The organism is Clostridia bacterium (assembly GCA_034926675.1).
Classification (GTDB): domain Bacteria; phylum Bacillota; class DTU025; order DTU025; family DTU025; genus JAYFQW01.
Genome location: JAYFQW010000042.1, coordinates 1 through 57671 on the forward strand (window position 1 = coordinate 1; position 57671 = coordinate 57671).

Annotated in this window: 46 protein-coding genes and 1 pseudogene (1 of these 47 running past the window's edge); 24 read left to right on the forward strand and 23 right to left on the reverse strand. The window is 58.4% G+C overall.

Features of this window, described 5'->3' with window-relative positions; genetic code table 11:
- From VB144_10125 to VB144_10145, 5 genes are all read right to left on the reverse strand, one after another.
- The coding region (locus VB144_10125) for a beta-propeller fold lactonase family protein (protein ID MEA4883989.1) at positions 1-5985 on the reverse strand (5985 nt) is incomplete at its 3' end.
- 64 nt (positions 5986-6049) lie between these two features.
- Complete coding sequence (locus tag VB144_10130) at positions 6050-6403, reverse strand: response regulator (GenBank protein ID MEA4883990.1); 354 nt, start codon at positions 6401-6403, stop codon at positions 6050-6052.
- A 209-nt stretch (positions 6404-6612) separates the two neighbouring features.
- On the reverse strand, positions 6613-7722 hold the full coding sequence (locus VB144_10135; GenBank protein ID MEA4883991.1) for a response regulator: 1110 nt from the start codon (positions 7720-7722) through the stop codon (positions 6613-6615).
- Positions 7703-9544: a histidine kinase gene (locus VB144_10140; GenBank protein ID MEA4883992.1), complete on the reverse strand. Its 1842-nt coding sequence runs from the start codon at positions 9542-9544 to the stop codon at positions 7703-7705. The genes VB144_10135 and VB144_10140 overlap by 20 nt, the downstream gene beginning before the upstream one ends.
- Before the next feature lie 128 nt (positions 9545-9672).
- Positions 9673-10254 (reverse strand): transposase, encoded by a 582-nt coding sequence (locus VB144_10145; GenBank protein MEA4883993.1) that lies wholly within the window; start codon positions 10252-10254, stop codon positions 9673-9675.
- Positions 10255-10787: 533 nt separating this feature from the next.
- Between VB144_10145 and VB144_10150 the strand changes: the two genes are divergently transcribed.
- Positions 10788-12017, forward strand: a complete 1230-nt coding sequence (locus VB144_10150) for a serine hydrolase domain-containing protein (GenBank protein ID MEA4883994.1) — start codon at positions 10788-10790, stop codon at positions 12015-12017.
- Between the two features lie 71 nt (positions 12018-12088).
- Here the strand turns inward: VB144_10150 and VB144_10155 are convergent, their stop codons facing one another.
- The gene (locus VB144_10155) at positions 12089-12274 is read right to left on the reverse strand and encodes a hypothetical protein (protein ID MEA4883995.1); all 186 of its coding nucleotides are present in this window, start codon (positions 12272-12274) and stop codon (positions 12089-12091) included.
- Between the two features lie 392 nt (positions 12275-12666).
- Entirely contained in the window at positions 12667-12942 is a 276-nt protein-coding gene (locus tag VB144_10160) for a hypothetical protein (protein ID MEA4883996.1), read from the reverse strand.
- Positions 12943-13065: 123 nt separating this feature from the next.
- Here VB144_10160 and VB144_10165 point away from each other — a divergent pair, with 123 nt between their 5' ends.
- A complete protein-coding gene (locus tag VB144_10165) occupies positions 13066-14208 on the forward strand; it encodes an IS1634 family transposase (GenBank protein MEA4883997.1) in 1143 nt (380 codons plus the stop codon).
- A gap of 435 nt (positions 14209-14643) precedes the next feature.
- Here the strand turns inward: VB144_10165 and VB144_10170 are convergent.
- Positions 14644-14811, reverse strand: a pseudogene (locus tag VB144_10170) (malate dehydrogenase).
- A 213-nt stretch (positions 14812-15024) separates the two neighbouring features.
- On the opposite strand from VB144_10170, the gene VB144_10175 reads away from it, so the two are divergent.
- Positions 15025-16167 carry a Xaa-Pro peptidase family protein gene (locus VB144_10175; GenBank protein MEA4883998.1) on the forward strand — a complete coding sequence of 381 codons (1143 nt, stop codon included), beginning with the start codon at positions 15025-15027 and terminating at the stop codon, positions 16165-16167.
- 215 nt (positions 16168-16382) lie between these two features.
- On the opposite strand, the gene VB144_10180 is transcribed toward VB144_10175, so the two are convergent.
- From VB144_10180 to VB144_10190, 3 genes are read right to left on the reverse strand one after another with little or no spacing between them, the layout of a single operon-like run.
- Positions 16383-17678, reverse strand: a complete 1296-nt coding sequence (locus VB144_10180; GenBank protein ID MEA4883999.1) for a 2-hydroxycarboxylate transporter family protein — start codon at positions 17676-17678, stop codon at positions 16383-16385.
- 37 nt (positions 17679-17715) lie between these two features.
- The gene (locus VB144_10185; protein MEA4884000.1) at positions 17716-18024 is read right to left on the reverse strand and encodes a DUF4387 domain-containing protein; all 309 of its coding nucleotides are present in this window, start codon (positions 18022-18024) and stop codon (positions 17716-17718) included.
- 23 nt (positions 18025-18047) lie between these two features.
- Positions 18048-19427 (reverse strand): acyclic terpene utilization AtuA family protein, encoded by a 1380-nt coding sequence (locus VB144_10190; GenBank protein ID MEA4884001.1) that lies wholly within the window; start codon positions 19425-19427, stop codon positions 18048-18050.
- Between the two features lie 345 nt (positions 19428-19772).
- Here VB144_10190 and VB144_10195 point away from each other — a divergent pair, with 345 nt between their 5' ends.
- Positions 19773-21446, forward strand: coding sequence for a sensor histidine kinase (locus tag VB144_10195; protein ID MEA4884002.1), 1674 nt, complete (start codon positions 19773-19775; stop codon positions 21444-21446).
- Positions 21433-22164, forward strand: coding sequence for a response regulator (locus VB144_10200; GenBank protein MEA4884003.1), 732 nt, complete (start codon positions 21433-21435; stop codon positions 22162-22164). Before VB144_10195 ends, VB144_10200 begins: the two co-directional genes overlap by 14 nt.
- Before the next feature lie 113 nt (positions 22165-22277).
- Here the strand turns inward: VB144_10200 and VB144_10205 are convergent, their stop codons facing one another.
- The 4 genes from VB144_10205 to VB144_10220 form a co-directional block, all read right to left on the reverse strand.
- Entirely contained in the window at positions 22278-22625 is a 348-nt protein-coding gene (locus VB144_10205) for a hypothetical protein (GenBank protein ID MEA4884004.1), read from the reverse strand.
- 92 nt (positions 22626-22717) lie between these two features.
- On the reverse strand, positions 22718-23497 hold the full coding sequence (locus VB144_10210; GenBank protein MEA4884005.1) for an SDR family NAD(P)-dependent oxidoreductase: 780 nt from the start codon (positions 23495-23497) through the stop codon (positions 22718-22720).
- A gap of 657 nt (positions 23498-24154) precedes the next feature.
- Positions 24155-24529 (reverse strand): hypothetical protein, encoded by a 375-nt coding sequence (locus tag VB144_10215; GenBank protein ID MEA4884006.1) that lies wholly within the window; start codon positions 24527-24529, stop codon positions 24155-24157.
- A 28-nt stretch (positions 24530-24557) separates the two neighbouring features.
- Positions 24558-25286 (reverse strand): DUF421 domain-containing protein, encoded by a 729-nt coding sequence (locus VB144_10220; GenBank protein ID MEA4884007.1) that lies wholly within the window; start codon positions 25284-25286, stop codon positions 24558-24560.
- A 1195-nt stretch (positions 25287-26481) separates the two neighbouring features.
- On the opposite strand from VB144_10220, the gene VB144_10225 reads away from it, so the two are divergent.
- The 9 genes from VB144_10225 (at position 26482) to VB144_10265 (ending at position 36616) form a co-directional block, all read left to right on the forward strand.
- Entirely contained in the window at positions 26482-27015 is a 534-nt protein-coding gene (locus VB144_10225; protein MEA4884008.1) for a hypothetical protein, read from the forward strand.
- A gap of 179 nt (positions 27016-27194) precedes the next feature.
- Positions 27195-27398, forward strand: coding sequence for a helix-turn-helix transcriptional regulator (locus VB144_10230; protein ID MEA4884009.1), 204 nt, complete (start codon positions 27195-27197; stop codon positions 27396-27398).
- 161 nt (positions 27399-27559) lie between these two features.
- Entirely contained in the window at positions 27560-28309 is a 750-nt protein-coding gene (locus VB144_10235) for a response regulator transcription factor (GenBank protein MEA4884010.1), read from the forward strand.
- A complete protein-coding gene (locus tag VB144_10240) occupies positions 28306-29451 on the forward strand; it encodes a sensor histidine kinase (protein ID MEA4884011.1) in 1146 nt (381 codons plus the stop codon). Before VB144_10235 ends, VB144_10240 begins: the two co-directional genes overlap by 4 nt.
- Positions 29452-29594: 143 nt before the next feature.
- Complete coding sequence (locus tag VB144_10245; GenBank protein MEA4884012.1) at positions 29595-30377, forward strand: ABC transporter ATP-binding protein; 783 nt, start codon at positions 29595-29597, stop codon at positions 30375-30377.
- Complete coding sequence (locus VB144_10250; GenBank protein ID MEA4884013.1) at positions 30352-32280, forward strand: ABC transporter permease; 1929 nt, start codon at positions 30352-30354, stop codon at positions 32278-32280. Before VB144_10245 ends, VB144_10250 begins: the two co-directional genes overlap by 26 nt.
- Positions 32281-32444: 164 nt before the next feature.
- Positions 32445-34847 (forward strand): SNF2-related protein, encoded by a 2403-nt coding sequence (locus tag VB144_10255; GenBank protein MEA4884014.1) that lies wholly within the window; start codon positions 32445-32447, stop codon positions 34845-34847.
- 64 nt (positions 34848-34911) lie between these two features.
- The gene (locus VB144_10260) at positions 34912-36045 is read left to right on the forward strand and encodes a hypothetical protein (GenBank protein MEA4884015.1); all 1134 of its coding nucleotides are present in this window, start codon (positions 34912-34914) and stop codon (positions 36043-36045) included.
- 289 nt (positions 36046-36334) lie between these two features.
- Positions 36335-36616: a DUF6504 family protein gene (locus VB144_10265; GenBank protein MEA4884016.1), complete on the forward strand. Its 282-nt coding sequence runs from the start codon at positions 36335-36337 to the stop codon at positions 36614-36616.
- 76 nt (positions 36617-36692) lie between these two features.
- Here VB144_10265 and VB144_10270 read toward each other — a convergent pair whose 3' ends face one another.
- Positions 36693-38021, reverse strand: coding sequence for an MFS transporter (locus tag VB144_10270; protein ID MEA4884017.1), 1329 nt, complete (start codon positions 38019-38021; stop codon positions 36693-36695).
- Between the two features lie 422 nt (positions 38022-38443).
- On the opposite strand from VB144_10270, the gene VB144_10275 reads away from it, so the two are divergent.
- The gene (locus VB144_10275; GenBank protein ID MEA4884018.1) at positions 38444-39502 is read left to right on the forward strand and encodes an ATP-binding protein; all 1059 of its coding nucleotides are present in this window, start codon (positions 38444-38446) and stop codon (positions 39500-39502) included.
- Positions 39503-39688: 186 nt separating this feature from the next.
- Here the strand turns inward: VB144_10275 and VB144_10280 are convergent, their stop codons facing one another.
- From VB144_10280 to VB144_10295, 4 genes are all read right to left on the reverse strand, one after another.
- Positions 39689-39874, reverse strand: a complete 186-nt coding sequence (locus tag VB144_10280; GenBank protein ID MEA4884019.1) for a hypothetical protein — start codon at positions 39872-39874, stop codon at positions 39689-39691.
- A 147-nt stretch (positions 39875-40021) separates the two neighbouring features.
- Positions 40022-41743 (reverse strand): ABC-three component system protein, encoded by a 1722-nt coding sequence (locus VB144_10285; protein MEA4884020.1) that lies wholly within the window; start codon positions 41741-41743, stop codon positions 40022-40024.
- Positions 41740-41988 (reverse strand): ABC-three component system middle component 6, encoded by a 249-nt coding sequence (locus VB144_10290; protein ID MEA4884021.1) that lies wholly within the window; start codon positions 41986-41988, stop codon positions 41740-41742. Before VB144_10290 ends, VB144_10285 begins: the two co-directional genes overlap by 4 nt.
- Positions 41985-42887, reverse strand: a complete 903-nt coding sequence (locus VB144_10295) for an ABC-three component system protein (GenBank protein ID MEA4884022.1) — start codon at positions 42885-42887, stop codon at positions 41985-41987. The genes VB144_10290 and VB144_10295 overlap by 4 nt, the downstream gene beginning before the upstream one ends.
- Positions 42888-43170: 283 nt before the next feature.
- Here VB144_10295 and VB144_10300 point away from each other — a divergent pair, with 283 nt between their 5' ends.
- The gene (locus VB144_10300) at positions 43171-43449 is read left to right on the forward strand and encodes a MetQ/NlpA family ABC transporter substrate-binding protein (protein MEA4884023.1); all 279 of its coding nucleotides are present in this window, start codon (positions 43171-43173) and stop codon (positions 43447-43449) included.
- Between the two features lie 97 nt (positions 43450-43546).
- Here VB144_10300 and VB144_10305 read toward each other — a convergent pair whose 3' ends face one another.
- Positions 43547-44290: an effector binding domain-containing protein gene (locus VB144_10305; GenBank protein MEA4884024.1), complete on the reverse strand. Its 744-nt coding sequence runs from the start codon at positions 44288-44290 to the stop codon at positions 43547-43549.
- 70 nt (positions 44291-44360) lie between these two features.
- On the reverse strand, positions 44361-44582 hold the full coding sequence (locus tag VB144_10310) for a hypothetical protein (protein ID MEA4884025.1): 222 nt from the start codon (positions 44580-44582) through the stop codon (positions 44361-44363).
- A gap of 116 nt (positions 44583-44698) precedes the next feature.
- Here VB144_10310 and VB144_10315 point away from each other — a divergent pair, with 116 nt between their 5' ends.
- The 8 genes from VB144_10315 (at position 44699) to VB144_10350 (ending at position 55354) form a co-directional block, all read left to right on the forward strand.
- Positions 44699-45064, forward strand: coding sequence for a helix-turn-helix domain-containing protein (locus VB144_10315; protein MEA4884026.1), 366 nt, complete (start codon positions 44699-44701; stop codon positions 45062-45064).
- Positions 45065-45082: 18 nt separating this feature from the next.
- On the forward strand, positions 45083-45535 hold the full coding sequence (locus VB144_10320) for a type II toxin-antitoxin system VapC family toxin (GenBank protein ID MEA4884027.1): 453 nt from the start codon (positions 45083-45085) through the stop codon (positions 45533-45535).
- 113 nt (positions 45536-45648) lie between these two features.
- Positions 45649-46713 carry a LacI family DNA-binding transcriptional regulator gene (locus tag VB144_10325; GenBank protein MEA4884028.1) on the forward strand — a complete coding sequence of 355 codons (1065 nt, stop codon included), beginning with the start codon at positions 45649-45651 and terminating at the stop codon, positions 46711-46713.
- 131 nt (positions 46714-46844) lie between these two features.
- Positions 46845-48071 (forward strand): ABC transporter substrate-binding protein, encoded by a 1227-nt coding sequence (locus VB144_10330; GenBank protein MEA4884029.1) that lies wholly within the window; start codon positions 46845-46847, stop codon positions 48069-48071.
- A gap of 209 nt (positions 48072-48280) precedes the next feature.
- On the forward strand, positions 48281-49234 hold the full coding sequence (locus tag VB144_10335; protein ID MEA4884030.1) for a sugar ABC transporter permease: 954 nt from the start codon (positions 48281-48283) through the stop codon (positions 49232-49234).
- 16 nt (positions 49235-49250) lie between these two features.
- On the forward strand, positions 49251-50108 hold the full coding sequence (locus VB144_10340; GenBank protein MEA4884031.1) for a carbohydrate ABC transporter permease: 858 nt from the start codon (positions 49251-49253) through the stop codon (positions 50106-50108).
- A 207-nt stretch (positions 50109-50315) separates the two neighbouring features.
- The gene (locus VB144_10345) at positions 50316-52874 is read left to right on the forward strand and encodes a beta-galactosidase (GenBank protein MEA4884032.1); all 2559 of its coding nucleotides are present in this window, start codon (positions 50316-50318) and stop codon (positions 52872-52874) included.
- Positions 52875-52933: 59 nt separating this feature from the next.
- Positions 52934-55354: a beta-galactosidase gene (locus VB144_10350; GenBank protein ID MEA4884033.1), complete on the forward strand. Its 2421-nt coding sequence runs from the start codon at positions 52934-52936 to the stop codon at positions 55352-55354.
- Between the two features lie 135 nt (positions 55355-55489).
- Here the strand turns inward: VB144_10350 and VB144_10355 are convergent, their stop codons facing one another.
- Positions 55490-57671: the 3' portion of a VWA domain-containing protein gene (locus VB144_10355; GenBank protein ID MEA4884034.1), read on the reverse strand. It continues 275 nt past the right edge of the window; 2182 of the gene's 2457 nt are visible here — the last part of the coding sequence; its start codon lies beyond the right edge, outside the window; its stop codon occupies positions 55490-55492.

The following is a 57671-nucleotide window of genomic DNA, read 5'->3' on the forward strand; positions in this document are numbered from 1 at the left end:
GCCTGTATTCGCCTGGTTGGCCGCTATGCTCTGCCACGCGGAGCCATCCGCCGCCAGCGCGTACTCGAGAGAGATCTTGAGCTTGGAGGCGTCATCATCGGGATCGGCAGCCTCCCACTCGATGGTCTGTTCGCCTGTCCATACCACTCCGGCTGCGGGCTTGAGCACCCGCACTTCCGGCGGGAGGTTTATGGCCGACCACGCGATGGCGAAGGCATAATAGTTCTTTGCCTCTTCGGTGTCGCTTTGGCCTGCGTCGATGTAGTACGCGGGACTGGCAGCATAGGTGAACCGCTCGCGCCGTGCACCCCCTGAGCTTTCCGGATAGGTGGAATAACCTGTTCGCCCGTGATAATCGCGCCCGAATATCGGTTGTATCGTAAGCGTTCCGTCAGTGTTAACGCACACCGGGTTGTTCAGGCCTGCGTAATTGCTCAAGGCGTCGGTGAATGCCTCGCTGTCGGGAGGGCAGCCACGCAGGGCCTCAAGGAAATCATCTGTAATGACCCCGCCCGATGAAGCTTTCAACGCAACCAGAGCCTCATACAGGCTCCTATTCCCATATCCGGCCGCAATCAATTCATCGATCAGCCCGCCTTCTTCGTTGCTCAAAACGAAGGTAGTAGGCTCCGCAGCTGCCCACGCGATGGCAAAAGCATAATACGAAGTGCCGGGACCACTGCTCCCGGCAGCTATGTAATACTGCGGGCCTTCCGCGTAGGTAAACAACTCGCGCCCCGCCTCCGGGGTATCCGGGTAGGTGGAATAACCCGTTTGCCCGTGATACTGACGCCCGTAAATCGGCACAACGATGAGCGTTCCGTCTGCATTGATGCCAATCGGACTGTTTGTGGGAACCGCAACATCATTCAGCTTTGCTGTGAATATCTCGCTGGCCGCCTCATTTGAAGCAAGCGTCATCATGAAGCGGTCAGTGATCGTGCCCCCGGAAACAGGCTGCAACAGCTGCATCACTTGGTATAGGTTCTTGCTCCCGTGCCCCGCCGCAATGAGCGTGTCGATTAGGCCGCCTGCCTCATTCGTCAGCACAAACGTGGTATCCGCGCCGATGTACCACAGCTTGAGCGGTATGCCCACCGAGTCCTGCGCGCTCGCCTCGGTGACGGCGCTGCCCTTGATGACCGCCGTGATGTCCACGTCGGCGGTCAGTGCCGTGGCCGCCGTGCCGGTGAGCGTGATAACGATGTTGTTGCCCGTTCCCTTCGCGGCGGTGTAGGAAAGCCCTGCGGGAAGTCCGGTCAGCGTGACGTCGCTGGCGGTTAGGCCCGCCTTGACCGTGCCGATGGTCACGTTGATGTCCCACGTCTTATTCCGCGCGGAGGGCGTCTTGTTGTCTATCTGCAGGATGGCGGCATCGTCCGTGGCCGTGCCCGCGACGATGACGACGGCGGGCGGCGCAAGCGCGATGACGGTCACCGTGCCAGCGCTGAAGTTGGTTACGTAGACTTTGTTTGTGCTTTGGCTCACCGCAAGCATGGTGGGGCCGTCCGCATCCGCGAACCCCACCGTTTCGAGGGTGTCCCCGTCGATTCCGGTCACGGTATAGCCTGCGGCGCTCCGATCGTCTTCGTTAACGTTCGTTATATAGACTCGATTGGTGTCCTCATTGACGGCGATGATACTTGGATGAACGCCCACGGGGACGATTTCGGTCGAATTGTCTGCACCGTCGATGACGAGCACGGAATTGAAGGCGGAGAGGGAGACGTATATCTTGTTCGTCGTCTCGTTCACAGCCGCGTCGTACGGATAGGCCTTTGTCCCCAGTGCGATGGTCTGCGCGGCAAAATCATTGTCCCCGTCGATGACGGTCACAGACCCATCGTTGAGCAGATTGCCCCAGTTGACCACATAGAGCATGTGGGTCGTCTCGTTGACGGCGATATCCCGCGGCCGGGTCCCGACGGTCACCGTCGCCTTGACCGTGTTGTCAGTCCCGTTGATCACAACGACCTTGCCGCCCATGTCGTCGGCCACATAGACTTCGTTTTCGGCCTCGTTGACCGCGATCGCGCAACCCTTTGTGCCCGTGACGACGGTAGCCTCAATGGTGTCGCTCGCCCCGTTGATGACGTATAGCGGGGTTGCGGTGTTTTCACTGGTGACATAGATCTTGTTGGTCTGCTCGTTTAAGGCGACGGCGTATGCGCCGGCGCTCAGCGCAATGGTTTTGACCGTGTTCGTCGCTCCGTCGGTCACATAAGCAGACGTGCCGGAAGCGGAGTAGACCTTATTGGTCGTTTTATTGATTGCAAGGGCAAAATCACGGCTGCCCGCGGTTACCGCTGTATCGACGGTATCCGTATCGCCGTCGAGTACATATATCCTGCCGGACCAAAGACTGCCGGCGTAGATTTTGTTCGTCGTCTCATTGACCGCAATCGGGGCTAGCATCGAACCACCGGTCATCGTTACCGTTGCCACAGAGACCGGCGTTGCAAACCGCCGTACAGCGCCGTAAGCCGTGCCGCTTCCGTTCGTCGCGTAGGCGCGGACGTAATAGGTTGTGTTGGGAGAAAGACCGGCGAGGGTTGCGTCAAACTCGCCCGTGCCCGCTTCGTCGGCGGTCACAGCCGTTCCGGTTACCAACGTCGGATCGGAAACTGTGGAGTATACGACGCCTCGCTCCGTTACGGTATCCCCGCCGTCGCCCGTCACCTCGCCCAGGATCAGCGCGCCCGTCGCCGCGAGGTCAAGGATTTCGCCCGTCTGCACAGCAAGGGGGGCGCCCGCGTATGCTTCCTCATACCCGCCTTTCCAGTCCAGCACGTTCCAGTTTTTGCCCGTCGCGATGGAAACGTCGGATGTGAACGCGACGTTGCCGTCCGCCGGGGATGCCGCCGTGTCGATAACATATATCTTGTAGTTATTAACATTAGCGGCGGTGGGCAGCGCCGAGACGATTGCGGTCATTGCCGCGCCCTTGATCTTGTTGCTATAGAGCTTGAGCTGCATCAGCTTGGTGTTCTGCGATACGTCCAGCGCCGCAAGCCGGTTGATGGCACAGTTGAGCACCGTCATCTCCGTCACGTGCGATACATCTACCGCGGTGAGCAGGTTCTTCTCGCATTCCACCCGCTTGACGGTCGTGCTCTGCGGCAGCGTCAGCGCTGTCAGCGCGTTATTGGTGCAATACAGATTGACCAACGCCGTGCTGGAGGACAAATCCAGCGCGGCAATGGCGTTGTTGCGGCAGTTCAGTTCAGCAATGGCGGTCTGGGCCGACACGTCTAGCGCCGTCAGCCCGCAGCCTGCGCACTGCAGGTTGGTCAGCTGCGTATTGACGCCTAGGTTCAGCGACGAAATCATGTTTTCCGAGCAATTGAGCGTCTTTAGCGCGGCGTTGTTGGAGACGTCCAGCGCGGTCAGGCTGTTGTGCTGCAAGTTCAGCGTGGTCAGTGCCATGTTGTTGCTCACATCCAGCGCGGTCAGGCCGTTGTAGTAGACGTCCAGGCTGGTAAGCGCCGTGTTGTTTGAGACGTCCAGCTCCGTCAGACTGTTGCTGCGGCAGATGAGTCCGGTCACCTTGCCGTAAATCCTGATGGTCGGCGAGCTGACAGTTTTGGGACTGCCCAGCTCCTCTCCATCGTCCTTGACTCCGTTGTCGTTCAGGTCGATCCACACGCCGGGCAGGTCGGCCTCGGCCGCCGTGATGCTGGTAAAGTAAATAGCGGAGCCCGGGGCCTTTTCCGTGGTGAGGGTGATGAAGGGGACTGCGTCGGGATCGTATACCCAGATAAAGCTGCCTTGGCCGTCGGAATAGGTGAGATACCCCGGCTTCGTGGTCGGCGTGACTAGCGCGCCGTCTGATTCGCCAAATACCATGGCCCTGTCCGCCTGGATCGTACCGTCGATGGTCGCCTTGCCCACGCTGTACGCGTTGACGCCCGCGCCTCCGTACAGGACCGCAATCACATCGCCGTGGACAAACACCTCCGCGCCCCTGGAAACGGCGATGCCGTAATACTTGCCTTGCACATCCCCGGTCACGAAAACCAGGCCGGAGGTTTCGGCGGCGACGCCCGTCTCCGCGGCCGTGATTGCGTCGCCGCCGATCTCAACGCGGGCGCCGGATTGCGCGTATGCGGCAAAGCCGTAACCAGCGTCTGAGACGGTCGTCACACTGCCCTCGACTCTAGCACCGCTTCCCTCCGATGCCGACACGCCCTTCCGGCCGGCGTCAACATCGCCCGACACCGTCACTGCCGCGCCGCTGCTTAGCAGCAGGCCGGTGCTGTCTGGGGAAGTCGTCCTTACGTTTCCGGCGACGATAGCTTCCGCGTTCGTGTTCGCCTGGACACCGAAACTGGTTCCCGTCGCCTCGCCCGTTACTTGGATGTTGGAGCTTTCTGTGGCTAGGATAGCGACGTTGTCGCCGGCCACATTGCCCGTCACAGTGACGGACGCTGTGTTGCCTGACAATACACCGATATACCCGCCGACATTGCCGATCACGGTCACGCTGGAGTCGCTTCCGTACGCATACACTCCCGCATAAGCGGTAGCGGAGACGTTGCCCGTGATATTGACGGTCGAGCTTTGCGTTGTGTTGATGCCGTATTCCTCGCCCATCGCGTTCATCGCGCCAACGCCAGCCGTGGTCAGGCTGCTGCCTTGCGAGACCTCCAGTGCGGTTCCGGACGCGACGTTGATGTTCAGGTTGTAGCCGTTCAGGTCGAGCGTTATTCTTCTTGCGCCGTCGATGGCAAGCATTGAAGTACGCTCGATTGTCTGCAGCAGTCGGATGGTTGTCGGAGTACTCGCGGGAACGTCGGCGATCGCCGCGTCCAGTGTTTCGTACTGCATCCCGCCCACGATTTCGCAGACCGGGGAGCCGGCGGCGACGCGGACGACCGCAATGCCCATTGTGTAGTCGCCGGAGTCAAACGGGTTTCCAGCCACGGCTGCAAGAGCTCCGGTGGAAGAGTCGATAGTATAGCCGCGAACGTTTTTCACGTTCCCGACCAGGGAATTGACCACATACAGGAAAGCACCCCCTGTATCACTTGCTAGCGCGTTGGGCCAGTTTCCGGATTCGAAGGGGCTTCCCGCGATCTCCGTCAGCGCGCCGGTCGCGGTATCGATGGCGTAGACGGCAATGTTATGGGAATAGCCGTTGGTCACATAGAGCGTATCGCCCAGGATCAGCAGAGCGGTGGGGTCGTCGCCCACGGTGGCAAATGGGCTGCCGGCCACGGGGGAAAGCGAGCCGTCCGTTTCGCCGATCCAATAGCCGGTAATGGTTTCCTCGCCCCAGTTGGCTGCGTACAGAAGCTGCCCGCCCGGATGAACGGCGACGGAGCGTGGGCATACGCCCGTATCGAATGGGCTGTTCGGCAGCCGCTGAAGCGTGTCGGTATTGAAGGCGGATATGCTGCGGGAGTGCATATTGGCCGCATAGAGATACCGTCCGCTCGGATGGACGGCTACGGAGCAATTGGCCAACGGCGTGGAGACTCCGTTGAAGTCTATCATATAGCCCTCCGAGGAGAGCGCGCCGCTGGAGCCGATGGCGAACACCTTGATATTGTTGTTATACCGGTTGGCCACATACAGCCGTCCCCCGTCCGGGCTGACGACGGACGCGACCGGCTCGGGTGAGTGGTCCTCATCCTCGTAGGTCGACGTACTGAAGGGACTTCCCGCGATTTCCGTCAGCGCGCCGCTTTCTTGATCGACGGCATACGCCGACACAGTTCCATCGCCCTGGTTGGTGACGTAAATGTACTCTCCGCCGGCTGTCGCCGTGACCGATGCCGGATATTGCCCGGCCGCGTAAGGGCTGCCCGGGAGCTGTGTCAAAACGCCGGTGTCCGCATTCGCCGAGTAAGCGGAGACATTGTTGTCGTTGTAATTGGCCGCGTAGATAAAGTACCGGTAGTTCTCGCCCGATGCGCGGGCCGTCGGTAACGCGCTCATTGCCAGCACAGAGAAGAGCAGCGCCGCCAGGATTCGCTTTCTCACCGTATACACCTCTTTCCGAGTAATCAGGTCTCCGCGCGTTTGCCTACATCGGGCGCCGGCCCGATTACGCCCGTAGTCGTTCCATTAGTTCGTCCAGCTTCGCGCTGTTCACCGGCTTTAGGAGGCTTCCGAAAGCCGGTATGCCCTTAGCGCCTTCGAGCTCTTTCGCGAAGGCGGTCACGAACACAATCCGGGCCGTGGGCATTTGCGCGAGTATCTTTTGCGCCAGCTCCGCGCCGTTCATCCGGGGCATGGACAGGTCAAGGAAAAACACGTCAGGCCGTATGCTCTGCACAGCTTCCAGCGCCGACACCGACGCGGTAAACGCGCCCGCGATCTCCACGGCGCCGTAGCGGGACAGCAGGTAAATCAGCTCGCCCAGGGCCGGAGCCTCGTCGTCCACGATCATCGCACGCATTGGAGCCCTTCCTTTTCCTCGTAGTACGCTGATTTCACCATAGGCATCTCACAAAATCTCACAGACTTGAAAAGACCCGATTTCATGCGGGCCAGCGGGTTCGACTAGACGCAAGAAGACCGCTTTCGGGGGCGTTTTGGCCCTCCTTAAGCGGTCTTTCGAGAGAGTCATCTGATGCTTCTAGGGTTACTGGCGTCGCGCCGGGCGGGTCATTTCGCGCGCTTTACGCGCTCGTAGTGCTCTTCGTATTTGGCTTGCGGCTTCAGGCGAAACTCCCTTTTCATGAGGCGGGCGTATTGCTCGTACCGTTCGCAGTAAGCCGCGCGGTTGCCGCTGCCCATGTAAAGGTCCAAAAGCGCCTCGCAGCCCTCGGCGGACAGCGGGTTTCGCGCAAGCAAGGCGCAAAGCGCGTTTTCCGCTTCGGGGACGCGGCCCGCCGCCGCGTGGCAACCAGCCAGCTCCAGCGCGATGCGCTCGTATTCGACCTCCGCTTCCTGCGCGCTTTCGGCGGCCCACTCAAACGGCTCCTTTTCCAGATACGGCCCCCGGCACAGGGCCAGCATCCGCGCCGCTTCCGCCGCGTTTTTGCCCGTGACGGCGCTGCCCTGCGCAAAAGCCATGAAATCTGTGTAATCGCACACGCCGGGCGCGACGGTCAGGCTGTAATCGTCGGCCATCCGTATGTATCTGCCCTCCGCGTCTAGCTCGGACAGCAGGCTGCGCAGCCGGTAGATCGTCATATACAGGTTGTTTGCAGTGGCCTTGTCGCTTTTACCGTCAAAGAAAGCATAGAGCATTTCTTCCTTTGTGGGGGCCGCGCCGCGCAGGTCGATGAGGTAGAGGAAAAGCTCCCGCACCCTGCGGGTTTCCCATTTGGCTTCCTCGGCGGCAAGCAGTTCAAAGGCTCCAAAGCAACGGATTTTCATACGGCTTTCGGGCGCGGACGCGCGGTTCAGCAGCTTATGCTGCGCGCGAAGATGCTCTATGGTTTCGTCCAACCGCGCTTCTTTTACGGGTTTGAGCAGGAAGTCCAGCGGGAACGATTTGTAGGCTTCCAGCGCGTATTGCGCGTGAGCCGTGACGAATATCACGATGACGCCGGGGCATTGCGCCTGAGTTCCGAGCGCCAGCTCCAGCCCGGTAAGGCCTGGCATGTCGATGTCAAGAAAGGCCGCGTCGGGGCGGCTTTCCCCGGCAGCCTTTAGCGCCGAGGCCGGATCGGTGAAGGCGCCGGCGATCTCGATGTCGGGGTATTTGCGAAGCCGCCAGACAAGCTCGTCCAGACTGGGCTGCTCGTCGTCAACGAGGAATACGCGCATTGGCGGCAGCCTCCTTCCACGGGATACTCATGCAGACCTCGCAGCCGCCGCCCTCCGGCACAGAGAATACAAGCTGCGTGCGGTACATCCTCGTCAGGCGGCGGTTGATGTTCTCAATGCCAACGCCCTGCCGTTCAGAAGCGTCTTTCGCGCGCAGGCCCACGCCATCGTCGCGCACACCGACGAGCGCCTTGCCCTTATCCGTCCGTTTGGCATAGATGACCACCGTACCGCCGCCTTCCTTGTCGCGCAGCCCGTGGATAAAGGCGTTCTCGATCAGCGGCTGCAAGATGAGCGGGGGCAGCAGCAGGCGTTCCGATTCGATATCATATTCCACCTTTACGCGCTCCCCGAAACGCGCCTGCTCCAGCGCGGCATAGGCGCGCACAAGTTCCAGCTCCTGCCCGATGACGATCAACTCGTTGCTGTCGTAATCGTAGAAGCCTCGCAGATAGCTGCTGAACTCCGACAGCAAATCCCTCGCGCGGTCGGCGTCGCCGCGGGATATGGAGATGATGGTGTTCAGCGAATTGTGTATAAAATGCGGGCGTATCTGGCTTTTCAGAAAGGAGATTTCAATCTGCTGCGCGCGGTGGTAGCGCTGCGCGACTATGACGCATTGCGCGATGAACAAGACCATGCATTCGGGAGCAGCGCTGGCCAGCAGATAGAAGCCGGTTGAACGGTCCGCAAAGAACATCTCGTAGAAAAGAAAGGCCAGCATGAACGCCATCGCGCCCAGTAGCAGAGGCGCGCCGGACTTTCCCCGATAGGCGGCGCGGGCGAGCTGCGCCGTCACAAATGCGACTACGAACAACAGGAACAAGTTGAGCAGCATGTACGTGCTCATCATGACCTCGAAAGGCAGCACGATCACGCACAGCGATACGAGAGCGCAGTAAGACAGCAGCGCGACGACCTGCCACTTTCGGACGATGCTGCCGTAGGTGCAGTAGATGAAATACAGAAGCAGAAACTGCGCCCAGATGAGCGTCAGGTAATCGATCCAGCCGAAGCCCGCTATGGGCATGTCGGGCAGGATGTACGTTACGGGCATGCTCCCGAGGATGGTGAGGCGCATCAGCATCAGCGCGCCGATGCCGGCCAGTATCAGCACGTCTCGCTCCTGCCGCTGCGCCGCATAGAAGATGCAGAAGAACAGGCTGATGAAAGCGATGCCGCCGAGCGCGATCATGCCGACAGCCGACAGCGCGCTGTGAAATCGCGAAACCTGTTCATATGTACCGAATATGACGGGCTCCCACATCCCGCCCACGGCGTAGGCGTCGTTGGATACCTGCAAGATGATGTCGAAGCTGTTCGTTTCGGCTGTGAAATAGCCAAGCTGGGGCCGGTAATTGGACACGGGCGCGTCCGCCTTGTCCCCGAAGACGCCGTTTCCCGCGATCAGCTCCCCGTTCGCGTAAAGCCGGTAGGCTGACGCCATGTTCTGCACCCGCAGGCCGTATTTCTCTCGCGGTCGCGCGCCGGTCACGCGGACGCGGTAGGCGGCAAGGCCAAAGCCGGGCAGCTCGCCAAATACCGTTTCGTAGTGATTCCATTCGCCCGGCGCTTGGACGATGGCGAAGGCTTCCGCGCCGCCTTCGACCTGCGAATCGATCAGGAGTCTGTCCCAGTAGAACTCCCATTCGCCGGTGATCTCAAAGACGCTCTTTTGGTTCCATTCCGAAAGGTTCAGAACGCCGCCTTTTGCATGGGGCGTCGTGGCATACGAAACAGAGGCATTGACATACAACCCCGCCACGGCCATGACTGCTATGAGTATGGGCAGCGTCACGCGCGCTGCTCGTTTTGTTCTCATGTTTTTTCTCTCTCCGATCAGCGCCAGATGGTTGCCAAGCTCAGATATTCTCGTAATACGGGTTGATAGTTCCTTGAAACACTTTTTATTACAATGCAGTTATCATTCTAACACAGATTTACCAGTTATCAATGCAAAAGGCACGAGAAAATACGCTTCTGAGCTGGGGTAATGTCTGTGCGTTGAACGATCTTGCCTTCGGGAGCATCGATCTCAACAATACGAATTCTTTCCAACTGGTTTCGCATCCTGGGCCACGTATCGCCAACCTTGTTTTCGGCTACGCGCACCAGGAGAAGCTCGATTCCATCCAGGGCCATGTTCTCCTTGGCTTGGACGAACAGGTCTGCAAAGAGCGCGAATATGATGCCGGAATGCATGAACCTCGTTCGGTGGTCGCAAAGAGTCACCGCGTCGATCCCGAGGAAATCCCGGCTAACCCCCAACGCATACTTGCACCTCTCGTCGAACCGCGACTCCTCCTCGAACTCCCGGCCTGAGCAACCCTTCTCAAGCTGAATCAGAAGCGCTCCGAATGTCAGCACGGGAGATGCCGAAGGTCGCCCAACGCGGGAGAACAAGGGGCTAAACACCGAATCGTCGATTTGCCAAAGATACCGGCGCATACGTGACCAATAGGAATTCTCAGGCATCGTATTGGCCCACACAGCGTCCGAAAACGCGGCTTGATCATCGCGTCGACCTTGCATGGAGCGATCCTCCAATGGAGCGCAAAGTGGAGTACTGTGTTACGAAATCGAGAGGAGTTTTCTGGCTGTCAAGCGACCTCAGACCGCCTGCCGTCACCGACAGTCGGTGGGTTCACGGGAGTTATCGAGCAGATTCCTAGGGGGCCGATTCAGGTCCAGGTAAGGAGCGTAGCAGACATGGCACTGCACAGACGCGGTACGACATGGTAGATGGACTTCGTGGTTGACGGCGAAAGAGTCCACAGGTCTACCGGCAAGACAAACAAGGACAAAGCTGCCGCGGTAGAAGCCGCTGCAAAGCGGATCATTCATATTCCGAACCGAGTCTGCTCCAGATCAGGTCTCCTATCTTTGCTGTACCCAAGGACTACTCTGGCGGGGAAGGGCGACTCGGTGTCATTGATGCGTTCTCGCGACTGAAGAGAATTGCCTCCCATTCGTCTGCAGGAGCAGGCGGCGGCCTTCTCGAAGTATAAAAACGAGACTGCACTTTACGGATTCACAGGCGCATCCTACTTGAGGGAGGGTCTTTAGTGAGATCATCGGGACTTGCGTTTCTTGTATTGGCGGCGCTGCTCGCTCTGGGCAGCCTTCCGGGTTTGGCTTCCGAGAACATCTCGAATCCAGTCGAGGGCAACCATACAACTGCTGAGTCACTCCAGACCATGCTTGAAGAACGGTGGATCGACTATAGCAGTGACTATCCGAACTTCCCCGGCGGGATTGCCTTATTGGTTGCATCTGCAGAAGACAGCTACTTTGCCTCTTGCGGTATCGAGGGCGAACCAACTGAGAACACCCATTTCCGGGCCGCCAGTATCACGAAAACGTTAACCGCGGCTGGTATACTCATTCTGCAACAAAGAGGGCTCCTCAATATCGAGGATACCGTTGACTCCAACATCCCTGGACGGGCAGAACCATACCTACCTGACACCCCACAATACGCGATTCCGTATGGAGACAGCATCACCATACGTCAGCTCCTTGAGCACAGAGCAGGAGTATTCGATATCAGTAACTATGTGGTTCCCGAGAACTCCGAGGCGCCCTATGCTGGACAGAACTATCTCGGGTACATCTTGCCCCAAGACTTCGAGCATACCGTGACTTTTGATGAGCTTGCAGGCGTCATTGCTTCAAACCAGCTTTCGATTGCCCCGCCTGGTACAGGCTATAGCTACAGCGATACGGGCTATTCGTTACTAGGCAAGATCATCGAGCAAGTATCCGGAGAGAGCTTTGGCGACTTCATAATGAAGAATCTCCTATTGCCCAATGGCCTGCATGATTCTAGCCTGCCATATCTGGGGACTGATCAGACTCTTCCTTCTCCGTTCACCATCGGATACGACTACTATGGCGGCGAATCCGAGCCCGTAAGCAACGATAACCCCTCATGGCAGGTGGCCAACGGCAACCTAGTGACGACACCAGCCGATCTTGCTGAATGGGGAAAGAGGCTCTACACCGGGGAAGCAGGTCTGGAGAGCGAGTATGTCAAGATGATGATGGATGTTAAGAGACTCAGCGATACCGGCGGCTACGGACTTGGCTGCGAGTACATAGAGGGGATCGGATATGGGCATTCCGGCGCTGTGAGCGGTTACCTCTCGATGATGAGCTACGACCCAGATCGCGACTTGTCCACAGTCGTTTTCGCCAATGTTATGAACTGGGATGACCTGACCAATCAGATGATGTTCTTCAGAGGGCTGATCCGACAGGTCCAGACAACCCTGAGAGGCCGTTCGGAGATGTGAATAGGTGTAGGGGCTATGCTGACCTACGTGGCGTCAGTGACCAAATGGGGAGCACTCATGTTGTCGCTCAATCATAAGTACAGATAAATGGCGCGCCTGGCAGGAATCGAACCTGCGACCCACGGATTAGAAGTAGCCCATGTGAGTGTTTCCTCGTATCCTCCAGTGCTGAATATGGCCTCTACGTGCGCCCTGTATGGAATATCCATGTCGGGGCGTACGTACAACATCACCGTTTCCGCGTAGTTCGTGACCATTCTGTGACCACTGCTCAGTGCACGAGTCTGGCCTTGTAGCTGGGGCGTTGGCAGCCCACGCTTGCCTCGGTCAGGTCAGCCCTGGAGAAGCGAATGCCGGATGCCGCCACGATGGTTTCGGATCGTGACGACCATGCTGTCTTAAGGCCGGGCGACAACCAGGTTTCACGTCACGGGCACATTCAGCTTCTCCTTAAGTCTCCAACCTGAGGGTCCCACGTCCGTTTTCCGATACGCGCCCCCAAGACTCATTGCCACTATGTGTCCTTAACTATCTGGGGATCGGATTGGAGTGTTGTCTGGGTCACGTCTTGTCAAGTGGTGTAAATCGCTGGGTGCGTGTAAGGATTGTTGCTCCTAAAGCCTGGCGTCATTTCCTCCACAGTGGCTGTTTAGGCTGCCCTTAGGCACTCCGCTTGGTTCCCAGCTCCTGACTTGGTCCTTTCCTTGCGGTTACGCCAGAACTCGTCCCAGTTGCCGTTTAGGACGTATGTCCTCAGGTTGAGAACCTTCTGAGATCCTTCGGCACTCCAGCGCATTCCCGGCCTTTTCTCCCGTATCTGCACCACGCTCTTGCATGCGCTCTCTACAACGCCGCTGCCAATGTGGCAACCCTTTGCCCGGTATTCGTCATACCTCATTCTCTCGCGGTTTGTCTCAAGGCCCATATTCAGCACCCTGACGGCACAGGGTTGAAGGTTTTTTCAGCCGATTGGCAGACCTGCAAATGGAAATTGCTTCCTTGTACTCTTGGCGTGATTGTTGTATGCTCAACGTAAGAGGCGAGGATGATGTCACTGAGGGCTTTCTCGGCGGGAGCAGGCGCCATGATCGGTCAGGTCATCAGGGAGCTTGGGATAGTTGAAACCATCGATAACCTGGTGAAATGGGATCCGAAACAATGCAAGCATTCGCCCGGCGCGCATGTTCTTGCTATGCTCATCAACATCTCAAGATTGCCCCGAGCATTCAGACAGGAGCAGGAAGTCAAAGATAAGGCCTGGTCAGAGGGAGATTGGGTCGACGCCGGGATCTTGACCCAGAACCGTAAGCGCGATTCGGCGTTCTACAAGTGCAAAGAGTACGCCATGAAGATCACTACTAAGACCGCCGCCCGGCCATACAGGCTTATTGTCGTACACTCAACCAGCCTCGACAAGAGGAAGGCCAACACGCTTGAGAAGAACTTGCTCAAACAGCGGGAAGAGCTTGAAACAAGCCTCAAGCAGCTCGGAACAGTGGAGTTCGCTTGTGAGCCGGACGCCAGGGTAGCCCTTGAGAAGATCAAGCGCGAGAATCGCCATGCGCTGTACGAAATCTCGGGGGATGCACAGGCCGAGGAACAGGTCCTGAAGAGATCCAGGCCGGGTAGGCCCTTGAAGGGCGAGCCCATCCCTACTAAGGTCATCTACAGGGTAGGAGCAAAGGTGGGCAGGCTCAAGGAGCAAGAGTATGAAGATCTGAAGCTCAGGGCATCTTGCTTTGTCCTGATCACCAACATATTCGATTCCAAGGCGTATACGGCCACGCAAGTGCTTCTCAACTATAAGGAGCAAACAGTCGTTGAACTGCAATTCAAGGCGATCAAGGAACCCGAGTTCGTGAACGCCATGTTCGTGAAGAAGCCTGAACGGCTGGAGGCTCTTGCATATGTAGTGCTCCTCGCAGCCCTGGTTCGTGCGATCATCCAGCGACGAGCAAGGCGTTATGCTGAAGCTACTAACGAGGAGTTGCCAATCCCGGGCAAGAGGACAACAAAACGGCCTACAGCACGGATGATATTGGATTCGTTTGATGCTGTCATCGTTGTTCAGCTTCCTGATGGCAGTCGGCTGCTTTCTGAATCAAAACTGTTTCCGGATAAGATGTTCCGGGCTCTGGGAGTATCGCCGTCGGTCTACATCACAATTCCGCAAGAAAACCGCTTCCTCTGAAAACCAAGCGATTCAAGGCCCGAGGGTGCTGAATATGGGCTCAAAAATGAGAAACTCCGCCGGGATCCGCGAGGCATGCCGTCAGGGCGTCACTGAGTGCCGCCGGCGGATCGCCAGTGCAAAAATGCTCGTGACGGGCGCAACGCGCGTAGCTGGGCGTAAAGGAAAGGCGGCGCGGCGGCGCCGCCTACCTCATATGGTCTCGCGCTTGTCCGGTCGAGCACTCGCGGGTGACGGCGCCGGGATTCTCATTTTTGAGTGGAACGGCGGGTGTAGATTCTCATCCGTGAGGATTTCCCGGCGGTCCACACTCAAAAATGAGAAACTCCGCCCGGACCCGCGAGGCATGCCGTCAGGGCGTCACTGAGTGCCGCCGGCGGATCGCCAGTGCAAAAACGCTCGTGACGAGCGCAACGCGCGTAGCTGGGCGTAGCGGTTGAGAGCGCCTCGGAAGATTCCGGGGAAGCCGAGCGAGTTGTTCACCTGATTCGGGAAGTCAAATCGGCCAGTTGCCACGACTCGGGCTTCAGCCTCTATTGCGTCCCATGGCCAGATCTCCGGGACCGGGCTTGGACACGCGAACACTGTCGTATCCTTGGCCATGCCCTCGACGCATGCTCTTCCGACTCTTTCAACGCAGGTCGTAGTCTACCGCGATGCTTTCACTCCCTTCCACTGCTGAGGAGAGGCTGAAGGGCTGGCAACTCCAAGCAGGACAGACGTGAGGAATAGCGAAACTCCTTGCCAAATGGTCATGCCTTGCTGGGGGACTATCGTAGTGTTGGCGCCCTTCATCAAGCGCCAGGAGGTGTTCTCATGTCGACGTCCCGAATCAAGGCCCTTCAGGAAGGGCTGCGCTCCCACGGCTTGTCCTGCGCTTTCCTGGTCCCCGGGCCGAACCTCCGCTATCTCACCGGCCTTAACCTCGAAGCCTTCGAGCGGATGATCCTGATGGCCGTTCCGGTCATCGGCGATCCCGCGTTCATCGTCCCCGAGCTCGAGGCGAACAAGGTTCGCGCCCTCGTCAGCTCCTGGGAGAGAGCTTCGTGCCACTGCGCACCGAGGCGGGACACAGTATACTCCTATGCAGATTCCGACGGACCCATCAACGCGGCCCGCCGCGCCCTTCTCGCTGCGAACCTGAACGACCTCTCCTCGGCCGGCGCCGAGTTCCTGCACATGCGTCTTCTGGACCGCGACATCATCGAGCGCGCCGGCGGGCCTGGGAAGTTCAGCGACTTGAACCCAGTCATAGCCGAGATGCGCTCAGTCAAGGATGCGGATGAACTTGCCGCCCTTGAGCGTGCTGCCGAGATCGTCGACATCGGCATTGCCGCCGCAGCCTCGGCCATCGCTCCCGGCGTCACCGAACGAGAGGTGGCGACGGCGATCGAGAGCGCCATGCTCAAGGCGGGCGCAGACTCCGTTCCCTTCAATGCCGTGTTATCCGGCCCGAACGCCGCCCTTCCCCACGGCGAGACCAGCGATTGTGCGATCCGCGAGGGCGACATGGTCATATGCGACATCGTAGCTACGTACCGGGGCTACAGCGGCGACATTACCCGCACGTTCGCCGCAGGCCACCCCGCCCCTGAGATGGAAGCTGTGTATCAGGCGGTTCTCGCGGCCAACCGCGCCGCATGCACTGCCGCTCGCCCCGGACTCACCGGCGCCCAGCTCGATTCGATAGCTCGCGAGGTGATATCCAGCGCCGGCTTCGGCGAGTACTTCATCCACCGCACCGGCCACGGGCTTGGCCTCGAGATTCACGAGGAACCCTACATCGTCCAAGGCGCCGACAGGCCCCTCAAGCCAGGTATGGTTTTCACGATCGAGCCCGGCGCCTATCTCCCAGGCATCGGCGGGGTTCGCATCGAAGACGATCTGGCACTCACAGCAGACGGGCGCCGTATTCTCACCACGTTCCCCAGGGAGGCAATTATGTGCGCACCGAAGTGATGCATCTTTCGCGACGGCAGCTGGCTTTCGCGGAAGCACCAGCAGGTTTCCGCAGCATTCTCCCGTATTGCGGCGGCTCCCATTGGAGCATCATGTAGTTGTGGATAGCAGCGCCGGCGGAGCAACATGCCCGCCGGCGCACACAGGGAGTCTGATAATGCAGTTTCGCACGTTGACTTAGCGCACCACGTTTAGCACATCAGGTTGCCGGGCGGTCACCTGAGCAGTGACAGCATTGCCCCGGCCATTATCATGATCACGGCGCCGCCAAGCCTCGACGATATCTGGGCAAACGGCATCAGTTCCATCCTCTTTGCAGCGGAAAGGACTGCAAGGTCGCCCGATCCTCCCATGTTGGCCATGCACAATCCAGCCGTAATGGAAGACTCAATGAAGTGGAACTTGAACAGCTGGCCGAACAGACCCGCGCCCAGCACCGCCCCGATTACGGTTGCCACACAAATCAGCACGAACACGGGATTCGATATGCTGGCCACAAACTGGTCGATGTCCGTGTAGAAGAGCCCGACTCCCAGCATGATCGGGGGCATTGCAAGAGCGATATACTTGGGAAGATATGCCCTAGCGGTCTGATAGAACTCCTCAGGGAACAGGTTCAGCCCTTTTGCGATGCACGCGAGGATGATCATCCATGCGTACGGGTGGATATTCACAGGTACGATCTTGCGTGCGAGATTGCCGAGAATGATGAAAGCTCCTATCCACACTATGATCATACCGATGGACTCAGGCGTGAGGGTCACTGGTTTGGCGGCTGCCTCCGGTTTCGAATCGCCGTGAATGGCAGGCCTATCCGTCTTGACGAGCTGACCATTGCCAGTAAGCGACGGGCGCAGCTGGCCCAGTTTGTTGAGGACAGCAGCGATGATAATGGATATGATGTTTCCGAGAACGACCGCGGCAACCAGCATGGAAAGATATGCCTCGGCATCCTTCATCCCAGCCGAGGCGTATATCTTGGCCATTGGTATCGCGCCCGCTCCCATGCCTCCGCCCATAATCGGCTGCGAAATGTACAGTATTGCATCCCAGAACCCGTATCCAAGCAGGGCGCCGATTGCTCCTCCGCAAAGGTAGGCGCAGATCACGCCGGCGATTACCGTAGGAAGGAAACCAACCGCCGAACGTATGAGCACTTTTCTGTCCATTCCCATGATACTGCAGATGAGCAGGTTGCCAATGGTGAAGACGAGGAAATCGTCCACAACATAGAATGTCTTGATGGTCTCGAGTGCGGTCTCAGGGATGAACTTGGCCAGTACGGCCCCGGCAAACATCGTAAGAACCACACCGCCGCCCACCCAATCCTTCCAGACAGGTATGGCGTCACCGATCTTTGTAAACAGGTGACTTGTGATCAATAGCAGGGGTATCGCAAAGATCATGCCCTTGCCGATGAAGTTGTACGCCACTCCGATAATGCATATGACGAACGCTGCGAGGTAGTACCCGATGTCCATCCCCAGAATCTTGGTGCTATTCTGATTCATGACGCAGTGCCTCCTGTGCTCCGTACATTGCCGTATCCTACAGTGGAATCTCTACATCCAGCAGAGGTGCATGCTGCTGTGCACCGTATGAGTCGGTGTCACCGAAATCTCCGCTGAACACTCTCCGAGGAATGGTAGCCTTGAAGGAGTAGGCTGGATCGTACTCAAAGAACCGAACCTTGTCGGGCGTCATTCCGTACAATCGGGCTATCAGGTCGGCATTGAGAACTCCGGTGGCCTTGACATTCCGGTACGTTTCCGCGTCAGGGAGCATTATGTCGAGCGTGACCCAGAAAGGGCCTGCATTCTTGCTGCGGATAACCTTGGCGATGTCCTTGAGCTTCATTGCATTGTGCCTCCTCAGCTTCTTCAGAGATCGAGTATCTCCGTCCTGAACATCTCGAAGGGATCGTTCGGTTCAATCAGGTGTTCCATATTGAAGCGGTACACGGGCCCCATCGGGATATCAGACGGCGAAAAGGCGACTGCCATGTTCCCGGCAATGCACTTCCGACCGGGGAAATCGTGATGCAGAGTGAATGTCCGGGAGAAAGCAAGGATTACTTTAGACAGTTCAGGGTTGGACGCCACCACGTCAATCACTATACCAAGCTCGTTGGGTGCAACGTCCTTGTTCGGATCCCATTCGCCCATGATCGCGTTCTTTCCATATACATGGAAAGCCAGACGGTAGTCCGACTGCTTGACCTCGCCCTTGAACGCGTCGTCGACGCGCCGCTGCACTGTGCTTCTAACCATTTCCAGGTAATCGTCGATCTGTCCGATCAGTATGGGATCGCGCGTCCCCATGATGGAAATCGTTCTGTAGCCAACCTTGGCTGCAGCCTCAAGCTTGATCCGGTAGGTGCAATCTGGAACGAACTTGCTGCCCGATACTCGGACTGTCCTCTCGTCCACCTGCTCGTACCGGGCGTTGCTCAGGTCCAGCATGCCGCCTGCTTCATAGAGCTGATATGGGCTCGCGTTCTCATACAGGGCGTGAGCAGCGGTGCTAACAGTGGTGTGGCGCTGGGCCGGGTTGAGAGGCTCGACCAGGAAGTGGTCTCGACGCATGGTGACCAGAATACAGTCTCCGGCGTTCGCCGGCTCGGCAGACATCGCGCCGCACTCGAGCAGCTTGGCCGCGTGCCACGCGAGGCCGGGATCGAAGCCCTCCTTGATAGGCATTGAGGCGAAGATCGATGTGTCGCTCGCCCGACCTGCGATCACGATGTCGGCTCCTTGTTCAATTGCCGCGATGAACGGCTCCGCGCCCAGAAGGCCCACGATGTGCTCAGCCTCATCGATATCGTGATCCGTCAGTTCCGGCAGCGCGCCCATCGACTTGACCTTGCCCTGCTTCGCCTTGGAGCGCACGTAGGCTTTGTCCTGCTCAGAATGGATTACCGCCAGTTTCATGTGGAGATCGTTCTCGCGAATTATCTCCATCACGATGTCGAGGAACCACTGAAGGTTTGCATCTCCGCCAGAGCCGCCGGATGTCCCGATGATCAATGGAATGCCAGCTCCACGCGCAGCTTTGATGAGCAATGACGCGTCTCGCTTGCATGCCTCGCGCGACACAAACGCTGTTCCGGATCCCAGATAGAACGGCCCAGGATCTGTTGAGCCTGCATCGCATCCAAGCACGTCCGGCTTTCGTTCCATTCCCCGCCTTAGCGAGTCTTCAGAGAACCCGTATCCTACGATGCCTGTGGCAGATAGGATCTTCATCTCCTGCTTCGACAACTGGAACACCTCCGTTGTGTGTTATTGCTCTCGTGAACGTGGAAGAGGACGGGAGCGGTGGTCACGCCACGTGCACACTCTAAGCGTAGCACCCATCTGCTACGCAGAGCCCTTACATTACTTTCGAAACACCGATCAATGCTTTCGAAAGGTTGCCGAGGCAGAGCAGCGGCCATAGGCTTAGAATGAGGGAGTGTTGGTCCTGGCGTCTTTGGTCGGCCCGATTCGCAGTCACTACGGATGGCAGTATCAGGGTGAGCTGCGATTCAGCGGTTGTCGCGGGGGAGCATCGGTGAGAGAATGGAGTCGGCGCCTTACTTGGCATCCCGAAAGGCGGGTTCGAACATGAAGCGAGGACGCTTCCTGCTTCTTCAGGACAGGGTATTCCTGTTTGCTGTTGTGGTAATCGTGTTCACCATTGCAATTGTAGGTTCAGTGTCGGTCTGGACTATCAAGTCGGAGTTGGAGAGCCGCTCAGGGGCGCGCGCCCTCTCGATAGCGAGGACTTTTGCACTGCTCACGCCGGTCCGTGAGAACCTGGGCAAAGCCGACGGAGCATCCGTGATCCAGCCTGTCGCAGAAGCTGTGCGTCTCGCATCGGGCGCTCAGTTCGTCGTCACCATCGACATGAGGGGAATCCGATATTCGCACCCGGTTTCCGGTCGCGTAGGCGAGCATGTCGCCGGCGGTGACGAGAACCGGGCTCTTGCGGGCGATGAATACATCTCCCGCGCCTGTGGCACCCTAGGCCCATCCATCAGAGCGTTCACGCCGATCTACGATGAGTCCAACACGCAGGTAGGAGCTGCCATTGTGGGCTACTTTCTCGATGACGTCGATCGCGATGTCCACACCACGCTGAACAAGATGTACGCTGCGTTTTTCGTGTCGCTAACGCTGGGTCTGGTCGGTTCCAGCATTCTAGCGCAAAACGTGAAGAAGACCATGTTCGGCATGGAACCGTTCGAGATCTCTTCACTGCTTGAGCAACGAAACGCCATACTCTCATCGGTCCGCGAAGGCATCATAGCCGTGAACGCGGATGGCAACGTGGCGCTCGTCAATGACGAGGCCAAACGGATGCTGGCTATCGATGACGACATAACGGGAATGCCCGTGTTGGAGGTGATCCCCACAACCAGGCTGCCCCAGGTCTTGGCGACGGGTCAGCCTGAATACGACCGTGAGCAAGTGCTTGGACGCACAGTGATAGTAACGAATCGCGTGCCCGTCATCGTGAACGGCCAGGTGACTGGGGCAGTGGCCAGCTTCCGCGATAACGCTGCAGTCAAAAGGCTTGCGGGTGAACTCACAGGAGTCAAGAAGTACGTGGAGGCGCTCCGCGTCCAGTCCCATGAGTTCAAGAACACCCTTCATGCTGTGGCAGGGATGATACAGATGAAACGATATGATGAAGCTCTGGATTGCATCATGCAGGCTTCGGAATCCCGCGACAAGCTGATCAATTTCGTGTCAAGCCGGATACGGCCAGTGCCTCTGGCTGCTCTTCTAATATCCAAGGCTGGCGCAGCGAATGAGCAGGGGATCCAGTTTCGGATCTGCCCAGACAGCAGGCTCGACAAGGTTCCGCCGTGTACAGATGTGTATGATCTTGTCACCGTGGTCGGTAACCTCATAGACAATGCCCTGGAAGGCGCGGCTTCAGAGACGGGGCGAGATGCCGGCGAGCGCCGAGTGTCTGTCGCCATACGCCAGTCTGAGCACGGTGCGGCTGTTGAAGTGGCCAACACGGGGCCTGCCATACCCGATTTCGTGGCGCAGCACATGTGGGACCACGGCTTCACCACGAAATCAAACGGCCACGGAATTGGGCTTGCCCTTGTAAAGGACAGAATTGAGGCAGCTGGAGGCCGTTTCTGGTCTGAGCGAATCCAGCCAGGACACTGCCCAGAAGCCGTAGCGGGGCCGGTGAAGACCACATGCCCAACATCAGATACTGACGGTCTCACGGTCTTCCACGTGTTCCTTCCGGCGGAGGATGCACATGAACGCAGATGACAGGAACCAAGGAGAGGCTGAGCGACCCACGCTCAGAGCACTGCTGGTCGAGGACGACCCGATGGTCCTTGAGATACACGAAAGCATCGTGTCGAGTGTGCCCGGGTTCACGGTTGTCGGCCATGCCCGTGATGGGCGATCAGCCTTGCAGATGACGCGAGTTCTGAAACCCAACATCATAATCCTAGATGTCTACATGCCCGGTTGTGATGGCATCGACTTCTTCAGGGAAATACGAAGCCTCGATTGCCCGGTCGATGTCATCATGGTCACCGCGGCAGAGGACTCATCCACGGTGGTAGCGTCCCGGCGCCTCGGCGCCTTTGATTACATCATCAAGCCGTTCCGATTTGAGCGCCTGCGAGCCTCGCTGGAGAGCTATCGCGACACCCAATCTAGTCGGAACCGCAAACACGTGTGCCAGGATGACATAGACCGTGCCTGGCATGTACGCAACCCTCGGTCGACCCGCCAACAGGAGCTGCCAAAAGGAATACAGAAGCCCACACTGGATGCGCTTAGCGAGTATCTGAAGAAGAGCATTGCCTGTGCGTTCTGCACTGAGCAGCTCGCATCGGAGCTTGGCGTATCACGCATTACTGTCTCCCGATACCTAGATTTCCTGGTTGAATCGGGGCTAGTCACATCACAGCTCGACTACTCGACGGGCGGCAGGCCCCGGAGCCTGTACCAGCGGACTGGAGTCCACGGTCTCTGAGAGTAACGCACTTGCAGGATCGCTCCTATCCTCCGGGGCCTTCGCAAGGATCTCAGCCAACGGCAGATTGCCTTCCCTTGTATGGACGGTGATGTTCGCCATGATATCCGCACTCAACTGCCGCGGTTCACCCGACGGCCAGCAACGATGAACATGACGCCGGATACCACGGGAGGCAGTCCTATAAGGAGCCCTGCAGGCTCCAGGATTCGCGATGGCAGATAGCCAAAAAAGGAGAGTGCTCCAAGCCCCACAGCCGCCAAGACGACGCCTCCAGCTATGTTCCACTTCCACCCGACGGCAGCAGCGGCCATGAAGACGAGGCCGGGCACGGTGTGCATGACCGTCCCTACCAGACCAAGACCCTCGCCGATTCCAGAAACGAGGCCAAAGAGCGTCCACCATGCGGCCCAAGCCGCAGCAACGGCAAAGGCGATTCGCGCAAGACTCAGCTGATGCACCCTATCTCACCCCCGACTGCAGTAGTTCAAGAGACCATAATGCTTCCCGGTGTAGGCCCTGACGCTACCATGTACAGTTGCGTCATATTCGCTTAGTTGAAGACGGCGCCTGCACACACGTTCAGAGACTGCCCTGTTATCGCGCTGGCCTCGTCGCTTGCCAAGAAGATGACAGCTGCAGCCACCTCTTCAGCGGTAACCAGCCGGTTCATCGCTGCCGCGGCCTCCAGTCCCTTACGGTATGCATCAGGCGATATGCCTAACCGTTTGGACTCGACCTCCACCAGGTTGTCGATGCGCTCGCCTTCGACGGTGCCAGGACACACGCAGTTCACCCGGATCTTGTACTCAGCAACTTCGCGAGCCAGGGTCTGAGTCAAGGCAATCTGGGCCCACTTGGTGCAGACGTATGGGGATCGCGTGGGACAACCCTGCCTGCCAAGATCCGATGAGATGCTGATGATCGAGCCTGTCCGCCTGGGGATCATATTCCTCAAAACCGCGCGGCTGCAGATCATCGTACCGGTCAAGTTCGCAGCGATTGTTTCGTTCCAGCCGCGCAGATCCATGTCGACGACATTGGCGATGGGGCCGCGCAATCCCACGTTGTTCACGAGGATGTCCACTTTCCCAAGAGAACTCAGGGCTGCTTGTACCATCGCGGTCACGGATTGCTCGTCGGCTACGTCACAGGTAAGAGGAACCGCCCGCCTTCCAAGCGCCCGGACTTCCACCGCCACTTTCTCGCTGCCATCCTTCGACCTATTGGCTATCACGATGTCGGCTCCCTCGCGCGCGAGTCCGAGTGATATGACTCTGCCGATGCCTCGGCCTCCACCGGTTACGATCGCCACTCTGTTCTCGAGCCTCATTGCAGGTCCCCCCTCAGTTGTCTTGTAACGACCACCAAGACGTCGATACAGCACGCATCACCCATACGGCCGAAGAACCCTCTTCACCGCGGCATATTCAGAGACTCGCGTTCCGGACCAACTCATATGGACAAGTCCAGAGTGAACTCACCCGCGCCTTAGGCGTAGTAGGCGCCTGCTCCGAAGTGATTGCTGTTCCGTACGAAACGATTGATCCTCCGTATTCACGGGCCAGCTCAATCAATTTTCGCGTGGCTTTTACCGACACGACCCGACCTATGCCGTACCGTCCGTCAATCAGGCACGCGGACCCGGATTCCCCAATGATAGTGACATTCGCCTTGGAAACAGCTTCCCCTTCTCTCATCTGGCGAACATACGCAGGCAATGCTACCGCGCCGTGAGAGCCGCCCCTCGCATCTGTCTCTACCAACAACACATCCGCGGCGATAGATTTCTCTCCATAAGGCGGGCTGGCCACGTTCCACAGAACCTCCAGCCCTTCGACGAAACGTCCAGAGAATGTACTCCCTGCGCCCATCTTGTTTCTCGTGCTGATTCCCTGTTGCCGCTTTGTGGCAAGCAATATCATATCGTCAGGGGCATACGTATTTTTCCACTCGGATCCTGCAGTTCGTCGTGAATGCTCTTGTGAACTCAGTAGCGACCTCCGATTCTAGCCCACAGTGCTCTTGCTTCAGCAAGCTCCACTACAACGCCTGCTCCATCGCGCACCTTGATGGACCCCGTTGCCCGAGCTATCGCCGTACGAAAGTCGAGCATATCGAGGCGCTCGGCGCTGAATTGGATTCGCCCAGCCACCTTGCGCCATGCGCTCGCAAGCCTCTCCGCGCCCTCAAGTGCATCGTCCCACCTCTCGGCAATCACGCGCTCCTCAACCTGTGAGAGCCATGCCTCCACATCGTCCGCAGTTCCGGTGGGACGCTTCAGAATACCTGCCGACAGCATCACTGCGACGAAGAACGCGATCAGCGTTACTGGAATGGCTGCCAGAAGAACGCGCCTCCCCACGCTCGTAACCTCCCGCATCACAGATTGGCTAGTATGGCCCTGGGAAGTCGCCTGTGTCTACCGGGCTTGCCACGTGGTCCCGGAATGTGTCCACATATAGACTGCCCGATGTATCTAGCGTAGCCAGAAACACTTCCGATGCGTCGGATACTCCCTTCCTTCTCAGCTCAGTCGCGAGCCACGCACGGTCAAGGTGCACCTGCTCCAGATTCTGGTCCACCACCACGCCGTTGTACACCAGCTCTGTACTGATCCCCTGGTATTGCGATGGCAGGTTCATGTCGCTCCGTGTGACAGGGTGGAACTGGGATTTCTTGAGCACCGACAGCGTTCCGTTGGTTTCGAGGATGGCGAATTCAACCTCCCCGAGGTCAAATGTGTCTTTCACTCGCAGTTGCTCCATGAGATCTGATGCACGGTAGCGCGCCTTGCGCATGGCGCCCTCCATGATCTTGCCGTTCATGATCACCACTGTGGGCTCGCCATCCATGTACTTCGACGCGAATCTCCATTTGAGCGTGACCCACTGCATTGCAAGCCCGGCGGTTGTCCATACAGTCAACCCTACCCAGTGCGGCCAGGCCGTAACGGTCAGGTCAGTCGTGAGCGCCGCGGCAATCGACCCGATGGTAATGCCAAGGATGTAGTCGAAGTATGTGAGCTGGCTGATCTGTTGCTTCCCGAGCACACGGGTGTAGATCAACAGTGTGAAGAACCCGATCACAGCCCGGACGATCACCACGAGTGTCTCGCTCAAAGCCGGATTCCCACCTTCATGCAACCGTTCAGTTCTGGGAACAGCCCAATCGCCGCACAACGCCTCGCCTCAGTATGCTTCCCGGAAAGCCCTGTCACCACGCTGTCCGCACTCGATTACGGCATGGGAAGCGCCAAACCTGAATGTGATACAGCCCATCTTCGGCGCCCTTGACGGGATCGGGACGGAAGTTCTTCCACTCGAACACAGAGTCCCAGTTTCCTCCCGGATTCGCGCGCGTCGCATACCCAACACGGTATCCAGGTGCAAGCTGGACGCGGAGTGACCAGGCTTTTGCGGGAGATGGGCGCTTATGACCCGGGTTGACCGCCACAGCACATGCCTACGGGGGATTTTGGGCCCTGCAACGCCCAAAAAGCGCTCCCAGCAATCTCATTTCACCTAGATTTTGTCATATTCGCGTCTACTGTGGCCAACTTGAGCCAACTCGAGCCGCCATATACCCCCCCATTCGCACGATCCAGCGTGAGAATGAGCCGAGCTGATCTGATTTCGGCCACCCTGCGAGATAGTCTGGGTCAGATCCGTACACCTCGGCGGGAAACCTCACGGAAACGCGCTCGGGCATCCGGAGAGTGCTTGGGTTTGCAGTCGTCGTGTGGCTCGCTTCGTCGTGATCTCCGCGGGCGTTGCTGCGAGGTTGTCAGACTGCCAGGCCAGAGGCGTGTGAAGTGTTGCGCGCCCTCGCTGCCTGATGAGGCGCGACCGGCGCGACCAGCGCCACCGAGCCCTGAAGCGATAGTGTCGACGAATCCAGCAGTAAGACGAGCTCAATGTCGATGGAATCGACGTTGAAGCGCCCGCAATGTCGATGAATCCAGCATCGAGGGCCTCCGAACGTCAGCTCCGGCAGAATCCCCGACGGGGAGCTTTCGCGGCGAACCGCATGGCATAATATGGCGCAGCTGACTCGCAGGTGTACGCGTTTTCAGTGATGAGTCGGGTGCGCGATGCAGTTCACGTGAATCTCGACAGCGGGAGCCGGATCGTTAGTGTCGACGAAATGGACACTAACCCCGTGGTCAATGTCGAATTGAGTGGCATTCAGCACGCGACGATGTCGGTTTGGTCGGCATTGACCGCCTGCGAGACCGGAATCTCAGGAACCGCAGATTCGTTTCCGCGTCTGTGAGCGGCGGGCGAATGGGCGACGGGCGGGATGTTGCCCTCCGCGATGCCAAGGCAATGCTCCATGCACAGAGTAGAGGACTTCAACGATTCGGCGCCTGGGCTTACTCGGGACAGAATCCTCGAGACTGGCCCTAAGAAGGTACTCGGAGCTGCAGCAATGAGGGCAGCTCTTCGAGAAGACGTTGAGTTCGATGTGGTGAACGCAGAAGGCATACCCCTCGTCGGCGAGGCTATGGACGGCAATGAATCGGACAAGATCTGGAACAGGCGAGCAATTGAGGAGCTGGTCGAACAGTTCATAAGCGCCTCAATGAGCCAGTGCATGTGGCTGATGGCGCTCGGACTCTTTCGGAATCAAAGCTGTTCCCGGACAAGATGTTCCGCGCCCTGGGAGTGTCGCCGTCCGTCTATGTTACGGCCCCACGGAGCGTTCGATTTCCTTGAAAAACGAGCGGTTGAACGCCCAAGGATGCTGAATACGGGATACAGACAAGCGGCAGAATCAGAACCCTGCTTGCCCATGACTACTTGCCATGACCCGCACGATGGCGACCGCACCGTGACCTCTTGCCATTAGGGAATCTCGTCAAGCAGAGTGTCAACCCGCTTATGAGCCTCCTTTCACCGCATTGACATCCTTCTGCACTGTTCACCGTTCCTAGTCAATCTGTGTCTTGCAGATGGTTGACGATGTACTGGATGATATGCTGATTATTCAGTATGATGTCATCAGGCGATCTGAAAGGAGGGGTTACAGTGGCATCACGGATTGGGGAGTTGGTCCGGCGCGAACGGGAAAAGAGGGGTTGGAGTCAGCGCAGGCTCGCCGAGGTATCCGGCCTGGACAATACGAACGTATCCAAAATCGAAACGAGTAATCGCAGACGACCAACGGCAACAGCCCTTGAGAAGCTGTCTGGGGCCTTGAACATACCGCTTGCAGCAGGCGTTTGTCGTTAGCATGCAACGGTCCGTGCCTGTCGCACCAACCTTGCCTTCCTATCGGGGACAAAGTCAGTTTCCCGGAGGTTTTGGGGTTCTTGTGACCTGAGCGGTTCCGGGTCCGAAGCTGAGAACTCGCCTTGTGCTATGATGTATGCAGATGCACAGGGGGGACGCCGATGCACAGGATCATGATAGTCGAAGACGATGACAAGATTGCCGACATCCTCTCGAGCTATCTAGAGAGGCATGGTTACGAGCCCGTCAGGCCGTCAAGCTTCCGCGACATCAAATCGGAGTTCCTTGCCATCTGCCCCTGCCTAGTGCTCCTAGACATCAACCTTCCTTATATGGACGGCTTCTACTGGTGCCGGCAGATACGTACCGTATCGAACGCGCCGGTGATCTTCATCTCCGCCCGCTCAGGCGACATGGATCAAGTCCTCGCTCTCGATAACGGCGGCGACGACTATATCACCAAACCACTCTCCATTGATGTCGTGATAGCCAAGGTTCGCGCCGCGCTCAGGCGAGCTTACGGCGAATACTCCGCTCAGGCCGAGTCCGACCCAGATGTATACGAAATCGAAGGACTCTATCTGTATCGCGGCAAGAGCGTGGTGGAGTGGCAAGGTGCGCAGGTGTTCCTAACGCCCAAAGAGTTCCGATTGCTGGACCTGCTGGCGCGCCGATTGGGGCAAATCGTTCCCCGCGACCGCCTACTCGAAGCCCTCTGGGACGATGTGGAGTTCGTAGACGACAACACCCTCACTGTGAACGTCACGCGAGTGAGGCACAAGCTCCAGACGATTGGCGTGACTGACGCCATCGGAACCATCCGCGGCAAGGGATACAAACTCGCACCTGCATGGAACGCTGGGCATTATAGCCCCGGCCGATGCGAGGGCGGGAACGAGGGATCCGTATGAGTATCCTCGATTACCTGGGGAGCCGAGCCACATTCATCATCTTCCACCTGCTCGCAGGGGCGCTGGGCATCGCCGTCATCCAGTTGGACCTGCTTCGGACAGGCGAACGCGGGCTCACCCCCGGTTCGGCAGCGTACATCGTGGTGCTCCACACAGCAGCGCTCATCGTCGCTCTGGCCATCGACTACTCTCGGCAGCACGCATTCTTCCGCCGCGCCCGGGCGATCGCAGCCGGGCCCGACCCCCTGGCCCACGTGCCATCCCTCCCTATCGCCAGCACCGCCGAACAGCGTGTCCTATCACAGCTGGCAAATGCAGCCTACACGTCCCACACCGCAGAGATCCTGAGGCGCGAGGAGCAGTCGCAGATGCACATCGATTTCACTAACCGATGGGTCCACGCCATGAAGACCCCGGTCTCAGTTATAGACCTCCTCGTCCAGCAGTCGAGGGAGGTCTGGTCTGTGGATGAAGCCCTGACGCTTCTCGACAGCATTCAGGAGGAGAATGAGAAGATCGCCCACGCCCTCGAAACGATGCTGGGCATGGCCCGGCAGGAGCGGTTCTCCCTGGACCTCCTGCCCGAGCAGGTAGACCTGACTGAAGTCGCGCGCAACGTGGTGAACAAGCACAGAAAGGAATTCATCAGGTACTCCATCTACCCGGTTGTCGAGTGCCATGCCCCCAACTCCATCGTGGAGACAGACGAAAAGTGGATCACATTCGTCGTCGATCAGCTCGTGTCAAATGCGATTAAGTACACTCGGGTAAACCGGCATGTAGCTGCGATTGACGATTGCGTCCCCGAAAGCGGCAGGCGAGTTCAAATTCTGATCGATGAGCCCCCGATCGATGCTCGTGCCCGGATCGCCATGCTCCCGCCGGCTGTGACGCTGACAGTTCGTGATCACGGCATCGGAATCCCCGCGCAGGATCTTCCGAGGATCTTCGACCCCTTCTTCACCGGCGAAAATGGGCGCGTCGTGCCCGAGTCAACCGGCATGGGCCTCTTCCTAGTCCGAAGGATATGCGCCGATCTCGGCCACACCGTCACCGCCCAGTCCCAGCCGGGGCAGGGCGCCGCCATGAGCGTCACATTCTCCACAACCTCCGTCACACACGGCATAACCGCGACTGTGTAGCCGCAGCCGTGCAATCCCAACCTTGCGACAATGTAAGGCTGCACCGGCCTTCTCGTAAGCCTGCCAAATGGAGACATTCGAGCCAGCCCTGTATACTCATAATCGAAACCTCAACATGCAACACGCAAGGAGGGACTCTGAAGATGGCGGTCCTCACCGCACACGCTCTCACGAAGGTATACGGCTCGCCCAAGGGCGCGGCGACCACTCGTGCCCTGAACGGTCTGAGCATGGAGGTAGACGCGGGCGAGTTCGTCGGGGTCATGGGACCATCCGGAAGCGGCAAGACGACTCTGCTCAACGTGCTGGCGACCATCGATGCGCCCACGTCCGGGACTGTAGAGGTGAACGGCACATCCCCCGGGAAGCTTCGCGGCGATCAGCTGGCGCTCTTCCGCCGCCGCCAGCTCGGATTCGTGTTCCAGGACTTCAACCTACTCAATACGCTTTCGGTTCGCGAGAACATCGCGCTCCCGCTGGCTCTGGATAACGTGCGCGCCGACGACATCGACCGCCGGGTTGAACAGGTCGCAGTCCGCCTGGGCATCAGCCACATACTGGACAAGCGCACCTACGAGATATCCGGCGGTGAACAGCAGCGTGCGGCTATCGGACGGGCCATAGTTCCAAGGCCCGCGATCTTGCTCGCCGACGAGCCCACCGGCAATCTCGACTCCAAGTCGTCTCACGGGGTCATGCAGGCCTTCCGGGACCTCAACGAAAAGGACGGCGCCACGATCCTGGTGGTCACGCATGACCCGTTCGTGGCGAGTTTCTGCCGGAGGATCGTGTTCATCAAAGACGGCAAGGTTTTCTCGGAACTCAGGCGGGGCGCCGACGGTCGCCAGGCCTTCTTCCAGAAGGTTCTGGACTCTTTGAGCGTACTGGGAGGTGAGTTCAATGACGTTGCTGCGTCTCGCGTATAGGAACGTTCGGGAGAACCGGCGCACCTACTTCGGCTTCCTCGCCAGCAGCGTCTTCGCCGTCGTGGTGTTCTACCTCTTTGCTGCATTTCGGGCCCTGCCGGCGGTGGTCGAAGGCCACTATCCCGGCGCCCGTAGCGTTGCCTCCGGACTTCAAGTATGCCAGTATCTGATCATAGCGTTCTCAATCTTCTTCACCCTCTATTCGAATTCCGCGTTTGTGAAGTCGCGCAAGCGGGAACTGGGCGTGCTCGCTCTGCTGGGCGCACAACGCCGGCAGTTGAGCCTGCTTCTGTTCGGCGAGAGCATAATCGTGGGGATCACGTCCATAGCAGCCGGGCTCGGCTTAGGCGGATTGTTCGTCAGGCTATTCGTGATGGCGATCGATAGGATCCTGATGTCCCCCGAGCCGCTCCCGTTTGTGATCCAATTTGGCCCGATATTGACCACAACCTTCACCTACCTGGCATTGTTCGTCGTGATCAGCGCGCTCAATATCGTCTCGATCAACACGAGCCAGGTCATACAGCTCGTAAAGGCCCCCGCCAAGCCAAAGACACCGCCCGTCTACTCCCGGCGCCTCGTGGCGCTTGGCATCGCATTCCTAGCATCAGGATACGCCGTGGCATGGACAGTCTCGGAAGTAGGGGTAGTTGTGGCCTTCCTGCCGGTAACAGCCATTGTGTGCGTTGGGACTCATATCCTCTTCACACAGGCCAGCGTGGCCGTGCTCCGCCGTCTCCAGCGGCGCAAGTCAGTCTACTACAAGCAGACCAACCTGCTCACCATTTCCGACTTGGTCTTCAAGATGAAGGACAACGCGCGCATCCTCGCGCAAGTGGCCATCTTAAGCGCAGTGGTGCTAACCGCTTCAGGGGTGATCTACACTCTCGGCACGGGCCCGGCGGAGGATGCGAAAAATCGCTACGCTAGAGCCGTCTCGTTCGTTCTGCCGGCTACTCACGACTCAGTGCGCATTGCCCAACACTTCAGAGACCGCCTGGTCGCGGCCGGAGCGGTGATCACAGACTCGGCGATCATGTCGGCAATACAGGTTGAAGTTCCCGACATATCCAAGAAGGCCCCAGGGCTCATCGTGCCGGCGGACGACTACAACCGATGGGCGCGCGAGACGGGAATGCTTGAGGCCCATCTGAACTATGGGCATGTCGTGCGCATACTCCGGAACCCGGAAAGCCGCACGCGCCCCGATGACGCGGGGCAGATTGTCCACGCCATAGCAGGGGCAACCGACCTGGCGTTCGTAACAGACGGGGCAATTTCGGCGCCGCTCGTCAGCGGAATGGGAGATGCGGCATTCCTCCTGGTGTGCGACAACGGCCGGTTTGCCGAGCTCATGCGGGATCTGCCCGCAAAATGCCAGGAAACCTGGTTCAGCTGCGAACTGTCCAATTGGAAACGAGCCAGGAAGGCGGAACAGGCCGCAATGGAAGCGTTCCCGCAGGGATATCCAATGGCATACGCGTCCCGCGTCAAGGAATACTCGCAGATGATGGCATCACTCAACATGCTAATGCTCGTCGCGATGTTCGTGGCGTTCCTCTTCTTCCTGGCGGCAGGGTCGATGCTGTACTTCAGGTTCTTCCTAGAGATCCAAGAAGACCAGGCAAGGTACGTCGCCCTCCGTCGGATCGGCCTCTCGTGGCGAGAAATCCGTGGAATCGTGACCCGGGAGATGGCCGTGCTGTTCTTCGCTCCCTGGGTCGTCGCGTTCGTGCACCAGATGGTCGCGCTGCGTTCGTTCTCGACCGTTACGCCGATGATGCCCATAGAAGTCTGGAAGTATGGCGCGGCCGCCGCCGGGATCTTCCTTGCCCTGCAGACAGTCTATTTCCTGCTCGCGCGGGGCGCCTACCTCCAGGAACTGGCCCCGGCTGTGAAGTAAGTAGGTGAGGCCCATGTTTCATTGCCAATAGTCGGGCTGGGCTACAATGGCCAGATGCCGACCGTTCTGGTAGAATAGTGGTTACAGCTATCTGCTTCATCGCCTCGTCGCTGAACAAGCAGTCCTGGGCTCCGAGGCTGATCCTCGTCGGAGGAGGCTGAATGGTGGACGAGACCATATTTCCAATAGCCAGGTTTCTTCTTACGCGCGACATGCTCGAAAACGGCACGATCCCGCTGGATGGCGAAGTGGCCCAAGCCCTGTCCCGCAAGCCCAAGGTGATCCGGATGGGGATCGCCACGCCTAACAGCGAGCCCGTACCGGCCATCGCCCACTGGTCGGAACGCGTCATACGTTGTCCAAAGCTCAAATCGCTCATCGGGGATACGACACTCTTCGCCGCTGGTGAGGAATGGTTCCTGCTGTGCGCAGTTCGCAACGTCTCCGGCATATTCGTGATTGTCCTGGCGCGTGAAGCGTGGATATGGTGGAACGAACTTGAGGAAAGAAGCACGTCGAGATCTGGCGGACGCGCTGACTTCCGGGATTCGTCCACCGCTCGGCATTCAAGAAGCAGCACGAGAGTGGGAAAAGCCGCGGCGCCGCGGCGCGCCCCTGCGCCATCGTCCGGGCAGCCGTCAGGGCCCGAGCCGGCGTCAGCACCCGAGTCGCATCCAGCCTCGACCGAGCCGGCGTCAGCGCCCGAGTCGCCTTACGAACCGGCGTCAGCATCCGATCCGGCGCCGCCCGACTTCGATGCAGAAGCCTGGAAATTGGTGGACACGCGGCTAATCTCGTCACCCGGCTCGCCTATCACGCTAGACAACCCGTCGGTGAAGGCGCTTGTCGCGCTGCTTGAATCCGGCGCGTTTGATACGATCGCTCAGTCGCGAGTGCATGGCAAATCGCTGCAACTCTCCATGAGCCCTGGCTTCGACCAGCTCCTGTCGCTGGACGCCGTTCGAGGAATCGTACCCTTTGAGTACCAGGTGGGCGTGGTCTGCCAGGTGCTGCAGAGGATGCGCGGGCGAGCAATCCTGGCCGACGAAGTCGGTCTGGGCAAGACCATCGAGGCCGGACTCATCCTGATGGAGTATATAATGCGCGGACTGGTACGGCGTGTGCTGGTGTTGTGTCCTCCGCCTCTGATCTCCCAGTGGCGCGGCGAACTCGAGTCCAAGTTTGGTCTGGGTTTCGTAGCATCCGACGACCCAGCGTTCGTCTCACAGCCTGATCCGTGGGCGTCAGAAGATCGGATCATCGCGTCCATCGATACCGCTAAGCGTGAGCCGCACTTCTCACGAATCGTCTCTACGCCATTTGACATGATCATCGTAGACGAGGCGCACCGCTGCAGGAACAAGAACACGCTGACGTGGAAACTCGTCAATAGCGTCCAGAAAAAGTACATACTGCTCCTGACGGCAACGCCCGTGCAGAACGACCTCTCCGAGCTGTTCAACATGATAACCCTGGTCCGTCCAGGCCAGCTCGAAACGGCGTCCGAGTTCTCCCGCAATTACATCACTCGCGGCGACAGGCTGAAACCCAGGAACGCGGCAGACCTCAGAGACCTCATGCGCGACATCATGATACGCAACAGGCGCGAGACGTGTGGGGTAGAACTGCCGCGAAGGCGCGCAGAGACGGTCCGAATCGCCCCGGACCCAGACGAAGCCAGTCTCTACGCCCGCATCACCGACGAAGTCCGCGGCCTATTCAGGGGCATGCATTCGTCCCAAGCCCACGAGCAACTGCGCCTGGCGCTCAAGACGCTCCAGAAGGAGGCCGGCTCCAGCATGCTGGCTGCAGCGCCCACACTCGACCGGCTGGCCGACACACTCAGATCCCGCGGCCGGGCCGAGGCGGCCGAGCACCTTGAGGACCTGGCAGATGTCGGAGTATCCATGCGCTCCTCGGCCAAGGCCGAGGCCCTGATCTCGCTGATCAAGCAGGCCCACACGAAGGTGCTGGTGTTCACCGGCTACCGGGCCACACTGGGTATGCTCGCCCGCGCGATGCGAGACAATGGCATATCGCACGCGGTCTTCTCGGGCGATATGTCTAGGCGTGAGCGCGACCGCGCCATAGAGGCCTTCCGTGGCGAAAGCCAGGTCCTGCTATCGACGGAAACTGGCGGCGAAGGCCGCAACATGCAGTTCTGCAACGTGATGGTCAACTACGACCTCCCGTGGAACCCAATGCGGATCGAGCAGCGCATAGGACGCATTCACAGGATAGGCCAGGAGAAAGAGGTCTACGTGTTCAACCTGTCAGTCGATGGAACGCTTGAGTCACACATCTTGGACGTTCTGGACGCCAAGATCAACATGTTCGAGCTGGTCATAGGCGAACTCGACATGATCCTCGGCAATATCCAGGACGAAGAGGACTTCGAGGACACGGTGATGGACATCTGGGCTGGCGCCGCATCCGAAGCTGAGGCGGCAGACGGCATGCGTGCGCTGGGCGACCGCCTGGCTCAGGCCAAGGCGGAATACCAGAAGACCCGGGACTACGAAGACAGGCTTTTCGGAACTGACCTGGGTACAGAACAGGAGCCGTAGAACGTCGGCGCCGCATAGATCTTCGGACGCGGAGTAATTGGGGTTTGGGTGGTGCGAGAACGCAATGGCAGCTGAACCCGTGACTACCGATCTCAAAGCTTACCTCATAGATCTGGCCGCAGCCGCCGGCGGCGTCGCTGACGCGGTAGATGACGATGTACTTGATCTCGCCCTGCCGGAAGGTGCGGCAACGCGCGCCGGTCTTCCCGAGTTCTTCACCGTAGCGCTCAGCCGCGACGCCGCAGACGAGACACAGGGCGCCGAATACGTAACGTATGGAAGCGCGATCCTCGACAAGCTGGTCGGAATGGGGCTCGACACCGGTCGCGCGCTTCGCCTCCGCGCAGCCTTGCCGCCAACCTCGATGAGGGTGCCCCCCAACCTGATGCAGTGGATACAGGACAGTGTCGTGTTTGAGAAATGCCGCCGCCCGGCCCTGGAGTCGACCGCCGTTGAACACCACCAACAGGTGGTGTTCAACTTCGTCCTCTCGTACGTGTCCGACGAGAAGCTCACCGATGACGTAATGATAGCAGTGGACCGCCACACGCTGGGCGACGACACCGGCCTTCTAGACGGCCAAACCAAAGTGTACTTCGCCGATGCAGGCACGGGGCGCGCCGACAACGCCGATGCTGCCGATTCCCAAGAGCTGTCGTGCCCGCAGGTGATCGTTCATCCATATTCCGAAGCAGCCACGGTGGCAGAGGGAATTCTGGCGGAGAGCGCGCTCCCTCAGTACATTAGCTATCAACGTCAGGCTGCGCTCTACTGCCGGCAAGAACTGGCTAAACTGCTCCGCTACTACCATGAGACCATCGAACAGCTGAAATCGCGGGAGGAAACAACGACGGACGGGGACCGCCGTGAGCGCCTCGCCGCAAAGATCCAGGCTACGCTGGCCGAGAAGGAACGCCGCTCCATGGACCTCATCGAAAGATACCACGTGTACGCCTCCGCCCGCCTCGACAGCGCTGCCGTGCGGATCATGCCCAAGGTCAGAGCGCGCCTGCAAGTGCAACATATGCGCGAAACCCTGCACCAAGACGTCTTCTACAACTTGGCCTCAAGCAGCGTAGAGCCCATCGCCTGCCCCATCTGCCACGCTAGAAGCGCAGTCGTGTTCCCCGCATCCGCCATGGCCGACGCCCCCGAGCATCTCGAGGGCCAGTTCGTATGCCCAAAGCATGTGGTCTAGGCTGAAGGGATTGATCAGCGCCGCGAGCCAGAGTGTCCAGAACCGCATCAGCGTCGGCGTCGGGACGAGTGGCCTTCGCCACACCGCAATACTGTCATAGCTGTATTATGGCATTGATATGCATTTGCCGCTGACGAAGCTGTTACTGCAATCCGGGCTGAAATGCCCAAGAGGTGCATGTGCCAATCCGCAGGCGAAGGGAATTCAGTTCAGTTCGCGAATAATCTGATTGAAGCCCAGCGTCCGCATTGGGTGAGCGGCATTCTAGCTGGGCCAATGGAGTGGAAAGATGCCTCGTTTCATCGGGAAGCCCGCCAGAGTTGAGTGTTCCGCGGGAGGAACTACGCCGACAGCATTCTCGTGGGACGAGACGGTCATCAGAGTGGTGGAGATCCTGGCCGAATGGCAGGACTTCGGTTTCGGCGGCGCCCACCCGTCCGCGAGAACCTGGAGAACCAGGCGCCACCGCAATTACTACAGAGTCCTTTGCCATGATGGGCGTACATATGAGTTATACCTCGACAGGGGCAGCGGACAACGCGAATGGCATGTGTACAGGCAAGTGGATTGAGTGCAGTCGCCAAACAGGCTTTCGTTGCCCTCTGGCCATGCCGTCCCGGGACCTACCAACAGTCATTATGCAGCAGCTACACAGTCGTATCAAGCGTCTCAGGCAGGCCTGCAAGCAGCGGAATGCGAATAACTGCATCAATTCCGACGGCAAACAGGAACACATACTGCGGGCCGAGGTGATCCCATATGAGACCGGACACGAAGGCCAGGGCGGCGCCGATGAGCATCTTGAAGAACCGCAGAATCGCCAGCCAGTCACTCATCCTCTCAGAAGGCGCAAGCTCGAAGGCCATGGCTTGCGTGACGACGAGTGTCATAGAGAACGCTCCCTGAAGCACGCCTGCAAGTATCAACAGACCTGGGCGCGAAGACCAGACAAGCAGCAAGTTGCTGGCCCAGAAGACAGGGGCAAGCGCATAGAGAACCTTCTTCCGTCCCTTCCTATCAGCCAACCTGCCCAGGGGAATGCCAAGCACCAGACCGATCACTGCAGCGGCAGTCACCATCGCTCCCAGCACGTACTGGTCGGCCATCTTCATCTCGCGCGCAAACACCTGAGTAAACGGAAGCACCATCCCAGTGGGCAGGTTGGCCAGACAGCATACGGCCACAAAGCGCCACAGATCAGGCCGCTCCCCCAACAGCGAAAGCGGATTGAGGCGAACTCGGAAGGCCTTCCTCTGCTCGGCCTGGTTCGCATGGCCAGAGCTGTATTCTGGCTGCGATAGCCGGGTGGATACGAGAAACAGCGATACGAGCGAAAGAGCTGAAGCAATCAAGAATATGGGCCTGATTCCCTGTGCGCTGACCCCGCCAAACCGGGTGACAAGCATCGCTCCGATTACCGGCCCGGCAAACCCCATCACCCCCTGCGCAAGACTCTCACAGCAGCCCATGGCAGTTGCCCGATCCTTGTTCAGAAGCGAACTCCCGCAGACGATTCCGCAGCTGTGGCTGGATGCAGTCGATCCACACCACCAGATCATGGCGCCCATGAGGGCCACAACCCAATTATTGGCCAACCCTGTAACCAGATACGAGAGGCCCGCTAAAGCCACACCGATCACGTACACTCGCTTTGTCCCGATCAAGTTGGCGGCAGTCGCGGACGCGAGCCCGAGCACAGCGCCGGCAGCCATGCCGGCGCTGTTGACCACACCCAGTTGCGTCCCTGTAGCCCCGAGAAGCGCTATGTACACACTGAGATACGGGAAAATCATCTGATAAAGCAGTCTATCTATAGACGCTCTGCACGCTGAGACTTTCCAATCGTGGGGTTGCCTCGATAAGAAGCGAATTGCCTGCGACAACGCGTTGGCCATTGACCTGCCCACATCCATTTCCGTCCGAACCCTGCGACTGCCAACCCCACTGACGCAGTCTGCAAGCCCTGCTAAGAGCATGGGACTGCCTCAGTCCAAATCTACATTCGAAGAAGTCGGCACCATGAATCCTATCACAGAATTCGACGCGTCAGCCCCGTCTCCAGGGACAAAATCGCCTGCCGATTGCCGTCGCAGGCGCGGGCCAATGCTGTTAAGCCAAGCTGAGTGGCTGAAAACGTCTCCAGAAAGCGAAAGCTGATGATTCCTGACTCGGCCAACCTATTGAGTCGCGGCATGAGGACAGGTGTCGCAAATATGAGCAGCATGCCTACTGCCTGCACCTTTATGTATCCAAACCTGAACGCCATGGGCGGATAGATTCCAAAAGCCGGGCAACTACTTAGCAGAAATACGTGCTCTGAGCTCAAGAATTCGACCGAGATCTCCTTCTGGTCGTTCTATTCGATTGCAAACGATTCGAAGCAGAGCTCGAAGGCAAGATGGTGGTTGTGGTCAAAGTCCAGAGGGGCGCCGCCTGCCCGTACTACCTTGCTGGAAAAGGCATCAGGCCCGAGGGCGTCTATGTGAGGCAGGGTGCGTCTACCGTTCCGGCGACCGAGAGCGCGATCTTGAAAATGATTAAGGAGACAGGCGGCGACAATTGCGAGACTACTCGTTCGCTCAAGCAGAAGCTGACTTTTGCTAGCGCGGAGAAAGCATTCAAGGAAGAGAACATTAAATTCGGCGCGGAACAGAAGAGAACCCTCGGCATCATCGGGGAGGACGGTGCGTTTTCGAACCTTGGCCTGTTGCTTTCCGACCAATGCATACACACCGTAAAGGTTGCCGTTTTTGAAGGCAGCGGCAAAACAGTCTTTAGGGACAGAGCGGAGTTCTCGGGTTCGCTGCTAAAGCAGCTCAATGATGTCTATGAGTACATCAATCGGTACAACCGAACAAGAGCCGAGTTTTCGGGATTGAAGCGTATTGATATGCGTGATTATCCGCCGGAGGCTGTACGCGAGGCGCTGCAAAACGCGATTGTTCACCGTGACTACTCATACAGCGACAGCGTCCTCATCAGCATTCTTGATGACCGCATCGAATTTGTCTCGCTCGGCGGGCTTCCGAAAGGCATAGCGTACAGCGACTTGATGCTGGGCGTTTCCGTCCTGCGCAATAATCGACTTGCTGATGTGTTCTATCGTCTGCACTTGATAGAGGCGTTCGGCACAGGAATGCCGAAAATCATGGAATGCTATCATGGGCAAGAGGCACAGCCGGCTATCGAGATCTCAGACAACGCCTTCAAGATAACGCTGCCCAACACGAATTTCCGGCGCGAGGTTTCCGTTGAGGATGACAGCCTTTCAGATACTGAGCGCAAAGTCATGGGCTATTTGATAGGACGCGATAGCGCTTCAAGGAAAGAGATAGAAACGGCTATGGGACTCTCGCAGAGCCGGACCATCCGTGTGCTTAATGCTCTTGCCGACAGACAACTGGTCTCTATACGCGGCAGCGGCAAAAACACAACATGTGCTGTTGTGAGTAGGTAGGACCCACCTCAGCACAGGCCGCCGCATGCCTGCAGCTTGTCTCGTGTGTTGGGGCACTGATCCTGATTGAGGGCAAGATCGCCGGAAAGGTTCATGTCGCGCCGGGCTTGGTCTTGAGCATGATCTCGTGGGTTTTCTTTGGTTCCCCGATGGCCAAGCGGGATAGAATAGCCTTTTGAGCTGGGGTTATCTCTGTGCGTTGGACAACTCGGCCATGTCTTCAGGGTGACGATCAGCGAGAAGCCTAGCCAGCGTAGCACGTATGCCGAGCTTCTCCCAAAGCTGCTCAAGCACCCAGGCGCCGCCCAGAGCCCTATCGGAGTTGACTGTTGCTGATCCAATATCGAACCAGACTTGCCCGTTTTCGCCCATCCGCAATCAGAGGATCCGAGCTACACAGCTTTTGGACTGTCGCTTATGCCTCATCGTTGCCGCGAGGCTTGTGATTAGGTGGTCGCGCAGCGTCAGGCAGAGGATATTGCATCCTGCCAAGCTCGGAGGTTTCTTCCACAGAGACTTCTAAAACCGAATGCCGAACAGACCGCCATCCTCAGTTGCATCAGTGAGAGTCACGGGCAGCACATGTTCGCGCACATCAAAGCCTTCTACGGTCTCCTTGAAGGCATCGTCTTCATTCAAAGTAACGATGTACTGGAAGCCAAGCTCTTCGGCGGTTTCGGCCCCCGCCTTCAGGGCACTGATAATCTGTCGCCCGTCCACCCCGTCGAAGAGATGGCTGTCATGTATCAGGAACCCAGGTCCAATGGCGCGTTTGGCGCACAAGCGCATGAGCATCATATCAAAACAGAATATCTGCATGTTCTTGATGCCCTTGCTGCGCGAACCCTGCATCTGAATGCCAAATACAGGACCGTTCGGAGTCGTGTCTACCTGCATGCTTCCAGCCGACTCGTAAAGCCGCCCGGATGTCTCCTCAAAGGCGAGGATCGCATCAGCAAGGCGTTGCCCTTCCTCAGAGAAATCCCGTCGCAGGCGCAGGGTCAGACGATTCCGTTCAATCTCCAGCTCGTTTTGGGCGCCCTCGAGCTGCTCCGCAGCCTCGAATCGCTGTCGAAGAGATTCAGCATCCGCTTCAGCTCTGCCCACTTCGCCTTGCAGCCAGGAGAACTGCTCCAATGCGCCATGGCTGCGAAGGATGACCATAATCTCCGATCTGCGCTGGTCCAGCTTCGCCTTCTGCTGCTCTCGGGACTCCAAGCGCTGCTTGGCTGAGGAGAGCTCGCCGGAAAGGTAGTCTCGACGATTGCGGATCACCGATTCATGGAAACTGCGGACTTCGTCGTAACGCCTGACAGCTGTGCCTGGGAGAACGATGCCGGCCTCAGCATATGTCGATTCTAGATCAGCCAAAGAGGGCGGAGCTTCCACATGTAACGCAATCTCCAAGTCGCGAATCATGGCGATGTCGATCGTGTTGTCATTGGCAAGCTTGTTCAAGTCTCGCGTGATCTCATCTGCTTCTGTTTCCAGTTCCCGATATTGCGGCAGCACCCGGAACGATCCCATCTGCGATTTGAGTTTGCCCAAACGCGCTTCGGCCACGGTGAGCTGCGTTCGCAGATCAGACGCTTTGCCGATCACGCTACCGAAAGCCCCGGCGCCTGCCGCCTTTTTCAGTTCTGCCAAGGTCTTTTCGCGATCCCGCACCTGTTGCCAGTCGCTCGCTATCTTCCAGTCAAGACCCAACAGAAACATGAGCGCCACTTGATAATCTCCGACCTGCTGCATCGTCGCCTGTTTTTCAGGCGTGGTGAAAGCGCCACTGATCTGTCGCCGAACGAAGTAGGCAAAGAGCGACCGAAAAGTGGGGGCGCGTCCCGCAGCGTCCTGTCCAGCATTCAAGCCAAACACACTCTCTCCAAGTGCCTCAACCCACTCTTTGATGGTGATTCTGCATATGTCCCCCGCGAAGCCAGAGCCCGATACCTGAAGCTTCGACTTAGCACTGCCGCTGCGCTCCACTGACACCCTCTCGCCTCCGAGATCGAACTCCATGCCGAAGGACTCGTTGACCAGAGCCTCCGTACGAAAAGGCGAATCCTTCCCGGCATCTGCACCGGTGAGAAAATGCACAATCTCGATCAGACTTGTCTTGCCCGCCCTGTTACGCGTCTGTTTACTGGTCGCTCCCTGTTCTTTCTGGGCGATGAGTATATTCAGGCCAGGGCGAAAGTCCAGGCATTTGAAGGTCGGGAGGGTGCTGTAGATTCGCTGAATCATGGTTTCTTCCTCCTAAGAAGGCCTTCATCCAGTTGAACGGCGCCCATGAGAAACAGAAGATCCAGAGCCAGAATAAACTGGTCGAACTTCAAGGGCGTGGCTGAATGCTGTGCCTCTTCACCTCGGCGATGCAGCTCTTCCCAAACAGCCGAAACAGTCTTTGGTTGACCTAAGTGCTGCAAAATGCCGACCCCTACGGTGAGAAGAGCACGGTCCTGTGAAAGGTGCTTGGAAGGAAGAATCATGACTCGTCCCCCCGTGCTTCCTCGAAAATGTCGCAGCTCTCGAAGTAGTAAGCCATCACGGCAAGCACAGCCAGCTGGTGTTCAGGAGTGCCTTGATCATCGCCCCCAACCCAAACCTGCAGCTCGGCGAAGATCTCATTGGGCGAGAATCTGCCGCGCAACGACTCATACTTGGTCCGAAACGACTGCGCGATCCGCTCTCCGAGGGTCGCGTCATGCCACCGGCTGTAGAATTCGTCCACCAATGGCGCTTTTGCCATGCCGGCCTTCAACAGAGCCGCAACGCTTTCCGATAGGGCATTAGCTTTGATTTTGCCCATCGGAACGTCCCTCACCGGTTGCACGAATGGGACAGCCTGCTCCCCGATTCTCTCGAGAACCACCTGTATGTCCCTGAATCCCAGCCTGGCCCGTGCTTCATCGGTTGGCGCAAATCCGAACCATAACTGGAGATCGTCAGTTGAAAGACGTCGAAAAACCAGGCGGAGCTCCTCCAGTCCCCATGTTTCCAGCTTGATTCCAGTATTGGCTTTCTCCAATTCCAATATTAGCTTCTGCACATGCGGAGGCAATCCATCTGTTCCATTGTGGACGAATACCCATTCATCGAAGTACACACCCCAATGAATTCTCGCTCCTTCGAAATCCTCGCGGATCTTGGGAATGGCCACGGACTCCTTCATCTCGTTGGGCGCGTACACCTGAAACAATCGTCGTTCAGACCTGAGGAACCCATCATTCTTGCGGTCTCCCCGGTTGCCCCACGGACGGCAGGCCATGAAGTCCGCCTTGTAGGCGAAGCCCATCAGTCTCTCAAAGAAATCCTGAAACGCGTCTCCCCTTGCCCGAAGAAAGGCGATCTCAAACTTATGCTCGTAGAAGGCTTGTTGAAGGTTCATATTCGAGAGCCCCCGTTCGGCTTGTGCTCGCCTGAGGCACTGGTGGTTGCTTCTTCCCCAATTGGTGATTGTCCTTTGCGCCGCGCAGGATTGGCCTCCAGCATGAGGATTCTGTGGCAATCTCGATAAACCTTCCCAATTTCCAAAGGTTTTCGTGGTAAACTGCAGGACCGCGGGTCATCGGTCAATAGGTGATGGCAAGAAAGCGATACCAGGCCTTGCGAGCCGCAGTCGTTACGCGCACCGTTGCCCGGCCGATTTGGATTAACACCGCCCAACCGCCATGCTATGCGCTCAGCTCCCTCGGTCGCTCGAGGACATGGATCTGGCGATCACAAACTCCAGCTTCGCCATGGAAGCCAAACTGGTACCTACAAGGGATGCGTTCCTTATCGAGGACAGCGATTTTCCCTATGCCAACGTGCTTGCCGTCAGTAATGTCGACAAGGACAACCCTGCATTGAGAGAGCTCGCCCGGGCGCTCACGTCGAAAGAGGCAGCGGAGTTCATCGCGAAGGAATATCGAGGATCAGTGGCGCCGGCATTCGACCTCAACTTCTAGACCTGCGGTTTCTCGTTCTGCGCGACAAAGGGCTGGGCCGATCGGCCCAGCCTTCTGTGTTCACCCTGCCAACCGTCAACTGCTACGGCTCGGTGCGTCAGCGTATCTGCACACACACGTCGCAGGTGCTCTCGTCGGGATATGATTCGAACCCCTCCGGGCCCACCTCGAAGCCTGCTTTCCTGCCCCACGCGTGTATCTCACCCCAGGCGGCCTGGATCTGGGGCACGTCCATTGGAAGATGCACCACTCCGTAGAGCGACGGACACAACGTCACGCTGTCGAACCCGTCGGGGACTGAATTGCCCTGCGGCAGCTTGGCGCCTGCCAGATACGTGAAGGCGCCTGACGACGAGTCGTAGCAGGCACACACGCCATAGAGAGGTTCGAGGCAGCACACGCCGAGCGCCTTCCGTAAAGCTTCGGCCTTTCCGGTCTGCCAGAACTCATCCCAGAACCGGGGTATCACATCCTTCGGCGCCGATACTGAAGTGCGAAGGGCGAAGCCTACGAACGTGATCTCGTCCAGTTGACGAACTTGGATCTCCCTGTCTGACCGGCTCTGATGACTTCGCAATCGGCCCACCCTGGCGCGCACTTCCTCGATGTGCGCTTCTGCCGCGACTCGCGGGTCTCTCAGCTCTATCATTCGCTTGCACGGGACCGAATCGCATTCCCCGCAGGCATCAAATCCTCTGTTCGCAGAGCACTCGAAAAGTTCACATGCATCGATGCCAACGTCCTTCGTCCATGAAGGCCTTCCCGCGACTTCAATGCATCCACCGCAGCTTTCTCCAAAAGCATCGCACTCGCTGCAAAGAAGACCACATACACTCAGCATCATCAGCGCCTCCCTTCATCGCATGGTGAGAATAGTTCCACACCGGTGCGAGTACACCTCTCACGTGTGCTCAGCCAGAGGCTATCTCGTTGCCCGCGGTGAAAGACCATGCCCACTCACTCCCCGCCTTTCGCATTGCATGTTCTGCGATGCCGGCAATCTCCGTCTTGCCGCGCCAGCCCCCGTTCGCGAGAGCAGCCCTGACCGCCTCGTGGCCGATATCGGCGCAGCGCGAGGCTTCCCGGAAACGGTTGATCGTTCCCTCGTCCTTGATCAGCCAAAGCCTGCCCACAGTAATGTAGAGATCGCGCTTCCCATCAGCATAGAGGAATGGGGCGGGTGCTTTGACGCCGTACGATACTATATGATAGTATATGATACAATAGCAACCGAACAGGAGGGGTTTGAGTGGCTTACACCAGCAATGATCGGCTTATGACCGTGTCCGAGGTGGCCGACTGCCTCAGGGTGTCAGTGCCCACAATATGGCGTTGGCTGCGACAGGGCAGCATCATGGGCATCAAGATAGGCAAGAGCCGAAGAATTCGTTGGAGCGAGGTGGTTCGGTTCGAAACCGGAGGAGCGCACCAGATCCGGGAGGTGCAGCCGACATATGGGTCTCCTCAAGACGATGCCCATCGCCTCTCCATGGTCGCGGAACTCCGCCGGCGCCTGCAGGCCACCGAAAGCCCGGATTATCCCGGCAGTTCTGCGTTGCTCGAGATCAGGCGGGAAAGAGCCGATAAGCTGTGGAACAAGCAAGACCAAGAATAGGCTGGAGGAGACTATACCGTGTCGGAGAGAGCGAGATTTGAAAGCTGCGTGTGCGTAGATGCAAGCCTGGTCGTAAAGTGGCTTGTGAGTGAGCCCGATTCCCTGCAGGCCCTCGACGTGCTGGAAGAATGGATGCGGCAGGGCGTCAGGATGATAGCCCCGTCCCTCATCGACTATGAGGTGGCCTCGGTGTTGCGAAAACTCGCAGCCAGGGGCAGCGTCAGCGTCGATGAGGCACGTCAGCGCCTGCACCTTTTCGAATCTCTTGCCATCCAGCACGTAAGTCCCCCCTTCCTCCTCAGGCGCGCCTGGGAGATGGCGAATCGCCATGGCCTGTACACCGTATATGACGCATCATATGCAGCCCTGTCTGAACTCACAGGAACCAGGCTGTACACGTGTGATGAAGCACTGATTTCAGCCCTGGGCTGGTCTCCCGATATGATCGTAAACCCCCTCGCCAAGGCCTGACCTGCATCCTGTGGGCGATGACCGATCTATCCCTTCGTGGTCGAATACAAGCCTTCTCTACTTGGGCACGATCCCATGAAACGGTGTTGACACGTGGAAAAGGATTAGCCATAATGGTGATGGACAATGTAACCGTTTTCAATATCAAGATACGGGAGCAGAAGCAGATGAAATACACCATCACGGATGTTGCTGATAGGGCCCGCGTGTCGGTGGCCACGGTTTCTCGTGTGCTCAACCACAAAGATACGGTCAAAGAGGAGACCAGAGATAAGGTCATTGCCGTGATCAAGGAACTCAGCTATACTCCCAACTTCGCAGCGAAGACGTTGCGCAACAACCTGATCAACACCATCGGCGTGATCGTGCCCGACATCTCGGCATCTTTCTATTCGGAGATAATCAAAGGCATCGAGAACAGGGCTAATGAGATGAGCTTCCGCCTGATAGTGTGCGACGCGCAGAACAGCAAGTCGAAGGAGAATGACCACATCAGGTTCCTATATGACGGCAGCGTGGATGGAATGGTGTTCGTCGTGCCCCAGGTTGCCGATGACGATTTGGTGCATCTCCACGCTGAGAACATGTCCATAGTGGTGTTTGGAAGGAACATGGAGCAGCACGGCATCCCTTCCATCACTGTCGATAACGTCTACGGGGCCTACCAGGCAGTGAGGCATCTATGCTCCCACGGCTTTGCCAGGGTGGCGTACATAGGCGGGATAGAGGCGGAGAACGACTACGACCACCGTGCGAGGCTCCACGGTTTCAAGAAGGCGCTTTCGGATTCCGGCATTGAAATCCACGATGAGTACATTGAGAACGGCGGTTACTCAGAAGAGGGCGGAAGCAGCGCTTTTGTACGTCTGATGAGCCTTCCAGAGCCCCCAAACGCCATCTTCTGCGCCAATGACGAAATGGCCCTCGGCGTGCTGCGGGCTGCGAAGAAGCGCAGCATCGACATACCCCGGCAGTTGGGTTTGATCGGTTTCGACAACATACGTATCTCTCAGTACACTAGCCCCGCTCTCACCACAGTGAGCCAGCCGACCTATAACATCGGCGTGCTCCTTGGCGAGCAGCTCATAGCGCATCTCACCGACAGGGAAAGGGGACGGAGGAACACCAATCTAATCCTGAGGCCGGAGCTGATTGTGCGTGAGTCGTGCGGTTGCTAGAGCCATATCATTTTCGCGAGTAATGAAACCGATACCAAAGGGAGGGATGACGGGGAAAACAGCGTGATGCGAGGCACTGATTCATGTGGCGGAACCGAGAACGCGAGAACTAATAGGGAGGTAAGTGGTGCATGATCAAACGGTTTGCGAGTCTCCTGGCGGTCATCTTCTTGATGGCCTGCCTGCTGACGCCCATGGGTATTGCCGCTGCAAAGGGCGCCGTATCATTCTGGGTGTACGAGCCCGAGCTGAAGCGGGAACAACTCGAGAAGGCAGTTGCGTTGTTCGAGCGCGAGACCGGTTATGATGTAGAGATCACATACATCCCCAAGAGCGATTTCAACACCAAGCTGAACACTGCCATCGCGACCGGGCAGGCCCCGGAAGTCTCATACCTCGATCAACCTCTGGTGCCGAGGTTCGCGGTGGACGGAATCCTTCTGAACCTCGATCCGTATGCTGACGGCAAGACCGGGATAGACAGGAGCAAGTACTATCAGGGCGCCCTGAACACAAACGTGGTGGGCAAGAAGCTCTACGGCCTGCCGCTCAATCAGACCTGCGTGGCGCTGTACTACAACCGAGACCTCATCAAGACCCCTCCCACCACCTGGGACGAGTGGATCGACATGGCCAAGAAGGTGTACAAGAAGGGCCAGATTGCGGCCATGGAAGTGCCCCCGGGCGGCGGCTGGGGCGCCTGGCTGTTCCCCGCCTTCGTGGCGTCGGCCGGCGGTCGGATGGTCAGTGACGACGAGACCAAGGTGGCATTCGATGAGCAGCCCGCGATAGACGCGCTCAAGCTGTGGCTGGAGATGAGGAAGTATTCTGACAAGGAAGTGCAGGATAGCGCTAACTCCTTCCAGAATGGCCTTGTGGCAACGAAGATATCCGGCCCGTGGGAGATAAGCGGGTTCCGCCAGAACTTCCCCAACCTCAAGTTCGGCGTTGCCCTGGTGCCGGCGAAAACTAAGGACGGCATCCACGCGTCCAACATCGGCGGCGAGAACCTGGTGATCTACAAATCGGCTAAGAACCCGCAGGCAGCATGGGAGCTGATAAGGTTCCTTACATACAGGCCGGAGAACGCCATCCTCTGCGCGGAGGTCACGGGCAATTTTCCTGTGCTTCTCGAGGCAGCACAGGACGACAGGTACCGCAAGGATGAGTCGCTCAAGGTATTCCTCAAACAGATGGAGACTGCTCAGGCCAGGCCGAGGATGACATCATGGCTGAAGATCAACGACGAAATCGTGGGCAAGGCGCTCGACCAGGCACTCTCGGGCGAACTCAGCCCGGAGGAAGCCCTAAAGCAAGCGGCCAAGAAGGCCAATCTGCTAATCCAGAGAGATAAGTAGACCGCAAGGCAAGTGGTCCCGGGGCGGGACATGAACATGGCGGAACGAGACGCGACGAGGTGGGGCTCAGTCGGGACTCGGACAGGACGTGACGGAGCGAGACGGGACCAGACAACCTGCCAACGCTCTCCTGGCTCGTCCCGACGGTCCCTCCTCGACCGCCGTCTCTGCCTAGCAGCTGATGATGGTCAAGGGAGGCGTGGCCCGCAATGCGTCCGGCAGCAGCAGCCAGCCCCAAGCGGACTGGGATTTTCGCCCTGCTCAAGAAGGAGAAGTACCGTGAATACATAGCGGGATATCTGTTCATAGCCCCGCTGATAGTATACTTCATCGTGTTTCAGATCACGCCAATGGCGATGTCGCTCCTATACAGCTTCACGGAATGGAACATGCGCACCAAGCCTACGTTCGTGGGGCTCCGCAACTATGTCGACCTTTTCACGAACACTCTCTTCTACCCGATGTTCTGGCCGTCACTTTGGATAACCCTCAAATACATCCTGATGATAACGCCCATCTCCCTTACGATACCCCTGCTGTTGGCGCTGATACTGAATACGAAGGTCAAGGGGCAGGCATTCTTTCGCACAGCGTTCTACATTCCCGTGGTCACCCCTGGCGTTGCCCAGGCGGCCCTCTGGAAGTGGATTCTCGACCCCAAATTCGGGCTCCTGAACGCGTTCATCAGGAATACCCCCTTGATAAACAGGCTCTTCTCAACGCACAGCTGGTTGAATGAGACCCGAACCGCCCTGCCAGTTCTCGCCGTCATGGGCGCCTGGGGCGGGCTGGGGTACAACATCCTGATTTACCTGGCCGGACTGAAGGCAATCCCAGATGAACTCTATGAATCTGCATACGTGGACGGCGCCAATTCCGCCAACACTCTCATCCACATAACACTGCCCATGTTGAAGCCGACGATCTTCTTTCTTCTGGTAACGGGCCTGATCGGCAACTTCCAAGTGTTTGACCAGATGTACCTGCTGACGGGCGGAGGGCCCAACGACTCCACGCTGTCGTACGTCTTGAGCCTATATAACCATGCTTTCAGGTACTACGAGATGGGAATCGCCTGCTCCATGTCGTACATACTGCTCAGCATAATCCTGATTATCACGCTGCTCAACTTCAAGTTCGTCCCGCAGACTATCGACGACTGAGGGAGGTGAGACGCAAATGGGCTACAGCAGGGTCAGAAGGCACGTGAACAGATTTCTCCTCTACTTCGTGCTGATCGTGACCACCGTGGTCATGGTAGGTCCGTTCGTGTGGCTCGTCCTTTCGTCGCTCAAGGAAAAGCAGGACATGTACAGCATCCACCCCACCCCCTTCGCACGGCGCAAAGACACGGGGAGGATCTACGTCACGTTCGAAAACTACACGGAAGCTTTCGACTTCCTCGACTTCCCGCTCTTGGCCAAGAATACTCTCATTGTGGCGATCATCAACACGTCGGTGAACCTCTTGCTCAACAGCATGGCAGGCTACGCCTTCGCCAGGATCAACTTCCCCGGGCGCGACAAGATCTTTAAGATAATGCTGATGAGCCTGATGGTTCCCGCCACCGTACTACTGATTCCCAACCTCCTCATGGTGAAGACTCTAGGAATGTACAATACGAAGTCCGCCCTGATATTCCCGTTCGTGATGTCGGTGTACAACGTGTTCATGATGCGCCAGTTCTTCATGGGCGTGCCGGCGTCCCTCGAGGAGGCGGCAAGGGTGGACGGGGCAGGAAGGTTCCGCACTTTCTTTCAGATCGTCCTGCCGCTGGTGAGGCCCGCTGTGGTAACGCAGGGCGTATTCACCTTCCTCTGGAACTACAACAACTTCCTATGGCCTCTCGTGGCGCTAATCGATAAGAAGAACTACACCCTCGCCCTGGGACTGGGAAGCCTCGTTACGGTGGGCAACACAAGATATCACGTGCTGATCGCAAGCTCAGTTGTAGTGGCCCTCCCGCTGATCGTGCTCTTCCTGATCTTCCAGAGATACATCGTGGAAGGCATCATGGCGGGGAGTCTGAAGGGATGATGAACGGTGCCGAATCGAGGCCAATCCCGATCGCACAGCCTCGTGGTCATTGCTGTTCCTCTGGCGCTGGCCTGCCTGATCACGCTGGGAACATGCTGGCCTGCCCGATGCGACCTCAGCATTGCCGGCTGCGGCAGCGACGGCGGCGAACGTAGCCACGGATGCGGCGATGGACACAGCATCGAACTCGAAGGAGGAAACGCAGCAGTGATAGGGCTTTCATACACGTCTGACTACGTGCTCTTCGACGGGGCGCCAACTTATCTTTGGTCTGGTGACTTCCCATACTACAGGCTCTCACCGTCCGAATGGGAGGACCGTCTGGTGAAGGTGAAGCAGGCGGGTGTGAGGTTCATCACCGCCTACGTGCCGTGGAACTTCCACGAGTACGAGGAGGGGAAGTTCGACTTCACAGGCAAGACGGGAGTCGACCGACGAGACTTGCTTCGGTTCATCGAGCTTGTTCGCGACAAGGGGATGTACCTCATCCCCAAGCCCGGCCCGTTCATCTGCGCTGAGGTTAGCCACGGAGGGATCCCTGACTGGCTCACGTCCGCCCACCCGGAGATAGTGATGAAAGATCAGTTCGGTCGGAACGTAGGATTCCGCCAGGACGCCAAGCCTCTGCCTGACTATCTGAACAAGGTGTACATGGGCTACGTGCGCAAATGGTATAAGGCCTTTGCAGACGCAGTGTCTGCCTATCAGTATCCTTGCGGCCCCGTGGTGGCGGTGCAGATCGAGAACGAGATCCCCTACAGCACCAGCGAACTTGCGAATCCATTCTCCTGGGGATACACCGCGGCTGTTGGCGGGCTCTACCGCGGCTGGGTGCAGCAACGCTACGGGAGCATTGCGGACTACAACCTCCTGCACACCACCAAATTCGGAAGCTACGCTGAGATCGCGCAGCCCAAGGAGAGGACGTGGGAATTCGACTCACTCCGGGGCTGGCTTGCCTTCCAGGACTGGGTAGCTTTCAAGGAATGGTATGGAGGCAGGGTTCTGACTGAGTACGGCAGCATGATGCGAGACTGCGGCATTAGGGCGCCCCTCTATCATGACGCCGGCATGCTCGAAAACGAAGCCCCGATGAGCTTCCGAGAGGCGTCGACCGCGATGTGGATCGGGGCGAACTTCTGGCTCCCGGTTCACCCCATGTACAGCCTCTACTCCTACGCCTGGGCGATGCGCAGGCTCAAGGAGCTCCGCGGCGCGCAGGCAGCGAGGCCTAGCATCGCTCCCGAGCTCAACTGGGGTTGGGGAAACGCCCGGGAGTACGATTTCCTCACCCGCTGCACCATGCCCTTCCTTCGAGGCACGAACGTGTACACCATCATCGATGCAGATAACGCCGGCACTATCGATGGACAGGTAGGCAGCCGGACGGTGAGCCAGAAATACAGCAACAACCCTGAACCCTACCCGGGAGGGGCCCCCATCGACGCCCACGGCGGGCTGAGGCCCGCCTACTACTCCCTCATAAGGCTAACCAGGTACACCGAGCGTGAAGCAAAGAACCTGCTCGCAGCGACCTCGCCGTCTGACATCGCCATGGGTTTCTACACCCCGTACAACTATCCGAAGGTCTACGCGAACTGGGCCAAGGCCGACGACTACTGCCTTCAATCAGCCTTCACTACCACGATTGGGGCTAACGAATTCCTGCAGAGTCTCACGGAAGGCTTCATCAAGCTGGACATGGAATATGACGCGGCGGACCTCGAGACGGCCTCGGTGGAGCAACTGCTCGAGAAAAAGCTCCTGATCGTTCTGAGCCAAGAAATGATGGACTCCGCCGTTCAGGATAGGCTGATCGAGTACGTCCGGCGCGGCGGCAAGCTCGTCCTGATGCCGTCGATGCCTGAGTATGACCTCGCCGCCAGAGGTTGCACGGCCATCAGCAGACATCTGCTGGCCGGCATCACGGTGCGCGGCACGAGGAAGTGCAGGATGCCTGAAGACGTCATGTGGGACGGCCTCGGCAGGCCGATCAAAGGGTCGTACATCGTCAACACTCTCGAGATCCATGAGGCGGACGAAGGCTCGGAGTATCGCGTGCGGGCGCGCGACGAGGCTGGAGAGCCCGTGGCAGTTGAACGAGACTATGGACTGGGCAAGGTCATATACATAGGCGCCTACTGCGTGGACGCCAGCCTCTTCTCCCTACTCGCCAAGGAAGAAGGGTGTGTGGACCGGTACGCCTACTCCAATGATCCTAACGTGGAAGTGATCCCCCTCGTAAACCAGTGCACCCACGACATATACATGTTCACCGTGAACCGGGCGAAAGAGCCAAAAAACGTGTGCCTGTCCTGCGTGGACGCCTTTGATCGCGGCCGGCTGGTACAGGTTGATACGGTCGTCGACGGCCTCAGCTGCTCTATACTGCATCTAAGGGACGGCGCCATCGTGAGTGCCTCCCTCAACGGTCGTTCCAGCGCCAGCTCTAGTTCCGGGGCCAGTGCTGGGGCCTGCCCCGCTCCCTGCACCTACGCCATCATCCCCGCCATCGGCGGCATCAAGTTGAGTGAAGCCAGTCAGGCCGACTTCACCTGGGAGTCGGCGAGCGAGCTAAGGTTCTCAGCCGACCGGGACACGGGGGTAGAGATCTACCTGGGGCAGTCTGCTGAAGGAAAGAGCATAAGAGTGTACGGCCCGCACGACGAGGCCGCACAATTCGAATTCGCCTCCTGCACCGTGAGGTTCCACTACGACACCAATCAGGGCCATGCGGACGAGTACCGCATCATGATGGGCGACTGACGACATAGGGCATATAGCAGACAACAAGTGGCACACAGCGGATGGCAGGGGGTTTTCAGTTGCGAGAAGCGAGCATGTCCGCAGGAGTCCTCATGCTAGGCGGGAAGAAAACGTTCCTTTTGTCGGCGGACTACCCGTACTACCGGGATAGAAAGGAAAACTGGCCTGACCGGCTTGCGAAGCTCAAGGCAGCCGGCATTGGCATCATAACCTTCTATGTTCCATGGCGGCATCACGCACTACATGCGGCAGACGGCGGGAGTCGGTTCGATTCTGATTACGATTCCGGCTTTCGCTTCGACTTCGCGGGCGTCACATCAGGCTCGCGCGACGTGAAGCACTTCATCGAGCTCTGCCGCGATATGGGGCTGTACGTCATAATCAAGCCTGGGCCTTTCGTACACGCGGAGCTCAACTACGGCGGGCTGCCCGACTTCGTGAACCCTCAGAATAGCAGCAAGACGGAGTACATGCTTGACCATGCGGGCGAAATGAGACTATGGCACAACCCGCTGCCCGCCCCCATGCAGGAGGAGTTCGCGACGATGGTTCGGGAATGGTTCGGCGCGGTGGACCGAGAGTTGATCCGCCCTAACCTCTTCCCTGACGGAAACGTCATCGCCATTCAGGTGATGAACGAGGGCATTTACTCCGACGGCCAGCGCTCGCCCATGGACTACGATTTTTCCCCGTCTTCGGTGCAGTTCTACCGTGATTTCCTCCAGACTAAGTACCAGACCGCATCAGCATTCAACTGGGCAAACGGCGCCTGCTACGGGTCATTTGCCCAGATCGACCCCCCGCGGGAATGGACCTGCCCTGAGAACCTCTCGGGCCTGCGAAGATACATGGACTGGTCCGAGTACCAGGCCGTTTACATGAAGAAGCTTCTCGGGGAATATGGCGGGTCCCTGACCAAAAGCGTCCCGCATCTCACAAACATGAACCCGCCCCTAAACGAGCCTGGCGGGACTGACTACTGGCTGAGCAGAGTTGAGCCCGAGAGGTGGGATAGCGTGGCCTACGGTCACACCAACTGGATTGGCGTAGTGTCGCACGATGACTCCGCCTTCCATCGCTACCTAACCCTCATAAAGCGGGCGCATGGCCCGAATCTCGAGGAGAACTGGAGCTTTTCCGATATCTATGATTCACGCTATCAGCACCCGGCGATACCTTTCTACCAGACCCTGCTTGCAGTCGCTGCGGGGGCGACCGGGTTTAACGTGTATACCGGAGTAGGAACCGCCCACTGGGACGACGATCTGGACCGTTTCCACCCGAAGCCCTACCCCGACTGCAGCCCCATAACCCATACCGGAGAGCTGACCGATAAGTACAAGGTCCTGCAGCTGCTCAGCGGGTACATTGGGCGGTTCGGTGAGGAGATACTGGAGTCTGCTACAGAGCAGGCAGTCGCTTACGGCCTCTACCTGCCATACGCTCATGTCGCCGCGTGGGCCCCCCATGCCGTCGACGGCGCCTCGGAGTTCTGGGGTCGCCACGGCCTGAACCCACCCAGGTGCGGATACAAGGGTCTCGAGGGGTTCCAAAGAAACATGCGCAGCGAAAACCTCGACTTCGGAATGGTGAACCTTCAAACGGCCGAACTACGAGCGCTTCTCGAGCACCGAGCGATCGCGCTGGTGGGTGGGTTCTTCATGGAACGATGCGTGCAGAGCAAGCTAAGGGATTACGTGGAATGTGGAGGGCAGCTGATCCTCCTGGGGGACATCCCGGAGTACGACGAGGAATTCGCCCCCTGCAGGGTTCTTTTGGACGAGGTGTATGGTCACAAGCGCGGCCTCAGGCTTGGCAACGCGCAGGTGGACCAGACGGGCGAGAAGTTGCCCTGGGTCTACACGCTTAGCGAGGTCATTGGCGAGGTTTTCTTCACCGTTCAAGGTCAGCCAGTGGCCTACAAAACGGCACGCAGAAGAGCGAAAGGCGCTGCCTACTATCTGGCCGGCAATCCCCTTGAGGCCGAATTCCCGAGGTCGGAGGAGTTCATGCACATCATCCGTGAGGCGACGGGCGAATACGGCATCGTCTGCAATGACCCGCGCACACAGGTATGGTGCTATCGTCACCCGGTCCGGGACGTTTCACACACATTCGTCTTCTCGAGGTCGGACGAGGTCATGTGGCACACAGCGCGGCTCCGGATCGGGCAGGCCGGCGGGCCCGGGGTAAGCCAGGAGCTGAGAATCAAGCTCCCCGCCAGGGGCGCAGCCGTCGTAAGGATGGAGAACGGCAGACTCTCTGCCTACCTCGCCAAAGGCATCAATGAATGCGAGAGAAGCCGGACGGCGGTGGAAGTGGAAGTCGACACGGACCTGGCCGCGAATGCGGGTGCGGAGTCCGGGCGGGATGTTCAGCGGGATGCTAAGCAGGATCCTGGGTGGGATCCTCGGCGAGATGTACGAAGGGATGCCCACAGGAATGAATCCCCCGGCGATGTGCTGGTGGTGGGGCTTTGACCCTGATTATCTGAAGCAGAGGCGGCGCGCACAGGCGCATGGGACTCGATATGGCAGGAAGGGGAAGGACACGTCTCTTGGCCGCGTCTCCTCCCCATCATCTGTGAGAACACGATGGCGGCTTTCGGCCCATGCTCAGAGAGCAAGGGTTCTCTCGACAGTGGCGCCGCCAGTAACCTCGACTCCTCGGATCCACTGGTTCGAAATCCCTTTCGCATCGGGATCGATTTCAATATCGTGCACGCCAGCTGGGACTTGGAGCTCACACACACCTTTTTCGGCTTTCCTCATCTGCGAGTACTTGCCGCTTTCCTTGCCGTTGAAGTACACTCGGACACTCGCCCCCGCGGGTTTTCCGTCAAGTATGACCCGTATGCGCAGGAGACCGCTGCCGCCCAGGTCGAGGGTTTTCTCGACTGTGGCGCCGCCGGTGACCTCGACCCCACGGAGCCATTGCTTGCCAATTCCGGCGAGTTCAGGCTCGATCTCGATATCATGCACGCCAACTGGGACTTGGAGCTCATACACGCCTTTTTCGACTTTCCTCATCTGCGAGTACTTGCCGATTTCCTTGCCGTTGAAGTACACTCGGACACTCGCCCCCGCGGGTTTTCCGTCAGCCATAACCCGGAGGCGGATGAGTCCCTCCGGGTCGAAATCCATTTCGACTTGGACCGTCTCGCCAGCCTGTACCTGAACTCCAGGCGCCTCGCGCCGCTGGGCGAACGGTTCAGATATCTCACCGACGACATTGTACGTACCCTCCGGGACGATCAACTCGACCCGGTCGGGCTGAACCGAGGCGCTGCCGACCGAAACCCCATCAAGATACGCCCGTGCCGTGAGTTTGTCGGGCCTCATTGGCTTGCCTTCAATGGACGGCAGTATCGCAATTCGACCTGGCAGCTTGACTTCGATCGTCAGATCCGTGGTCTGCCCGGGCTCGACGTATGCTTCATGCATATTGCTCTCAATGTCGCGGTAGACGGCGCCGACGGCGTAGACGCCAGGCGTCACAATGGCCTCGCGCACGCCGGCCGTGTACGGCAATTCGACCTTGCCGTCGCGGCCCGCCGCCGTAACCCTTGAATCGGCGGCAACGTCGCGCCCCCCGGCCACCACGCGCACTCTGAGCGTGCCGAGGAGGTCGTCCAAGTTCACCGTTACGCTGGTCGTTCGACCGCCTGCCAGCTGCACGCCGGGAACAGCTTTCTCGACCGCGACAGCGCCACGGTACATTATGTTGAGATCGTAGGTTCCGGGGGTTGAAGTCCAGCGGAACACACGTCCGTCTGCTGTGCTCCGGATCACCTGCCCCGCCTGCCCTGGCGCGAGCACGCTCAGCTGGCACAGGTTCGATACGGCCGCTCCCCGGTAGGTCACAGTCACCTCGAGCGCCGCCGGCAATTCGCCCAGGTCCACATCAACGAACGTGTCCCGGCCGGCCTGCACTGTGGCCACCGTCGTCCTGGTGAGCTCAGGATACTGCCTGTGGGTGATGACGAACGTGTAGTCGCCCGCCGGCAGCATCGTGGTGGGCGGGATCCCGGCCAAGCTTGAGGCCACCGGCGTGCCCGCCTTCAATACGCGGATATCGACGCGGTCGCTCACGTCCTGCCCGGACGCCCGCGCGGTCACGCGGACCCTGCCGTCCAGCGATCCGAAGTCCAGCCTCACCAGGCTGATCTGACCGGGCTTGGCTGCGATCCCCACGGCTTCAGCCGTCAGTACCTGCGAGCCGACGAGGAGCCGACCGCGCACCATGTACTGGCCCTCGTCCACCTGCGCGCGCACGATCGGCGGGTCCTGCGCGGCGCGGGACGACTGCACGATTTCGCCCGTGGACTTCACTATCTCGATGTCGGCCTGCCGCGTCACGTTAGCCGCGCCCGCCCAGGCCTCCACTTCTATCTGCGTCGGAGCGATAGCGCGGGCCATGATCGTGGAGAGAGCCTGCCTGAGCGAGGCCGTATCAGAGGCCGAGTAGTAGTCGCCGATGCAGCGCACTCTGGCGGCTTCCTTCTCACCCAGGGCGAACCCCACCACGTATGGTTTTGTGAAGATCCCATCTGCCTGCAACCGGGCGGATACCGCGCACGGGTTGCCGCCGCAGCTCTCCTCGCCGTCGGTGATGAGGACTATTATGTTACGAGCCTTCTTGTCGGGAAAGTCCTTCGCCGTCTGCTCCAAGGAGAGGGCTATGGGCGTCATGCCCCTGGCCTTCATCGACTTGACCTGGTCGATCATGTTCTGCCGGGCCTCAGCCACGGGGGTGAAGGGCTGAACCAACACAGTGTCTTCGCAGGGGGTGAGGTCC

What these genes read in the sequence shown, in the direction of transcription:
- VB144_10140 (MEA4883992.1), bottom strand. Translation starts at nt 9,544, where the DNA reads ATGAGAACAAAACGAGCAGCGCGCGTGACGCTGCCCATACTCATAGCA.
- VB144_10340 (MEA4884031.1), top strand. Translation starts at nt 49,251, where the DNA reads ATGGGCTACAGCAGGGTCAGAAGGCACGTGAACAGATTTCTCCTCTAC.
- VB144_10180 (MEA4883999.1), bottom strand. Translation starts at nt 17,678, where the DNA reads ATGAATCAGAATAGCACCAAGATTCTGGGGATGGACATCGGGTACTAC.
- VB144_10280 (MEA4884019.1), bottom strand. Translation starts at nt 39,874, where the DNA reads ATGGGCGAAAACGGGCAAGTCTGGTTCGATATTGGATCAGCAACAGTC.
- VB144_10270 (MEA4884017.1), bottom strand. Translation starts at nt 38,021, where the DNA reads ATGCTCTTAGCAGGGCTTGCAGACTGCGTCAGTGGGGTTGGCAGTCGC.
- VB144_10145 (MEA4883993.1), bottom strand. Translation starts at nt 10,254, where the DNA reads ATGCAAGGTCGACGCGATGATCAAGCCGCGTTTTCGGACGCTGTGTGG.
- VB144_10250 (MEA4884013.1), top strand. Translation starts at nt 30,352, where the DNA reads ATGACGTTGCTGCGTCTCGCGTATAGGAACGTTCGGGAGAACCGGCGC.
- VB144_10165 (MEA4883997.1), top strand. Translation starts at nt 13,066, where the DNA reads ATGTCACTGAGGGCTTTCTCGGCGGGAGCAGGCGCCATGATCGGTCAG.
- VB144_10335 (MEA4884030.1), top strand. Translation starts at nt 48,281, where the DNA reads ATGCGTCCGGCAGCAGCAGCCAGCCCCAAGCGGACTGGGATTTTCGCC.
- VB144_10210 (MEA4884005.1), bottom strand. Translation starts at nt 23,497, where the DNA reads ATGAGGCTCGAGAACAGAGTGGCGATCGTAACCGGTGGAGGCCGAGGC.
- VB144_10130 (MEA4883990.1), bottom strand. Translation starts at nt 6,403, where the DNA reads ATGCGTGCGATGATCGTGGACGACGAGGCTCCGGCCCTGGGCGAGCTG.
- VB144_10235 (MEA4884010.1), top strand. Translation starts at nt 27,560, where the DNA reads ATGCACAGGATCATGATAGTCGAAGACGATGACAAGATTGCCGACATC.
- VB144_10155 (MEA4883995.1), bottom strand. Translation starts at nt 12,274, where the DNA reads ATGGTCACGAACTACGCGGAAACGGTGATGTTGTACGTACGCCCCGAC.
- VB144_10285 (MEA4884020.1), bottom strand. Translation starts at nt 41,743, where the DNA reads ATGATTCAGCGAATCTACAGCACCCTCCCGACCTTCAAATGCCTGGAC.
- VB144_10305 (MEA4884024.1), bottom strand. Translation starts at nt 44,290, where the DNA reads ATGCTGAGTGTATGTGGTCTTCTTTGCAGCGAGTGCGATGCTTTTGGA.
- VB144_10160 (MEA4883996.1), bottom strand. Translation starts at nt 12,942, where the DNA reads ATGGGCCTTGAGACAAACCGCGAGAGAATGAGGTATGACGAATACCGG.
- VB144_10195 (MEA4884002.1), top strand. Translation starts at nt 19,773, where the DNA reads ATGAAGCGAGGACGCTTCCTGCTTCTTCAGGACAGGGTATTCCTGTTT.
- VB144_10290 (MEA4884021.1), bottom strand. Translation starts at nt 41,988, where the DNA reads ATGATTCTTCCTTCCAAGCACCTTTCACAGGACCGTGCTCTTCTCACC.
- VB144_10265 (MEA4884016.1), top strand. Translation starts at nt 36,335, where the DNA reads ATGCCTCGTTTCATCGGGAAGCCCGCCAGAGTTGAGTGTTCCGCGGGA.
- VB144_10225 (MEA4884008.1), top strand. Translation starts at nt 26,482, where the DNA reads ATGCCAAGGCAATGCTCCATGCACAGAGTAGAGGACTTCAACGATTCG.
- VB144_10325 (MEA4884028.1), top strand. Translation starts at nt 45,649, where the DNA reads ATGGTGATGGACAATGTAACCGTTTTCAATATCAAGATACGGGAGCAG.
- VB144_10275 (MEA4884018.1), top strand. Translation starts at nt 38,444, where the DNA reads ATGGTGGTTGTGGTCAAAGTCCAGAGGGGCGCCGCCTGCCCGTACTAC.
- VB144_10240 (MEA4884011.1), top strand. Translation starts at nt 28,306, where the DNA reads ATGAGTATCCTCGATTACCTGGGGAGCCGAGCCACATTCATCATCTTC.
- VB144_10300 (MEA4884023.1), top strand. Translation starts at nt 43,171, where the DNA reads ATGCTATGCGCTCAGCTCCCTCGGTCGCTCGAGGACATGGATCTGGCG.
- VB144_10245 (MEA4884012.1), top strand. Translation starts at nt 29,595, where the DNA reads ATGGCGGTCCTCACCGCACACGCTCTCACGAAGGTATACGGCTCGCCC.
- VB144_10260 (MEA4884015.1), top strand. Translation starts at nt 34,912, where the DNA reads ATGGCAGCTGAACCCGTGACTACCGATCTCAAAGCTTACCTCATAGAT.
- VB144_10200 (MEA4884003.1), top strand. Translation starts at nt 21,433, where the DNA reads ATGAACGCAGATGACAGGAACCAAGGAGAGGCTGAGCGACCCACGCTC.
- VB144_10135 (MEA4883991.1), bottom strand. Translation starts at nt 7,722, where the DNA reads ATGCGCGTATTCCTCGTTGACGACGAGCAGCCCAGTCTGGACGAGCTT.
- VB144_10175 (MEA4883998.1), top strand. Translation starts at nt 15,025, where the DNA reads ATGTCGACGTCCCGAATCAAGGCCCTTCAGGAAGGGCTGCGCTCCCAC.
- VB144_10185 (MEA4884000.1), bottom strand. Translation starts at nt 18,024, where the DNA reads ATGAAGCTCAAGGACATCGCCAAGGTTATCCGCAGCAAGAATGCAGGC.
- VB144_10330 (MEA4884029.1), top strand. Translation starts at nt 46,845, where the DNA reads ATGATCAAACGGTTTGCGAGTCTCCTGGCGGTCATCTTCTTGATGGCC.
- VB144_10295 (MEA4884022.1), bottom strand. Translation starts at nt 42,887, where the DNA reads ATGAACCTTCAACAAGCCTTCTACGAGCATAAGTTTGAGATCGCCTTT.